Here is a 56,335-nt window from a genome sequence, read left to right as displayed (position 1 = left end):
GCACTTCGAGTTCGGCTTGCTCTACGCCCTCGACGCGGCGCCCGAGCGGACACTGCGCCTCAGCACTCTGGCGGGCTACGCGAGTTCCACGCTTTCGCGCCTGTCCCGCGCGTTCACACGGCTGGAGCGACGCGGGCTCGTTCGGCGTGAGACGGATACGGCGGACGGACGGTTCACCCTCGGCATCCTGACCGCGGCCGGCCACAACCTCGTGGAGTCGGCGCTGCCCGATCATCACGATCTCGTTCGCGAGTTCGTGTTCGACACACTCAGCGACGAGGAGGCCGCACAGCTCGGTGAGATGAGTCGCCGGATCTCGCAGCGGATCGACCCGGCAGAAGTGTGGGCTCCGGCGCCCTAGTTCCGCGTATCCACCGGCCACCCCTGCGGCGAACTGTCGGGATATGACCGGCCGCACCCAGTGGACTGCTGCGTTGCGAGCGATGCCGACCCCGGAGTGGGCGGCCTACCTCTCGGAGCACTCGGGGCTTCCGGGACCGCGCGCCAACCTCGAGCTGGTCTCGGCGTATGTACCTCTGGCCGACGAGACCACCATCGACACGCTCCTGTCCACCGGCGACGAGTATCACGCGACGTGCGCTGCTGCCGCCCTCGGCGCGAGGGCCGAGGGCACGGCATCCGAGAAGCGAGCGCTGGAGCTTGCCGCCGACGCCCGGTGGCGCGTGCGCGAAGGAGTCGCGCTGGGCCTCCAGCTCCTGGGCGACACAAAGCCCGCGGCGCTCGCGTCGATCGTGGACGCGTGGGTCGACCACGCCCATCCCCTCGTGCAGCGCGCCGCCGTCGCGGCGATCTGCGAGCCGCGCCTGCTGCGGGATCCGCGGATGGCATCGCTCGCCCTGGATGCCTGCGAGCGCGCGACCCGGCATCTCGCGACTCGGGAGCCTGAGGAACGGAAGACCCCCGACTCCCGAACCCTACGCCTGGCGCTCGGCTACTGCTGGAGCGTGGCAGTTGCCGCCGACCCGACGCACGGTCTTCCCGCCTTCGCCGCGCTGGATACCGACGATCCGGATGTCGCGTGGATAGTGACCCAGAACAGCCGCAAGAAGCGCCTGTCCTGCCTGCTCGACAGCTGAGGCCGCGCCACCTTCCGCAGCGGGTCGGTCAGACGGTTCGCCCAGCCCGCAGCACGACGTCCTCGACGTGGTGGCCACTCACCGCTCCGGCAGGACGCGGCCGCTTCTCGTGCACCTCGATGCGCCACCCGGCATCGGCAGCGAGCGCTGCGACGATCTCGGTGACGCCGACGTAGGCATCCGGATCGAACATCGGAGTGTGCTCGGCGGGGTCGACCGCCTCCCGCGCCCATGCGGTGTCGTGTGCGACGACCAGCAGGGTGCCGCCCGGAGCCACGGCGTCGAGGAGGCTGCGCACTCCCCTGCCGTCTGGCGTGCGGGCGAACGACCCGTACTGCAGCGAAACGAGGTCGAATCTCTCGTCCCCGTAGGGACGGGCGCTGTTGGCATTCACGTGCCACGTGCGCACGGCAAGACCCCGGCGCCGCGCTTCGTGCTCGACGCGCGCGAGAGCACGGGAGGAGACATCGGATGCCGTGACGCGCCATCCGTTCGCCGACAGCCACAGCGCGTCCGCGCCCTCGCCGGCGCCGACATCCAGCGCGGTTCCCGGAATGAGAGCGGATGCCTCGGCGACGAGTGTGCCGTTCGGATTCCCGCTCCACACTTGCTCGCCGCCGTAGCGACCGTCCCATTCGGTTTCGACGCCCGACGGGCGGTCACCGGCGGCCAGGTCCTCGTCGGCGAGGCTGAAAGCGATCTGCGCACCGACCATGCTGCCGTTCGCTGCGGCAGGAAGCACCTGCAGGCTCGGGTCGACGACGTTACCTGCCGCGAAAACGCCGTCCACCGCCGTTCGGCCTGTCGCGTCGGCCGTGAGCACCTCCCCGAACCCGGTCGCATGCGGAGTCGCTGCGAGCCCAAGGCCGCTCAGCGCTTCGACGCGGGCATGGAACCGGGCACCGACGAGCACGGCATCGGCGGCGATTCGGGTGCCGTCGGCGAGGTCTATGCCGAGCGCGCCGTCGGCATCCGTCACCCGGGTCGCGGGTGCGGCGATCACGGTGACACCTGATGCCTCAAGTCGCCGCACGGCCTCGGCATCCACCTCCACCCCATCGTGCAAGATCACAGTGAGACTGTCGGTCAGGTGGCGCATGAGCGGGGTCGGGTGCAGGGCGAGGGGGCTCGTCACGATCTGGACGACGCGCTGATCACGCACCTCCCAGCCGTGACAGAACGGACAGTGGATCACTTCGCGACCCCACCGCTCGGCCAGACCCTCAATCGGGGGCAGTTCGTCGGTGAGCCCGGATGCCACGAGCACGCGACGCGCGAGCAGGGCACCACCTCCGGAGAGTTCGACGCGGAACCGTTCGCCGTCGCGGCGAACATCGAGAACGCGACCCGAGAGGATCTCGCCGCCGTAGGAGCGGACTTCCTCTCGCCCGATCGCTCGGAGCTGTTCCGGCGATGCGCCTTCGCGCCCGAGGTAACTGTGCATGTGCTCGGCCGGCGCGTTGCGCGGTGTGCCGTCGTCGACCAGGATCACCGAGCGGCGCTGGCGGACGAGCTGGAGTGCGCCAGCGAGCCCGGCAGCCGAGCCGCCGATGACGGACACATCGCACCGGCGGATCATCGCAGGTCCGTGAGAGTTGTGGTGAGACGAGTCGTGTTTGCCCATGCGTCGAGGGTAGGCCCGTCTGGCGAATAGTGGATGCTAGCTTGCAGTATTCGCAAGAGAGACGGATGCTGGACCCATGGCCAGTACCAATGTCGAGACCCTCGCACGGATGCGATTGCGCAGCATCCGCACCACGCTCGGGTATTCGCTCGACGAGATCGCCGATCGCAGCAACCTCAGTGCCTCGACGGTCAGCAGGATCGAGACCGGCAAGCGCGCGCTCAGTATCGACGTGCTGGTGCCGCTGGCAGAAGCACTGCAGGTGAGCGTCGACGACCTACTGCGCGCCGCGGACGACGACGACGTCGTCATCCGTCCCACTCAGCACACCAACGGAGCGCGCACGACCTGGGCACTCAACCGCGTCGACGGGCGCACGATGGCGATGAAGATGCGCCTGGAACCCGAGCGCGAGATCCCGGCGACCCGCGTGCATCCGGGTTTCGACTGGTTCCTCGTGCTCGAGGGGCGCGTGCTCCTGCAGCTCGGCGGGCGGCACATCGAGGTCGCGCAGGGCGAGGCTGCGGAGTTCTCGACGATGACCCCGCACGCTATCAGCGCGATCAACGACCCGGCGGAGCTCGTCATGGTCTTCGATCGCGAGGGCCAGCGTGCGCACCTGCACACCTGAGACGCGGTGACGGGCACGCGCAGCCGCGCGCGGATGCGGAATCGCGCCGAACCCACGGAGCGACTAGCGTCACACCCATGGCCTCTTCCCTCGAGAACGCGACCGACGAGGCCGAACCCCTCGCATCCGAACCCACCTTTGCCCAGCTCGGTCTCGACCATGCGGTCATGAAGGCGCTGGAGGATGTCGGATACGAGACGCCGTCGGCCATCCAAGCTGCGACGATCCCTCCCCTGCTCGCCGGACGAGACGTCGTCGGTCTCGCTCAGACGGGGACGGGAAAGACTGCAGCGTTCGCGCTACCGATCCTCTCCCGCCTGGACCTGTCGCAGAAGACCCCGCAGGCGCTCGTGCTCGCCCCCACCCGCGAGCTCGCCCTGCAGGTGTGCGAGGCGTTCGAGAAGTACGCATCGCACCTGCGCGGCGTACACGTCCTTCCCGTCTACGGCGGTCAGGGCTACGGTCAGCAACTCTCGGCACTGCGCCGCGGCGTGCACATCGTCGTCGGCACCCCCGGCCGCATCATGGACCACCTCGACAAGGGCACGCTCGACCTGTCGGAGCTGAAGTACCTGGTGCTCGATGAGGCCGACGAGATGCTCAAGATGGGTTTCGCCGAGGATGTCGAGTCGATCCTGGCCGACACCCCCGCTACGAAACAGGTAGCCCTGTTCTCAGCTACCATGCCGGCGCAGATCCGGCGCATCTCGGCACAGTATCTGAGCGACCCCGAAGAGATCACGGTCAAGAGCAAGACAACGACTTCGGCCAACATCTCGCAGCGGTACCTGATGGTGTCGTACCCGCAGAAGCTGGATGCGCTCACGCGCATCCTCGAGGTCGAGAACTTCGAGGGCATGATCGTCTTCACGCGCACCAAGAACGAGACCGAGACCCTCGCTGAGAAGCTGCGCGCCCGCGGATACGCGGCCGCCGCGATCAGCGGCGACGTCGCCCAGGCGCAGCGCGAGCGCACGGTGAACCAGCTCAAGAGCGGCAAGCTCGACATCCTTGTCGCCACGGATGTCGCGGCCCGCGGTCTCGACGTCGACCGCATCAGCCACGTCGTCAACTATGACCTGCCCATCGACACCGAGTCGTATGTCCACCGCGTCGGACGCACGGGACGCGCCGGTCGCACGGGCGCTGCGATCAGCTTCGTCACCCCGCGCGAGCGTCGAATGCTGACGGCGATCGAGAAAGCCACCCGGCAGCCGCTGACCGAGATGAAGCTGCCGAGCGTCGACGACGTCAACGCCACGCGACTCACGCGCTTCGACGATGCCATCACTACGGCGCTCGCCGATCCGGCTCAGATCGGCATCTTCCGCGACATCATCGCCCACTATGTCGAGCACCACGACGTGCCCGAGGCGGATGTCGCTGCAGCGCTCGCGATCGTCGCGCAGGGCGATACGCCTTTACTGCTCGAACCGGATGCCGCACCCGAGCCTCGGTTCTCGCGTGATTCGCAGGATCGACCCGAGCGTGGCGGGCGTGACCGTGGCGACCGCTCCGACCGCGGCCCGCGCAGCGGAGGCGGACCCCGAACGACCTACCGGATCTCCGTCGGCCGGCGCCACAAGGTTGAGCCGCGCCAGATCGTGGGAGCCCTTGCAAACGAGGGTGGCCTTCGCCGCGAGGACTTCGGCGCGATCCAGATCCGTCCCGACTTCTCACTTGTCGAGCTGCCCGCGGATCTCTCGCGTGACACCCTGAAGCGCCTCGAGAACACACGCATCAGCGGCAAGCTGATCGAGCTGAAGCCCGACCGGTTCGGCAACTCCGCGAAGCGCGAAGGCCGCCCGCCCCGCCGCTGACCCGGTGCGGCACCCGGCGTCGCGGCATCCGCGCGAGCGTCATTCTCGGATGATCACCGGAGTTCCGAGCGGCAGCGCGGCGAGCGCGTGGGCTGGGGCTTCGTCGACGCGCAGGCATCCGTTCGACACCCGGCCGGAACGTGTGTCGTGATAGTGAAAGGCGGTCACGGCGACATCGCCGCCGTCGAATCCGTCGAGAGTCGGACTCTGCACCGACAGGTAGGTGATCGGGTTCCCCCTCGTGTACGCGAAGCTCGGCTCGGTGCGCACCGTCATGATGAACGAACGACCGAGGGGCGTCGGCGTCGCCTCCACGCCGGACCCGAAGTCGGCGGCGATGCGCTGCCGCCCCTCCCCACGAACGATGTCGATGGTGCGGTCGCCGAGGGAGACCTCGACGACCGCCTCTTGCGCCGTAAACTCGACGTCCTGCGTCCGGAGCCATCCGGTGAGTTGCCCGGAGTTTCCCCCGGAGGGATAGGCCTGGCGGCCCACGAGCATGACCTTCACCCATGCGTCGTGCTGCTCGATCACCGGCACCACGGTGCCGTCGTAGTAGTAATCGCGCGGAAGCGACGCCACCGGAGCGCCACCGGGCTCGGCAAACACAGGGACCGCGGCGCCCGCCGCGCGAGCGGCGACCCCGGTCAGCCGGCCGAAAGGATCGTCGTCGACGGGCAGCTCGGGAACGATGGCGAAGACGGTGATCTCAGGGAGTCCGGCCAGGTCGTAGTCGGTCGTGTCAGCGGCGGGCCCGACCAGGGTGGGTGTCGGTGTCGCCGCGGGTTCGACTGTGGGCGTAGGCGTGGGCGTCGGCGCTGCCGCGAGCGGTTCGCCCCGCCCCGACGCGACGATCGATGCGGCGACGAGCGCCGCCGCGACGAGGACACCGGCGACAGCAAGCGCGATCCATCCCGCGTTTCGTCGGGTGAGCGTGCGCGTCGTGGCCATGCATCCATCGTCGGCGCTGACGAAGACCCCCACAAGCGCCGAAGTAGTGCCCCGTAGCGTGGTGTAGTTCGCGGTGGCCGGTCTCGTCGTAGAGATGGTGCGGTCACCGTGTAGTTCCCTTCGAGAAAAACCCTCACATCCCACTCGAAAGGCATCTTCACGATGACCGCAGCTCATATTGTCGACCCCGCTGGCCTGCTTCAGGAAGCGCTGGGCGACGCGTCTCCCGATCTGATGCGCAGGTTGCTGCAGACAACGATCAACGCGCTGCTGTCCGCCGACGCGGACGCCGTCGTCGGCGCGGAATGGGGCCAACGCTCCACCGACCGGGCGGCGCAGCGCAACGGCTAGCGGCACCGCGACCTCGACACCCGGGTTGGGACGATCGACGTCGCGATCCCCAAGCTGCGCTCCGGCACGTACTTCCCCGAATGGCTCCTCGAACGCCGCAAATGCGCCGAGTCGGCGCTGATCACGGTCGTCGCGGACTGCTACCTCGCTGGCGTCTCGACCCGCCGGATGGACAAGCTTGTGAAGACCCTTGGGATCCACAACCTGTCGAAGTCGCAGGTCTCACGGATGGCCGCGGATCTCGACGAGCACGTCGCCCAGTTCCGGCACCGACCCCTGGGGGTTTCGCGCCCGTTCACGTTCGTCGCCGCCGACGCGCTCACCATGAAAGTCCGTGAAGGCGGTCGGGTGATCAACGCCGTCGTGCTCGTCGCGACCGGCGTCAACGCCGACGGGCGCCGCGAAGTCCTCGGGCTCCGCGTCGCGACGTCCGAGACCGGGGCGGCCTGGAACTCGTTCTTCGCCGACCTCGTCGCCCGCGGCCTGGGCGGCGTCCGCCTGGTCACCTCCGACGCCCACGCAGGCCTGGTGGAGGCGATCGCGGCGAATCTGCCCGGCGCGGTCTGGCAACGCTGCCGCACCCATTACGCGGCCAACCTGATGAGCGTGACACCGAAGACTATGTGGCCGGCGGTGAAAGCGATGCTTCACTCCGTCTACGACCAACCCGACGCTGCCGCCGTGAACGCCCAGTTCGACCGGCTCCTGGACTACGTCAACGGGAAACTCCCCGACGCGCACGAGCACCTCGACACCCCCCGAGCTGACATCCTCGCGTTCACCGGGTTCCCCGAAGGGCTCTGGCAGCAGATCTGGTCCAACAACCCCAACGAGAGATTGAACCGGGCGATCCGTCGCCGCACCGACTCCGTCGGCATCTTCCCCAACCGCGGCGCGATCATCCGCCTCGTCGGCGCCGTCCTCACCGAGATCACCGACGAATGGGCCGAAGGCCGCCGCTACCTCGGGCTCGAGATCCTCGCGAAGTCCCGACTCACCCTCGTCGACAACACCGGCACGGAGAAGGTGAACACCGACAGCACCCTCGAGCTCACCGCCTGAACCATCAACAGATCGAAGGAACCCGAACTACACCACTCCCTGGGGCTTGACCTAGCGCGACAGCGATTGCGATCACGATGGCCACCACAACAGCGACAAGAGTCGCGGCAGGAGACCGCAAGATCATTGAGGTTCTCGAGCGCCACCATCGGGTCCCGGGTACTTCCGACAAGACTCTTTCCTCTCTGTAAGAACACCGCCGCCGGTGCTCCTCGCCACGCGACGTCCCCGCTAGGGCGCAATCCGAACCACCAGGATTCGCTGTGAACAGCCGTCCGGTTTCTGCAGGAGGGTGTCCCCCTGGCTGCGTCGCAGAAGGGTGTGTCCGATAAACGGTGGATCTGGTTTGGCGTTCATTAGTTGATTCGGCCTTCGAATGCGATCGCGAACGCGTTCAGCGCCGGCTTCCACCTCGTCGCCCAGCGTGCCCTGCCGCGCCCGGTCGGGTCAAGCGAGCGGGTCACGAGGTAGAGACATTTCAGCGCGGCGGCGTCGTTCGGGAAATGCCCGCGTGCCCGGACTGCTCTGCGGTACCGGGCGTTGAGTGACTCGATCGCGTTCGTGCTGCAGATGATCCGTCGGATTTCCACGTCCCAGTCCAGGAACGGCACGAACTCACTCCAGGCGTTCTGCCAGAGCTTGCTGATCGCCGGATACTGCTGACCCCATTTCGCGTCGAACTCCACGAATCGCTCACGAGCGGCCGCTTCGGTCGGCGCCGTGTAGACGGGGCGGAGGTCCTTGCCCATCTCTTCCCAGTAATGGCGAGACGCGAACCGGAACGTGTTGCGGATCAGATGGATGATGCAGGTCTGCACCGTCGCGAGCGGCCAGGCGGTGTTGATCGATTCCGGCAGACCCTTCAGCCCGTCACAGACGACGATGCAGACATCCTCGGCGCCACGGTTCTTGATCTCCGTCAACACGCCGAGCCAGAACTTCGCCCCCTCGCCGCCATCGCCGGCCCAGATGCCGAGGATGTCGCGTTCCCCGTTCACGGTCACGCCGACGGCGAGATAGAACGGTTTGTTGCGCACCTGGCCGTCTCGGACCTTCACCACCAGAGCATCAATGAACACCACAGGATAGACGCGATCCAGCGGACGGTTCTGCCATTCGGTCATCTCCTCGATGACCTTGTCGGTGATCCTCGAGATCGTGTCCTTCGACACCGACGCCCCGTAGACGTCGTCGAAGTGCGCGGCGACCTCCCCGGTCGTCAGCCCACGCGCGGTGAGCGAGAGCACGATCTCGTCGACCCCGGTCAACCGCCGCTGCCGCTTCTTGACGATCTTCGGCTCGAACGACCCCTCACGGTCTCTGGGAACGTCGATCTCGACGGGACCGACCTCCGTCAGCACCGTCTTCGATCGGATCCCGTTGCGAGCGTTCTCGGCGATCGTGTTGCCGTGCTTCTCGTAGCCAAGATGCTCGGTCATCTCCGCCTCGAGCGCTGTCTCCAGCACCCGCTTGGTGAGCCCGTTCAGCACCCCGTGGGGGCCGACGAGGTCGACACCCTGTTCCTTCGCTTGCTTCAGCAGCTGCTCCGCGAGCTGCTGCTCGTCGATGATCTCCCCCCGTCACAGGATCGATCATCTCGATGACATCGGTCATCGCCCTTCCTTTCGGTCAGGCCAGACCAGATCCACCGTTAATCAGACAGTCCCTCGCAGAAGCATCAGCTCGGCTGGATGAGCGGACGACGCCAAGAGGTCGACGGCGCCCAGCCGCAGCTTGCGGCAGTTGGCGCGCACGGCGACGCGCGAGAGCCGTTCGCTTGGACGCGCGGGTTGCGCGCGTACGGGGTTGAGTGGCTGACGAGTTGGCTTAGTTACTGTTGCGGCTGGGCTTCGGCGAGCAACGTCCGGGCCTGTTCGAGATGGTCCGGGCTGGTCATGACGTCCCAGTGTTCAGCGGCGAGTTGCTGTACGGATGAGAAGTCGCGGCCGCCCCTCCAGATGCCGTGCCCTGCGAGACCGAAGATCGCTCCCCAGAGCGCGCCGAGGCCGACCGCCCACAGTGCCGTCCAGAGCCAGAGAATCCCTGGCGTGAACAGGGACAGTACGAGTCCGATCAGCAAGCCGAACCATGCCCCGCTCGCCGCGCCGTAGCCGGCGGCGCGAGCGAACGTCATGCGCCCGGTCACCTGCTCTTCGATCCGGACATTCCAGCCGACGATCGAGACGTGCTCAACGGGGAAGTCGGCATCGGCGAGCTTGTCCACGGCGGCCTGCGCGGCCTGATAATCCTCGTAACGGGCGAGGAGTGCACGAGCGGGCGTGGTTGCGTTGTTCTCGGTCATCAGAGTTTCTCCTTTCGAAGGTGCGGTTATCGGTGGTGCGCCATACTCAGCGAATCGACGCCGGGCGTCGGTGATCTCCGCGTTCGTCGGCGAGTTCGAGCAGTCGCCGCACACGTTGAGACGTCGGCGGATGCGTCCGGAACAATCCACCGAGCCCGTCGTCGGCGAGCGGGTTCGCGATCATCAAGTGGGCGTTCGCGGTGGTCGCAGGCGTGCTCACCAGCGGCGCGCTGTGCACGCCTGCCTCGATCCTCTGCAACGCCGCCGCCAACGCGAGCGGATCGTCGGCGAGCTCGGCACCGTCAGCGTCGGCCTCGAACTCGCGAGTACGGCTGATCGCGAGTTGAATAAGTGCGGCCGCGACCGGCGCGAGAACGAGCATGACGAGCGTCGCCAGCGGGTTCGGGGCATCCTCATCGTCGCCGCCCACCGGCAGGAAAAACGCAAAGTTGGCCAGCGAAGTGATCACGCCCGCGAGACCGGCGGCCACGCTCGAGACGAGGATGTCTCGATTGACCACATGGGACATCTCGTGCGCTAGGACGGCACGAAGCTCACGCCATGTCAGCAGCCGCAGGATTCCTTCGGTGACGCATACCGCCGCATGACGTGGGTCACGACCCGTGGCAAACGCGTTCGGCTGCGGCAACGGGCTGATATACACCTTCGGCATCGGCACGCCCGCAGCATCCGACAGCTCCCGCACCGTCGCAATGAGAGTGGGCGCCTCCCACTCACCCACGCGACGCGCTCCCATCGCGCGCAGCGCGAGACGATCCGACCAGAAGTAGGCGGCACCGTTCATCGCCAGCGACAAGAGCGCCGCGACCGCGAGGCCCGAGCCGCCAGCGATCGCATACCCTGCTACGAGCATCAACGCGGACAGCGCACCCAACAGGACAGCTGTCTTGAGCCCGTTCCAACGACGCATTGGACATCAACCTCCCCGGCTCATTAAACTTGCGTCGCTACGTGTCAAGTTTAACGTGGCTCCGTCTATCCTTCAACTCGATCTGCGAGTAACCTGCTACTCTAGGTGAAGGTTTTCAGGCTCAGTATGTGCAGCACGCAAGCGTTGATCTTGCCCTCGGCTGCGCACCGGTGCCGCGAGGTCCCACCTCGTGCTCCGGAAGTCATCGCAGCAGCGCGGTGGGCGACTTCGAGCAGGCGAGGCATCTGAGATTCAGCGAATGAGGCGATGAGGATAAGGAGGAGCTGGGGATGACGAAGCAACCGGGTGAGGATCCTGAGGTTCCCCTCGAGGATGCCCTGGAGCAGGACATAGATGCGGGCCCCGGCGCGGCGGACGACCGGGTCGCGACCTCGGTGCCGCTGCCGGAAGACGCCGACCCGATTGACGCATGGGAGCAACGGATCGAGACTCCCCTCGACGATGAGGATCAGCGGGAGCTCTAGAGACGAGTCAAGAGATCGTCGGCCGGCCCAATCTTCCGACCGAGTCGGCGTCAGGCCGTCGGTCGCGACCGCAACTCGCTGATCTCGTGCTCGAGGGCCTCGACCCTTCGCCGGAGGGCGAGAACCTCTCTGACGCCAGGAAGCGTGACCCCGGCCTCGGTGAGGTCCTGGACCTCGCGAAGCCTCTCGACCTCGTGACGCGAGTAGCGCCGTTGACCACCATCGGAGCGCTCTGGGGACACGATGTCCTCGTCGTCCAGTCGACGAAGCGCAGCCTGCTGCATGCCGAGCAGGGTAGCCACCTGGCTGATCGTGTAAATGGGGGCGTCGTCCTGGTACAGGGGCGGCATCGCTTCGCTGCTCTTTACCTCCGCCATCTCTCATTCCTTCTTCTCCATCGTGCATCTCACGGACGCATCTTTGAACACGCGGACGGCGACTGGGTCCGGCCGCTCAGTTTCGAATCACACGAGCGTGATGCTGGTCGGCCTCCACGTCGACCCTCCCGGAACCGAGTGGCAGACCGCGGATCTGCACCTGTCCGATCATCGCAGGAACTGGCGCCACCGTCACAAGCGCGCCACGCTCGTCGGCGTCCAACGCGAGTGCGATCCTGAGCAGCTCGAAGGGTGTGGCCGCCGACCATGCCTGCGGTGAACAAGATGTGGGATACGGAACCGGCACCGGCTTGTCGCGACGGTCGAACCCGCAGAACAGCTCGGGAAGACGGCCACCGAACGCCTCGAGAGCGTCGAGAAGACCGGACAGCACGCGGATCGCCGCGTCTTCGCGCCTGTACCTGATCATCCCCGCAGCGGCGATGACGGAATCGTGCGGCCACACGGAGCCGTTGTGGTAGCTCGCCGGGTTGTATCGGGCGGAACGGTCCGAGAGCGTGCGAATGCCGAAGCCGGTGAACATGTCCGGCGCGACCAGCCGGTCGATGACGGCGTCCGCGACGTCGTCGTTCACGATGCCTGTCCATAGGCAATGCCCAATGTTGGAGGAGATCACCGTGACGGGCCGCTTCTTCGCGTCGAGCGCGAGGGCATAGAAACCCTCCTCCGGCATCCAGAATGCGTCGTGGAAACGACGTCGCAGCCTCTCCGCGTCTTCGCGGAAACGTTGCGCCTCGGCCGCAGAACCGAGAGCATCCTCGATCTCCGCAGCCGCGAGATAGGCCGCATAGCAGTACCCCTGCACCTCCGCGAGCGCGATCGGCGCTTCCGCGACGGAACCATCGGCATGGGCGATCGAGTCTCCGCTGTCTTTCCATCCCTGGTTCAGGAGCCCGCGGTCGGTGCTCCGCTTGTACTCCACGAACCCGTCTCCATCGCTGTCGCCGTAGGTGCGGATCCAGTGCACCGCAGCGTCCACGGCAGGCTTGAGCTCGGCCAGCTCTTCCAACGGGACCCCCCACCTCAGTGCCCGGCCCACCAGCATCACGAACAGCGGCGTCGAATCCACCGAGCCGTAGTACACGCTTTCGCCCCCCAGGGTGAGGGAGAGATCCGCGCCGTGCCGGACTTCGTGGAGAATCTTGCCCGGCTGCTCCTCAGCCATCGCCAGCTCCCTCGTCCCCTGTAGCCGCGCAAGCATTCGGGCGGTCCCGAGCGCCAATCCGGGAGCGTAGGGAAGCATCATCCAGCTGGTGATCAGAGCGTCACGCCCGAAGAGGGCCATGAACCACGGCGCGCCCGCCGCGACCACCTGGTCCTCGGGATGCTCGGGGTCCACGATCCGCAAGGCACCGAGATCACGTTCGCTGGTCGAAAGAGCCTGGGCGAGCACGGTGTTGCCGACCTCGATGACCGGTGCCGCCTCGTGCCATCCCTGCATCCGCCGCGCAGGCTCGGTATGGGCCAGCGGCCGGTCAAGGGGGAAAGACGCCGCCAGTTCGTCGCCTGCGACGATCGGAAGAACCTCGACACTGGTCTGCCACTGTCCATGAGCAGGCACCACCGTGCGGAAGGTGAGGACCCCTGGAACGGCCTGCGCTCCCGGCGCGTACACGCGCACCCCGCGCTCCTCTCCTGACGACGCGGACACGAGGAAGGAGACCGAGTCAGAGCTCGCCGTCGACGAGACTCCGAGAGCGCGCACGGGTCTCGCCTCCTTCACCTCGAAGAGGTCGGCGAAATCGGCATCGAGATGCAGAACGATGTCGAGTCCTGCAGACTCGGCCCCGAAGTTGGACACCACGATGTCCTCCCGCATGCCCTGCCCGACCATCCGATGGCGCTCGACGATCACCGTGGGCTCGACCTGTCCCGGTCGGGTGGGGATACGACCCACGAAACGGCACTCGAAAGGCTCAGCAGGCAGCACGGTGAGCGGCTCGACCTCATGCCCGTCGATACGCAACTGCCACCGCGAGAGCACTCTGGTGTCCCTCACGAACAGCCCGTCGCTGCGGTGGGGGACGATATCCCCGTTGGGCTGCGACACGCAGAACGAGGAGCCTTCCACCAACGTCACGGAGCCCTGGAGCTGCGGAACCGCTCCGATCCCGTGGGGTCCGGGCTGATCATCACCGACCAGGCCTCGCGCTTCCAGGTCTGCTTCGGAAGCCACTTCGCGCTCCTTCCTCACTCGAACTCTCGCTCGAGACCACCATACCTATACTTGTAACGGTAAGTTACATGGATCTATAGTGCGAGCAACTCTTCGATGGGGAAGGGAGATGTGATTCCGGGAACGAACACTCTTGGGAGTAACTCATGTCACTCATCGTCGAACGGCAAGACACCGCGACACCGCACGAGAGCGGGCAACCGCTCAAGATCGGCATGATCGCGCCGCCATGGTTCGAGCTTCCCCCCGCGGGATACGGAGGCACCGAGACTGTCGTGGCCGGACTGGTCGACCAATTGGTCGACCGCGGGCACGAGGTCACCCTCGTCGGGTCCGGCAGGTCCAGAACGCGCGCACAGGACTTCAGACCCGTGTACGACACGCCTCCGTCGCATCTGCTCGGATCGAGCGTGATGCCCGAGCTCGTGCTCGCCGCCGAAGTAGGACGGATCATGGACGAACTCGACGTGGACATAGTCCACGATCATTCCGCGGCCGGCCCGCTGCTCGCGCGGCACCGACGACAGCCCACCGTCGTGACCATGCATGGTCCGGTCGCCGGTGAGAACGGTGATTACCACCGTCGCCTCGGATCGACGGTCGGCATCATCGCGATCTCCGACGCCCAGCGACGACAGGCACCAGAGCTGAACTGGGTGGGCACCGTCCACAACGCCATCGATGTCGCGGCCTTCCCCTTCCGAGAGCAGAAGTCGGACACGGTGCTCTGGCTGGGTCGGTTCAGCCCCGACAAGGGAGCGCACGTCGCCATCGAGACCGCCCGTCGCGCAGGGCGGAAGATCATCCTCGCCGGAAAGCTCACCGAACCCTCGGAGAAGGCGTACTTCGACCGAGAAGTCCGCCCCCTGCTCTCCCACGACGCCGAATACATCGGCGAGGCCGATACGCACCTCAAACGCGAACTGTTCGCGAACGCCGCGTGCCTGCTGTTCCCGATCCAGTGGGAGGAGCCCTTCGGGATGGTGATGGCTGAAGCGCTCGCCTGCGGCACGCCCGTGATCGCCACGCGCCGGGGAAGCGTCCCCGAGATCGTGCGACATGGGGAGAACGGTTTCATCGCCGACGCTGCCGACCAGCTCGTCGAGGCGGTCCAGCGCGCCTCGGAGATCGACCCGCATATGTGCCGGAACGATGCCGAGCAACGCTTCGACCTCCCCGTGATGGCCGCGGGATACGAGCGCATCTACCGCATGCTTGCCGAGGGAACCGCGGAGATTCGAACAATGACCGGGACCGCCGACGCATCGGAACCCCGGAGGCGGAGCGACAGGACATGACGGGACTGTCTGACTAACGGTGGATCTGGTCGGGCCTGACCGAAAGGAAGGGTGATGACCGATGTCATCGAGATGATCGATCCTGTGACGGGGGGAGATCATCGACGAGCAGCAGCTCGCGGAGCAGCTGCTGAAGCAAGCGAAGGAACGGGGCGTCGACCTCGTCGGCCCGGACGGGTTGCTGAACGGACTGACGAAGCGGGTGCTGGAGACGGCGCTCGAGGCGGAGATGACCGAGCACCCCGGCTATGAGAAGCACGCTGTGTCGACCAGCGAGAATGCGCGCAACGGGACGAGGTCGAAGACCGTGCTGACCGAGGTTGGTCCCGTTCAGATCGAGGTTCCTCGGGACCGGGACGGGTCGTTCGACCCGAAGATCGTCAAGAAGCGGCAGCGGCGGTTGACCGGGGTCGACGAGATCGTGCTCTCGCTCACCGCGCGTGGGCTGACGACCGGGGAGGTCGCCGCGCACTTCGACGACGTCTACGGGGCGTCGGTGTCCAAGGACACGATCTCGAGGATCACGGACAAGGTGATCGAGGAGATGACCGAATGGCAGAACCGTCCGCTGGATCGCGTCTATCCTGTGGTGTTCATTGATGCTCTGGTGGTGAAGGTCCGGGACGGGCAGGTGCGCAACAAACCGTTCTATCTCGCCGTCGGCGTGACCGTGAACGGGGAACGCGACATCCTCGGCATCTGGGCCGGCGATGGCGGTGAGGCGCTCGGTGTCCTCACCGAGATCAAGAACCGCGGCGTCGAGGACGTGTGCATCGTCGTCTGCGACGGCCTCAAGGGTCTGCCAGAGTCGATCAACACGGCGTGGCCGCTCGCGACGGTGCAGACCTGCATCATCCATCTGATCCGTAACACGTTCCGGTTCGCGTCCCGGCACTACTGGGAAGAGATGGGCAAGGACCTCCGCCCCGTCTATACCGCCCCGACCGAGGCTGCCGCGGTCGAGCGGTTCGAGGAGTTCGACGCGAAGTGGGGCGGGCAGTATCCAGCGATCACGAAGCTCTGGCAGAACGCGTGGTCCGAGTTCGTGCCGTTCCTGGACTGGGACGTCGAGATCCGCCGGGTCATCTGCTCGACAAACGCGATCGAGTCCCTCAACGCCCGCTACCGCCGCGCCGTGAGGGCGCGCGGGCACTTCCCCAACGACGCTGCGGCGCTGAAGTGCCTCTACCTCGTGACCCGCTCGCTTGACCCCACCGGCAGGGGCAGGGCACGCTGGGCGACGAGGTGGAAGCCGGCACTGAATGCGTTCGCGATCGCATTCGAAGGCCGAATCGACTAACCATGCGCTCGGCCAGATCCACCGTTAATCGGACACACCCTGATGGACGTGTTCCCCGACCTCGGTGGCGTCGGGGGTGCTGCCCAGCTCCACGAGATCGTCGGCGCGCTGCTCATGGCTGTCCTCGTCACCGCTGTGCTCATGCTCATCGTCTGCGCCATCGCGTGGGCGGTCGCATCATCCTGTGGCAGTCACCAAGCCGCGACCAAAGCCCGCACAGGACTGTTCGCCGCGGTCGGCGCTGCGATGCTGGCCGGGGCCGGCGTGGCCTGGCTCAACTTCCTGCTGGACGTCGGCACTGGGCTCTGAGCCATGCGTTCCGCCGTGCGGATGCCATCGCCTAATTGGGTTCTGTCAGGTGTTGAGGGAACGTTCGACCCAGGCGCGCAGCTGCGGCGCGGGAACGGCGCCGACCATGCGGTCTACTTCTTCCCCGTCGCGGTAGACCAGAAGGGTGGGGATCGAGGAGACGGCGTGGCGTTGGGAGATGCGTGGCGAAGTGTCCGCGTTGACCTTGGCGACCTTGAGGCGTCCGGCGAGGTCGCGGGAGAGCTGGTCCACGACCGGCGAGATCTGCCGGCACGGGCCGCACCAGGGCGCCCACACGTCCACCAGCACGGGGAGTGTCGCCTCCCCGACCACCGTGTCAAACGAGTCATCGTCGGCGTCCACGAGCCAGGGCAGGTCGGTGTGGCATTTGGCGCAGCGCACCCTGCCCGGACGCGCCTGGGGCACGCGGTTCTTCGCCGCGCACCCCGGGCACGTCACGACGCTCACAGCCACACCCCGTGCCGGGCGAGGACGGCATGGACCTGGCGGAGGCTGGGCTCCATGAGCCACTCCCCGTCGATGTGCACGACCGGAGTGCGCAGCCGTCCGCCCGTTAGCGCCTCCAGGCGTGCATGCACGGAGGGATGGTCGTCGAGGTCGACGTAATCGTATCCGACACCTGCCCGATCCAGCGCCCGGCGGATCAGCTGCGTGATCCCGCACCAGCGGTTGCCGTAGATCGCCACCGGCACCGTTCGCGTGCGGGGCGCGCGCCGAGGGCGGGTGGGGGTGACATCCCAGATCGTCATCACTGCACCTCCTTGTCGTCGTTGTTGCGCTCGTTGTCGTCGTTGTGCTCCTCGACCGCGACGAGGTCGAGGGCGTCAACGAGCGCGTCGAAGTCCGGCAGCTCCTTCAGCCGCTCGGACACGTGAGCCCAGCGGATGATCCCGTCGGCGTCGACCAAGTAGACGGCGCGTTCGCTGTGCCCGTCGGCGTTCCGCCACACGTTGTACGCGCGGGCCGTCTCACCCCGTGGCTGGAAGTCGCTCAGCAGCGGGTAGCGGATGCCGCGCACCGCAGCCCACGCGCCATGACTGTAGATCGAGTCGACCGAGATGCCCAGCAGCCGGATGCCGCGGGATGCGAACTCGTCATACTCCTGTTGGTACAGCTCCAGTTGCACACTGCATCCCGGACTCCAGTCCAACGGATAAAACACCAGCGCCACCGGAGACCCGCGCAGCTCCGAGAGCCGCACGATCGTGCCGTCCGCGGCCGGGAGCGCGAAGTCCGGCGCCCGCGTCCCCGGCTCCAGACCCGTCGTCACCCGGGATCCGCCCATCGGAGGCGCGCTCCGATAGAGTTCGCGAACCGCAGCCAGATCGTCCGCAGGCTCTACGACGGGGGCGGTCTCGATGCTCGTCGCCGAGTCCAACAGATCGAAGGCGTCCATCACGCAACCCCCGTTCTCCGAGAACGGACGACGTGAACGGGAACGTTCCCGCGCATCCGGAGCCCGGGGCCCTTCCGGGCCCCGGGCAGCCACCGGGTCAGGAGTCGACCGAATGCGCGGGTCGGGCTTTTGGGTCCGCGACCTCCTTCTCGGCCACGCCCGCCCCGATCGCGTGCGGGGTAGAGGACGAGGATCCTTCGACGGCGACAGCGACCTTGCGCGGGAGCGCATCGGCTCTCACCGGCAGCGTGATCTTCAGAACGCCATCTCGATAGTCGGCCGCGATCGCATCCAGATCCACCTCGTCGCTCAGCGCAAGCTGCCGAACCACGCGCGCGGAACTGCGCTCGCGGACCAGCCAGCGCTCGCCGCGGTCCTCCCGTGAGGTATCGCGGTCCGCGCGGATGGTCAGCAGCCCCGCCTCAGCGGAGACGTCGATCGACGACGTGTCGAACCCCGGAAGATCGGCCTCCACTACATAACGATCATCCTCCCGGTAGAGGTTGATCGGCGCGGAACTCAGCGCAGACTCCGGGAACCCGGAGAAGAACGCCGAGCTGATCCGGTCCAGTTCCTTGAACGTATCGAACAGCATCATCACTCTCCTCTCGTGTATTGAGTCACCTCGACTCAATTTTACTCTGGGTGACGCACGAGCACGCAGATTTATTCCCGCTCGCGCAGAAGAATCTCCGCGCCGAGAACCATGCATCGTGCATCGCTGTCGCACCTAACTGTCGAGATCTATCTCGGCAGCATCAAAAGTGTCCCGCGGCAAGTAGTTGGCAGGATTTCTTCTCTTTCGAAGGTGGGGATGGTGGGGTCGGCCAGGCCCAGGTGCACCTCCATCGGCCGGTTCCAGGCGATCGCCTCGTGAGGCCGCTCGGTGTTGTACTCGACCCGGTAGTCCTCGGCGCGCTCGATCAGGGTCAACGCGTCGGGGATCTCGTCGAGGAACAGCCGCTCATACTTCAGCGTCCCGAACCCGCGTTCGCGTGACCCGTTCTGCCCGGGCGATTTCACCCGAGTGCGGACGTGCCGCAGCTCGGGGTGACGCAAGATGAACAACTCGAAGTTCATCGACCGGAACGGGCCACCATTGTCAGTCACGAGGGTCACGACCGGCAGCAGCTCGCCGGTCTCCGGGTCGACCTGACACTGATCGACGAGGGGGTGCCCGAACATGCGCTCGTAGTCGGTCAGGGCGAGCTCGACGGCGGCGATCGCGTCATGCTGGTTCGCCGTGGGCGAGGTATGGAAGGGGTGCTCGACCTTGGAGAACCAATCCCGGCACCCCGCGATCCGCCACGTCCCACCCTGGGTGGTCTCGAACTCGCTGAAGTCCAGCTGCCACACCTGGTTCGGGCCCGTCGGGTTCCTCGCGAACGCCGCCTTACGGTCTCTCGCGAGCTCACGGCGCTGCTTCTGATACTCCGACGGCAGGATCAGCCCGTCATCGCGCAGCAGGCGCAGCACGGTCGCCTGCGACACCCGGTGCCCGTCGTGGCGGGTCATCGCCCAGATCTTCCGATGACCCCACGCCGGATGCGCCAGCGCGTGCTTGGTCGCGAGCGGCCTGGCCGCGTCCCGCGCGGGCTGCGGCCACGGACCCTTCGGCGGGCGATCCGCTCTCGCTTTGGCCTGCCAGCGGCGATACGAACGCTCGGGCACGCCCGTCAGCTTGCAGAACCTCGACGTCGGCATGCCCGCCTCCAAACGGATCACCTCGAGGTCCTCGAAGGGCCCAGCCGGCCCTCCGCGCTCTTCTTCCACACCCGGATCTCGACCGCCGCCTCACCGAGGGCCTGCGTCAACTCCGCGACCTCATCCTCGAGCTGCTGCTCCCGGGTCGAGGGTTTGGACTTGCCCGCCTCGATGCCGGCCTTGCCGCCCTCGAGGAACTGGCGCTTCCAGTTCCCGATCGCTTGCTCGGACACCTTCTCGCGGCGGGCGGCTTCGGCGATCGTGATCTCGCCTTGCAGGCGCGTGGGAGCACGACCCGGTAGCGGCAGAGCTGATGGTCTTCGCGGCCGAGAAGTACGCGGCGCTGGCGCACAAGCACCGGCTCGATCCGTGGGAGGCCGCGTCGGCGGCGTTCGACGTGATGCGCACCAAGGCCGCCCGCACCGCCGATGACCCGTGGGCGGTCATCACGCACGCGGTGCGGATCACCTGCATCGCCGAGGAACGCGGCCAAGGGCTGCTGTGCTCGACCCACCAGGCACGCCGGCCCCGCTACTCGATTTTCCACGACCCCGAACGGCTCTCCGACCGCGAGAACGTCCTGAGCGACTACCATCCCGCGTTCCAGATCAAGGACGCCCACGACCGCGACGACACCGAAGAGCAGGCACCGGCCGAGCCGGCGGCGACCACCGCGGCGTCGGCGGTGGAGGACGCGATCACGCTGCTGATGCTGCTGGACTGGCCCGAGGGCACGGCACGCTCGGCGGTGGAGCACGTCTGCGTGGCGCTGACCCGCGTCGGGAACCGGCACACCGCCTACGAGACGCTGCGACGCGACAAGCACGCCCGAGCCCTGATCGACCTTCCGGGACGCTCCTGGGCGGTGCTGCTGCGCGCCCTGCTCGGCAGTCCGGACCCGGCGCTCGCGGCGACCGGCGCGGGACGGGGCGTGCTGTTGCGGCTGCTGATCGGCGAGACGCTGCCGGTGCTGCTGCGCGATGACGACCTCGTGCTCACCCTCTCGCTGGCCGCGCCGGGCACGACGAAGGCGCGGGGTGCGGGATGAGCGCGCCGGCCGGGCACATCGAGCTGGAACGGGCGGTGGACTCCATCACGATCGGCAACCGGCACCGCACGGACCTGGGCGACCTCGACGCGCTCGCGGCGTCGATCGACCGGGACGGCCTGTTGCAGCCCCCGACGATCACCCCGGACGGAGTGCTGGTGTGCGGGGCGCGCCGGATGGCGGCGATCAAGAAGCTCGGCTGGCGCCGCGTCAGCGTGTGGGTGCGCTCCGGTATCTCGGACCGGCTGGGACATCTGCTGGCCGAGCAGGACGACAACCAGCTCCATAAGCCGCTCACCCCGATCGAGGCCGCCGCCTTGTACCGGGAGATCAAGGAACTCATGGCCGAGGACGCCGCCCGCCGCAAGGCCAAGACCCAGTTCCACGAGGGCCACGAGCCGGGCCAGCATGGTCCCGCCGATTCAGCGGGACCATCGGATCAGCACCAGCTCGGGGATGCTCGGACGCAGGCGGCGCGGATGGTGACCGGCTCGGCGTCCTACAGCCGGCTGGAACAGATCGGCTACCTGCAACACCTGGCCGACGATCCGACTGTCTCCGAGGCGGTGCGTGCCCAGGCGCGGGACGGGCTGGCGCAGATCGAAGCCGGCGCGGCGGTCAACCCGATCTTCCAGCGCCTGCGCGACACCCAAGCCGAGGCGGACAGCGAGCGGGACCGGCGGTTGCACGAGCTGGCCGACGAAGCCCTGGCCCGCGTCCACGCCGCCAAGGCCAGCAAAGCCAGCAAGCCGGCCACGCCGAAGCGTCGCCCGGTCGTTGAGGACGAGGAGCCGGCGCGGTACCCGGTGCGGGCGTTCGTGCTGACCTGGGGCGACCTGGAAGCGTGGTGGACCCACTACGACGTGGACGAGCTGGCCGTCGAGCTCACTGACGAGCAGGCCGAGGCGTTCTTCGCCACAGTCGAGGGCACCACCGAGTTCGTCGATCAGCTCCGCACCGCCCGCGCCACCGTCGCCGCCGAGCAGGCCGGTCGGCCGCTGCTACGCGCCCTCTGACCCAGGTCGCCGTCGCTGTCGTCGTTCCGGGCGGCGAGCACCTGGCGATATGAAGACGAATCCCGCCTCTTGGTCCCGTGGCCGCCTGATCGCCGTGATCGCCGCCGGCCTCGTCCTGCTGATCCTGGTCGGCATCGGCGTCTACGGGCTGATCGCCGGCCCGCAACGACCCACCGCACCCGATCCCGGATCAGATCCCACCGTCACCGCGCCGGGCGAGACCGGGCCGAGCACGCCACGGCTGCCGCAGATCAGACCGTCCAGTGATCCCGACGAGTTCGCCCGCAACCTCGCCGAGGCCCTGTTCGCGTGGGATACCGGCTCGGGGCTGATGCCCTTGGACTACACCAGCGTGATCCTCGCGGTGGGTGATCCGTCCGGCACCGAGCAGGCCGGCCTCGCCGCCGACATCGCGTCCTATCTGCCGTCGCGGGAGGCGTGGATCGAGCTGCGCAAGTACGCCACCACCCAGCACCTCACCATCGAGTCCTGGTTCGTGCCCGAGGCATGGGACACCGCGGTCGAGCAGGCCCAGCCCGGCCAGCTCCCGCGTGGTGCGACCGCGGTCACGATCGAGGGAACCCGGCACCGCGAGGGCGTCTGGAACGGCGAGACGGTCACGAGCGAGCATCCGGTGTCGTTCACCGTGTTCCTTGCCTGCCCGCCTCCGGCACCGGAGTTCCGCACCGGCCTGTGTCATGTGCTGCGCCTGTCGCAGCTCGACAACCCGCTGCGATGACAGAGGGCGCGTCGTGGTCAAGAAGCTCCTCATGCTCGGACTCGCCTTCGTCCTGTTCGGCCCGGCCTGTCTCCTGCTGTCGATCGGCGTGCTGATGAATCCGGCCGCCGCGAACTGCGCAGTCCCCGGCGGCAGCGTCACGGTGGGCAACGTTCCTGACTCGTTGACCGTCACCACGCAGGACGGCACCACGTTCACGCTGAACAAGACCCAGCTCACGCACGCGGCGACGATCATCACGGTCGGAGGCGGCATCGAGGGCGTGGGCCGGCCCGGCATCAAGATCGCGCTGATCGCCGCGCTCACCGAGAGCACCCTGCGCCAGCTCGCCAACACGAGCGCCTACCCCGAGTCCGCGAACTACCCCAACGACGGCAACGGCGGCGACCACGACTCCCTCGGTTTGTTTCAGATGCGCCCGCAAGCCGGGTGGGGAACCGTCGCGGAGCTGATGGACACGACCTATCAGGCCCGCGCGTTCTACGGCGGACCCGAGGGCCCGAACTATCCCTCGCCGCGTGGCCTGCTGGACATTCCTGGCTGGGCGCAGATGGACCCCGGCGAGGCCGCGCAGGCCGTCGAGGTCAGTGCCTACCCGGACCGCTACCGCAACTACGAGCCGGTCGCCGAACGCATCCTCGACGCCCTCACCGGCGCGACGGGCGCGGCCGGCCCAGCCGCCGCCCCGTTGGCGGCAGGCCCGGTCGCGGAGTCCTCGCGGGTCGTGTTCCCGCTGCCCGAGGGGACGTGGGTGCTGACTTCTCCGTTCGGGCCGCGCATCCACCCGATCACCGGGGAGCCGTCGTTCCACACCGGCACCGACTTCGCCGCACCGGACGGCACGCCGATCCTCGCCGCCGCGGACGGGACCGTGACCGTGGCCGAGTTCTCCGGCGGCTACGGCGGGCTCATCGTCATCGAGCACCAGATCGACGGCGCGACGGTGGCGACGGCCTACGCGCATATGTGGCAGTCCGGCATCCACGTCTCGACGGGTGACCGGGTGACCGCGGGCCAGCACATCGGCGATGTCGGCAGCTCCGGCAATAGCACGGGCCCGCACCTGCACTTCGAGGTCCGGCCCGGCGGCACCAGCGGCGAGGCCGTCGACGCGGCCAAGTGGCTCAACGACCACAACGCGGCCGACCTGCCCGAAGCCACCGTCGGCAGCCCCGCTGGATGCGACACCAGCGGCGGCACCGCGGGCGCGTCGGCACCGCTGGACGGCGACCCCGACCGGATGGTCGATGACCCCACCAGCTCGGGGCAGATCACCGCGCGCATGGCGCACGTCATGGCCCAGGCCCGCGCCGCCTTCCCCGACACCTCGTGGGCGTGCTACTCGCCCCGTCCCGGTACCGTCTCCGAGCATCCGCTGGGCCGCGCCTGTGACGTGACGTTCGGCAACGCGATCAGGCAGTACCCGACGCCCGCGCAGCTCGAAGCCGGATGGGCGCTCACGAACTGGTTGAAAGACCATGCCGAGGTCTTGGGCGTGGAGTACCTGATCTGGCAAGGCACGATATGGTCCCTGGCCCGCGACGCCGAAGGCTGGCGCCCCTACAACGGCGGCGGGATGCACGACCCCGGCAACGTGACCGGCGGGCACTTCGACCACCTGCACATCACCGTCCAAGCCGGCGGTGCGTGATGGGAGTGTTCCCCGACTTCGACGGGCTGGGCGGCATCGGCGATCTGAAACAGGTCATCGGCGCCCTGCTGACGATCGTGCTGATCGTCGCGGTTCTCATGGTCATCGTCTCCGCGATCTGCTGGGCGTTGGGCGCGTCGCACGGCAACCCCGCCCTCGCCTCCAAAGGCCGGGTCGGGGTGCTCGTCGGCATCGGCGCCGCCGCGCTCGCCGGCGCGGGAGTGGCGTGGGTGAACTGGCTCATCGCCCTCGGCAACCAGCTCTGAACCGCACCGAGTGAAGGCCCGCCTGCAGGCGGGCCTTTCCCATGCCTTCACACGCTCGCCGGCGTCCAGTCGCTCAACGGCCTACCTCGCCGCCACAAGCCATCCGCTCAGCGAGGGAGTAACCGCCGTGATCGACATTGACCCCAACAGCTCAGGACTGCCCGGCATCGAACAGCTCCGCACCATCGTCGGCGCCGTGATGACGGTCGGCCTGATCCTGTCCGTCTTGGCCTTGATCGTGAGCGCGATCGTGTGGGCCTACGGCGCCAACAGCTCGAACCCGCACCTGGCGGGCAGGGGCAAGCTGGGCGTCCTCATCTCCTGCGGTGCCGCGGTGATCTGCGGCGCGGCGGTGACGCTCGTGAACTTCTTCTGGAACGTCGGCCAGGCCGTCTGAGACGGCCGGTCACACAGCAGGAGATTCGTGATGGGTGTCTGCGACGTTCCCGTGATTTCGACCGTCTGCGACGTGGCCGGCGAGGCCGCTGCGACGGTCGTGGCCGCCCCGTTCGACTGGCTCGCCCAGGCGATGGGTGGCGCGGCCGGCTGGCTGATCGAGGCGATGTGGTCGGTGTTCGACACGACCACGCTGGTCGATGTCCAGACGGACGGGTTCACCAGCGTCTACAACCTGATCTTCGGCATCGGGGTCTTCCTCGTCCTGATCTTCTTCTGTCTGCAACTCATCACCGGGCTGATACGCCGAGACCCGACCGCGCTGTCCAGAGCCGCGCTCGGCGCGGCGAAATCGGTGCTGGGCGCGTTCGTGGTCGTCACGCTGACGGCACTCGCGCTGGAAATCGTGGACCAGCTCTGCATCGGCATCATCCAGGCGTCCGGCGAGACCACCGGGACGATGGGCGACAAGATCATCCTGCTCGCCGCCGGGCTGACCGGCATCAACATCGCCGCCCCCGGCGTCGGCGCGATCGTGACGATCTTCCTGGCTGGGCTGATGATCGCCGCCGTCGCGATCGTCTGGTTCAGCCTGCTGATCCGCAAGGCGCTGCTACTGGTCGGCGTGGTGCTGGCACCGATCGCGTTCGCTGGCGCGTCCTGGGACGCGACCAAAGGGTGGATCGGGAAATGGGCGGCGTTCGTGATCGCGCTCATCATCAGCAAGCTCGTGCTCGTCGTCATCTTCTTGCTGGCGATCACGCAGATCGCCACCCCGATCGAGCTGGACATCGCCGCGGTCACCGAGCCGATCACCGGCATCGTGCTCATGGGCATCGCGGCCTTTGCGCCGTACATGGTCTACCGCTTTGTCTCCTTCGTGGGCTTCGACCTGTACCAGCAGATGGGGACCGAGCAGGAGGCGAAGAACGCGCTCAACCGTCCCGTCCCGATCCCGTCCAAGCCCCAGGGCGGCGGTGAGCCGAAGAAGGTTCTCGAAGACCCCAATGGCGGCGGGTCGGATGCAGGATCAGGTGGCACGCCTCCGCCGTCGCCCGCCCCGGCGCAGGCACCTGCCGTGGCCGGCGGTGAAACCGTGGGCGCCGAGGCCGGCGCTTCGGCGGCGGGCGCGGGACCGGAGGCAGCCGTCGTGGTCGGAGCGAAGGTCGCCAAGGATGCCGCCGAGGCCGGGCCGAAGGCCGGGCACGCGCTGGCCGGTCAGGCCGAGACCGCCGCGGACGCCGCGAGCGGGCAGAACGGCGGTACCCCGCCGCCGTCGCAGACGCCGCCGCCGTCCACGCCGCAACCGCGGACGCCCACGGAGCCGTCCAACCCCACGGCATCGCCGTGGGGCAAGGAGTGATACCTGCCATGCCCACCACGGAACAGAAGACACCCGGTAGCGAGCTGACGCCGATGAAGTTCAGCCGGCTCGCCCGCCGCGGGGTGCTGCTCGGCCTCTCGGTCTCTCAGCTCGTCACCCTCGGCATCGGCGGCTTGGCGCTGTTGGCCGCATTCTACGGCGGCGCCGGGATGCTGCTGGCCTACACCGCCCCGGTCTGGCTGCTCGCCGTCGTGCTCACCTGGGTGCCGGTCGCAGGCAGGCCAATGGTCGAATGGCTCCCGGTCGCGCTCTGGTGGCTGTGGCGCTCCACCGGCGGGCAACTGCTCTACCGGCGCCGGATCGTCAAGCCCCGCCCGGCCGGCACTCTCGCGCTGCCCGGCGACATGGCCCGGCTGCGGGAGCACCTGGACCCCGAGACCGGGGCATGCATGATCCACGACCCCCGCCAGGCGACCTTGACGGTCGTGACGGAAGTGACCCATCCGGCATTCATCCTGCTGGACCCCGGCGAGCAGGAGCGCCGCATCACCTCGTGGGGACGGGTGCTCGCCACGGTCTGCCGCTCCGGGAGAATCGCGACCCTGCAAGTGCTCGAACGGACCCTGCCGGACTCCGGTAGCGGGCTGGCCGAGTGGTGGGCCGAGCACGGCACCGACGACGGCTCCTGGGCCGCGACCACCTACCGCGAGCTGATCGAGCGGGCCGGCCCCGCCGGGGAAAGGCACGCCACCACGGTCAGCCTCTCCCTGGACATGAAGGTCGCGGCTCGACAGATCAGGACCGCCGGCGGCGGCATCCGCGGTGCGGCCGCGGTGCTTCGGCAGGAGATGGCGACCCTGGTTGCCGCGCTGCGGTCGGCGGATTTGACCCCTTCGGGGTGGCTCGGTCCCGGCCAGGTCGCGGTCATCCTGCGCTCGGCGTATGACCCGGCCGTGGCCGCGACCTTGGAGCGCCACGGGAGGCTCGGGCAGGAGCTCGCCGCCGCCGGCCCGGTCGCGGTCACCGAGACCTGGGGCAACCTGCGCACCGACTCCGCCTGGCATACCGTCTTGTGGGTCTCGGAGTGGCCCCGCAGCCTCGTCTATCCGGGGTTCCTCGCGCCGGTGCTGCTCTCCACCGGTATCCAGCGGTCGGTGTCGCTGATCTACACCCCGATGCGCTCGGACCAGGCGGCCCGCGACATCCGCAAGAAGAAGGTCGAGCACATCTCGGATGCAGCCCAGCGCGCCCGGATCGGGCAGATCGCGGACGCGGCCCAGACCGCCGAATACCAGGACGTGCTGCAACAGGAAGCCGACCTGACCGCCGGCCACGGGATTCTGCGAGTCTCCGGGCTCATCTCCGTCTCCGCCCCCAGCGTCGACGAGCTAGACGCCGCGGTCGCCGCGATCGAACAAGCCGCGATCCAAGCCTCCTGCGAGACCCGCAGGCTCGTCGGCCAGCAAGCGGTCGCGTTCACGGCGGCCGCGCTGCCGCTGTGCCGCACGGTGTAGCTACAGGCTGCTACCCAACGTGGAAGTCTCGATGCTTGTCTTCATCATCTTCGGCCCATTGAATGCGAAGAACCGGGTCGCCCGACCCTCCGAAGGTGAACATCACAGGCAGTCGCCGGGTCTGGCCACGGTGGATCGTTGTGGGACCTTCCGGACCAGCGATGAACATGGCGCTGTCCTCGCCGACGCTCTCGAACGCCACGCCTTCCGCGTCGCGATCGCCAGTGTTTGTGATGTCGAGCCAGTGCTTCGTCGTGTAGCGCGGAGCACCCTTCGAGTTCACTCCCGAGACTTCACGCTCTTGATGGGGCTGAACCAAGAAGTCCACTCCGCTTGGCTGCGACTGCGCGGCGGGTATCGAGTCCAGTTTCAGGGCGACGATGTCATGCTCGATCGCTTTCCAGACCTCGTGATTGAGCTGCTCGGAGTTGTTGAACTCGCCCAGGAGACCGCGGTCTTGCATATCCTTCTTGAAGGCACGGAGGGCGTCGAGCTGCGCAGTATCGATGTCGTTCGGCAGCGGGGCGGTCGAGAAGTACAGATGGACAGGCTTGCCCAGCTCAAGCGCCCGATCCACTTCCTCGGCAGTTCCCGAGATGGCGTCAGGCGTCGGTGAACCGAGCCGTCCGCCGAACAGCGCGAACACGATGTCGGAATCATCGACGCCCTGCGCATTGATGAGCTTCTGCGGATGAGCTCCCATGACAGGGACTGCTGATGTCTCCCATCGCCACGGCTGCAGGATCACGCCCTTATTCCTAGCGTTCGCATCATTCCAGCCGTGCACCGCCTTCTCAACGGCGTCGCGAGCCTCGGTCACATCTGAGGGCGAGGCGATCATCACGCGCAACACCGTAGCGACATAGGACATGGCTACCAGCCTACGGAGGGCGACGGACAGTGGACCGGGCGACGCGCACCTGGCGGACACCAAAGTCATGGAGGCCGTCATGCCGACGTTCACGAATCCCATCACCGATGCCCGCGAAGCCTACGAGGCGTTGCACGGGCTCGCGCACGCCACCCGCACCTTCGAGAACCCGGCCGACACCTACGCCGTGATCGGCGACCTGCTGGGCGGGCTGCGATCGCTGCGGCAGGTGCTCGACCAGCTCGCCACCGCCCACCTGACCCGTCAGCACCACGTCACCGACGACGCCCGCGACCACGCCGCCGGCGCGGCCGCGGCGCTGGCGGCCGCCGACGAGCTACACCAGGCGGCGCCCTCATCGACCAGGCCGACGACCGCCTCGGCACCGCCTTCAACCAGTCAGGCCGGATCGTCTGGAACCCGCAGGACCGACGTGTCGAGCGGTGGATCGGCGTCGTGTTCCTCCAAGGCGAGGAAGCCGACCAGACTCTCGACCTCATCGACCGAGGCGGCGACGAGGCGGGCATCGAGCATCTGTCCATGTGGGACTACGGCGACGAGACCACCAACGCCGCCTTCGAGAACGGGGATGTCCACGACACCGCCCCCGTCTATCCCGGAGACCGGCAGGCCGAGACCGGCGACTACGCCATGACCTACAACCTCCAGGCCGGGCACGTCGCCCTCTACCGGCGGCACCTGATCCCCGCCGAAGACGCCATCGACCCGCCCACCACGGCGCACGTCCCGCCGACCCGCAACACCGCCGGTCGCGAGACGGCAGCTCGACGCAGCGCCGTCCGTGACGGGGGCTGGTTCGAGCATCCCGGCGTTGCCGCGGTCAAGCAGGCCCGCGGGCTGTCGCTCTGACGTAGCCAGCGCAGAGACGCGCCGGTGCGCACCTGCCCGGCATGAACAGCGCATACCCCACCGCTCCGATGTCCCGGCAAGTCGGGACGCTCACCTTGACCGTCTGGCCGGACTCGCCGCTGGGCGAGCACCAGCGATACGCCTACCGCATCAAGGGCACCGCGACCGGGCAGACGATCGACGGCCGGGACCTGTTCACCGGCGCCGGAGCCCCGGTCGCCCCGGACCGCGCGATGCGCGACCTCGCCGCCTACCTGGCCGCGGCCGGCGACGCCCGCCAGTACGCCATCGACAACCCCGGCAGCAGGCCCGAGCACGAGGGCCTGTTTCCCGGATGGGTCGCTGAGGCCGCTTGCCAGAACGCGGACGCGCTGGCCCTGCTCGGCATTGAGGACCCGCCGCAGCCCAAACCGGACATGCCACAGCAGCCTCGCCCGGCGCCGGACTCGTCATGGTTCGACCGTCCCGCCGGCGGCTGGGTCTCCGGGAGGCGGGGGCGGTCGTTGTGAGCCGGGGCGAGAAGCTGTATACCGCTGTCCTCGTCGCCCCCGCCTCGGAGCGGCGCCGGCTGCGCAAGCAGCGGCGGCAAGCCGCCGCCCGCCTCATCGCCGAGCAGCGTCACGTCGAGAAGGAAGCGGCCCAGGCCAAGGCCACCGCCGAACGGGCCGAACGCCGCGCCACGGTCTACCTGCCCGCCGCCGGCGAGCCCGGCCCGGCGGCGCTGAGGACACCGGGCCGGTTCCGGGTGCCCCGGCATCAGGACACCAGCGCCGTGCTCGCCGGGCAATACCCGTTCCTGGCCGAAGCCGGGCTCGGAGCCGCGGGAATCTTCATCGGCCAAGACCTCTACAGCGGCTCATCGTTCGTGTACGACCCGTGGGAGCTGTACCGCAGGGGCATCATCACCGCGCCGAACCTGATCCTGGCCGGGATCGTCGGCTCCGGGAAATCGTCGCTCGCCAAGAGCCTCTACACCCGCAGTCTGCCCTTCGGGTACAGGGTCTATGTCCCCGGCGACCCCAAAGGTGAGCACTCCGACGTCGCGGAAACAGTCGGCGGGAAAGCGATCATCCTCGGGCACGGGATGGGCAACAGGCTCAACCCACTCGATGAGGGCTACCGGCCCGGCGGCCTGTCCGACCAGGAGTGGGCCACCACCCTCGCCGCGCGACGCCGCGATCTGCTCGGAGCCTTGACCGAGACGGTGCTGGATCGGCGGCTGGCGCCGCTGGAGCACACCGCGATCGACACCGCCCTGGCCGGCGCGGTGCGCGACGCGGACGTGCCGATCATGCCGATGGTGGTCGACCGGCTGCTGCGCCCCGACCCAGCCGACGACCCGGACGGCCGGCTCACCGAGGACGGCCGCCAAGTCGGCCACGCGCTGCGCCGCCTCGTCGCCGGCGACCTGGCCGGCCTGTTCGACGGGCCGAGCACCGTCAGGTTCGACCCGTCGTTGCCGATGGTCAGCCTCGACCTCTCGCGCGTCACCGAGAACAGCACGCTGATTTCGGTGCTGATGACCTGCTCATCGGCATGGATGGAAGCCGCCCTGCTCGACCCCAACGGGGGCCGCAGATGGGTCGTCTACGACGAGGCATGGCGGCTCATGTCCCACCCGGCGCTCCTGCGCAGGATGGACGCGCACTGGCGGCTGGCGAGGCACTACGGGCTGGCGAATCTGCTCGTGTTCCACAAGCTCACCGACCTGGAGAACGTCGGCGATGCCGGGTCGGCAAACCGGGCACTGGCGAACAGCCTGCTGGCAAATGCGGAGACGAGGATCGTCTACCGGCAGGAGAGCGATCAGCTCGGCCCCACCGCCGTCGCGCTCGGGCTGACCGGCACCGAACGCCGCCTGCTGCCCGGACTCGGCACCGGGCAAGGGCTCTGGCGGATCAAGGACCGGGCCTTCGTGGTGCAGCACCAACTCCACCCCGCCGAGCTGGCCGCATTCGACACCACCGCCCGCATGACCGGCACCCAGGATCATGCGCGGGCCTCCATGAACTGAAGCATCGCAATGGGCACCGGCGCAGTTGGTGTCCTAGGAAGGTCGACTATCGGGAGGGCAATCCGCACATTGGCGATGTCATCCACTCCGAGCTGCAACCACTCGGTGCAGTCGACGTGAGGGAAAGAGTCAACGAGCTGTCGCTCTGCAAGCAGCAGGCTGAAAGGAGCGAAGTGAATCACTGCCGATGCCGCCGGTGTAGTCGCGGTCGCCCACTCACCGCTATCGCTGTCTTGTGACATGCGGACAACCAGCGCCTCGTGGCTGCCCTCTACATGGGCCGGGCTTCTGTCCGGCGCGATGGCTGCCAGGAACCTCATACCTTCGGGCGGTTGGGCTGGGATGCCTTCGCGCACGATACGAACAAGATCAGCGTGCGAGTCGATGAGGTTTGGAGTCAGGGCCGTCATGCCCGCGATCGTTGCGCGGATGAATCTGCCGGGACGCACGTCGGTAAGTTCGCCGGTGATGTGGGTCCGCTGGCCCTTCCAATGCGAGTGGAGCAAGTGGCCGGCGAAACAGTGCGCCCACCTGATGTACTCGTCATCCCAAGGCGACGTGCTTGCACGGCAAGCCTCACAGTGCGCGTACCGGCTCGCGCCCCCGAGCCTCGGTCGTCCGTAGGCGAGGCGGTTATCCGCCGTTGTGCCGCCCCAAGCGAAGCTTCCCCGGTTGAAGGCTGCCTTCGGCGGCACGTGAGCTTGGGTGAGCTTGGCTCGGCTCCCGCAGAGGGTGCATTTGCCGGTTCTGGCCTGCTGGCCACTCGGCCGAAACCCCTCCTGGTCAGTCATCTCGCTCCTCCTCTGTTGAAAGGCTAACGGTGGAAGCCGGGTCTGCCGTGGGGCGTCCGACCGGGTGCGGTTCTGGCTCACCTCGGGTTCATGAGGAAGCCTGAGCCTGAGCCCGTCCCGGTCTCGATCCCGCTCGTCGTGCTCGATGTGCACGAGGACGGCACCGTGACTGTCACCGTCGACGGGAAACGGCTGGACCCCGACCCTTTCGCGCCGCCGTGGCGACGATCCTCGTTCGGGCAGATCATCGACCGCGCCACGAACGACCGGACGACACCGGCCAGGGTCGAGGTCCGCGAAGCGGACGGCACGACCTTTACCGACATCATCGCCGCCCGCCGTCGGCGTTCCCGCGCCGAGCACGAACCGGAACCGGAGGCGCCGGCCGGGCCGGTGTTCCACACCGTCGAGGGCGAGGGGTTCGTTCCCGGCGAGGACGTGGCGCTCGCCATCGTCACCGGGCACACCGACGCCGCCCACACCGGCACCGCCCGCGCCCTCATCGACCCGGCCGGAGTCAGCGTCGACCGGGCCGGCGGGGTCATCGAGGTCATCCTGTTCGGCCGGGTCTCCGGCACCATGATCATCCGGCGACTGCCGTGAACGAGCAGGGCCGGCAGACCGGCTCGTTCGGGGACGAGCTGACCAACGCCGCAATGATCGGCCTGGTCGTCCTGTTCGGCGTCGCGTTGATCCTGCGCGCCGCTGGATCGGTGGCCGCGTTCCTGACCGGCACACCGCAGCCGGCCGGCGATCCCGCTTCCGGGGTCGGAGTGCTGTTCCGCCCTGGTGATCCCGGCTCGGCGCTCGACGCGGACGGCCTGAACTCGGTCGTCTACTGGATCGTCGCCGGGCTGCTGCTCGCCGGCCTCGCGACCGGCGGGCTATGGGCGTGGCTGCGGCTGCGCCGCCACACCCACCGGATCGAGACCGACCCGCGCCGCATGGCCGGGATCGCCACCCGGCACGAAGTCGCCGCCGCTGCGTCAGAGAAGGCGCTGCTGCGCCGCGCGGGAAACCTGCGCCCCGGTCTGAGCGATCCTCGGCCGCGGGACGTGGGCTACCGGCTCGGCACCTCCAAGGGCGCCGGCGTGTGGGCCTCGGTTGAGGACTCGATCATGGTCATCGGGCCGCCCCGCTCCGGGAAGGGCCTGCACCTGGTGATCCCGGCGATCCTCGACGCGCCCGGTGCCGTCGTCGTCACCTCGACCAGGCCGGACAACCTCACCGCGACCATGCGCGCCCGCCGCAGGATCGGCCCCGTCGCGATCTTCGACCCGCAACACTTGGCCGAGGGTCTGCCCGCCGGTCTGCGCTGGTCACCGATCCGGGGCTGCGAGTCACCGCAGACCGCGATGATCCGCGCCACCGGGCTCGCCGCCGGCACCGGCCTGTCCGCAGGCGGCGTCGACAGCGGAGGCTTCTGGGAGGGCAAGACACGGGCCGCGCTCCAAGCCCTGCTGCACGCGGCAGCGATCGACCACCGCCCGCCCGCCGAGCTGTTCCGGTGGACTCTCGATCCGACCGCGGCCGCCGACGCGGTGGCGATCCTGACCGGCTCCACCCAGGCGGCAACCGGATGGGCCGAGTCGCTGGAAGCGATGATCGACTCCGACCCCCGCACCCGCGACTCCATCTGGCAGGGCGTCTCCCTGGCTCTCGGATCGCTGGCCGACCCGCGCGTGCTCGACGCCGTATCACCCGGCCCCGGTGAGGGCTTCGACCCCGAAGCGTTCATCCGCGACCGCGGCACGTTGTTCCTGCTGGCAACCGGGTCCGGTGCGGGAGCCAGCGCCGCGCTGGTCGCCGCGCTCGTGGAAGACCTCATCGAGACCGCCCGCCGCCTGGCCGCGCGATCATCCGGCGCTCGGCTCGATCCGCCGATGCTGCTGGCGCTGGATGAGATAGCCAACCTCTCGCCATTGCCGTCGCTGCCGACGCTGATGGCCGAAGGCGGCGGGTCCGGGATCACGACGATGCCGGTGCTCCAATCGCTCGCGCAGGCGCGGGACAAGTGGAACGAGCACCAGGCGAACGCGATCTGGGACGCCTCCATCGTCAAGGTCATCCTCGGCGGCGCATCCAACAGCCGGGACCTGCAAGACCTCAGCGCCCTGGTCGGGGAACGCGACGAATACACCGACTCCGTGACGCTGGGCGACCACGGCACCCGCTCCAACCAGAGGTCCGTCCGCCGGGTACCGATCTTCCCGCCCGACCGCATCCGCCGGCTCCCGTTCGGGACCGGGATCGTGCTGCTGCGCTCCGCGCCCCCGATCGTCACCGACCTGCACCCCTGGCCCAAGCGCCCCGACGCCGGCCAGCTCACCGCCGACCGTGCCGAGATCGAAGCCCTACTGCGCCGCTCCCACACCTGAACTCCGGTCGCAGCAAGGAGCACCTGCCCGCCACAACGGCCCGGTGCCACCGGGGCCGGAGAGCAGACAGGAGCACAGCATGTCCGACGAACCTCACGGCGACGCCACGACGAACGACGTTCCCGGCTCGGATATGGACGAGATGGACGACGACGGTTACGACGAGCCGCTGATCGCCGAGCCCCCGCACCCGATCAACTGGAACCTGCTGAGCGCCGAGGACGCCGAGGCCGAGTGGTTGGAGCTCAACCGCTGGGTGGACTGGCTGCGCCACACCTACGGGCTCCCCGCCTCCGTGATCCCGCCCGCCTGGCACATGCACCCCGAGCTGCTGTGGGAGCTGAGCGCGCTGCACCTGCACTGGCTCTGCGCCTACGACCCCGACCAGAACGGCAGCGCACCGCTCGGCTGGCACCGCGACTTCGCCGACGCCCGCCAGCGGCTCCGCGAATGGGTCGCCGCCTGCGGCACCCGGCTCGACCACGACCGCCCCACCAGGCAGACCGTCTGGCCCGGCGAAGAACCCCGCGACCCCATTGAGGACATCCCGATCACCGACCGCGACGCCGAGTTCGTGGAGTTCGTCATGGCCGACGTCCAGGCCCGCCGCGAGGCCGAGGAAGCCTTCTACCGCGACCTCGACCCGGGCACCGGAGAAGTGTCGTGAGCGACAAGACCGAGGCACTGGTCGTCTCGCCCCTGCTGGACAGCCGGGAGGTCGCCGCGTACTTGAAGGTCTCGGAGTCCACCCTGTCGCGGTGGCGCTCCGCCGGCACCGGGCCGCCGTTCCTGCGGCTCGGCGGTATCGCCCGCTACCGGCTCGATGCCGTGGACCGCTGGCTGGCTGAACTGGAACACGACTATGCCTCGGAGGGCTGAACCGCAGCCGACCGCCGAGCCCAAGCCGGTCCCGCCGATCGGCGTGAAGGTCTCCACGGACATGGAGCGCCGCTCCTACGGCATCCGCGCCCGCGCCCGGTGGACCGACCCGACCACGAAGCGCCGGGTCATCCGATCGGAGATCGTGCGGGACGAGGCGGCCGCACACGCCTTCTTCGACCAGCTCCGCAACTCATCGACCAAGGGCATGGACGTGTCCATGACGCTGCTGGAGTTCGTCACCTCCATCGGCGACCGGTGGGCACGGGGCCTGGACCCGACCTCCACGGGCGAGACCTATGGGTATGGGCTGAAACTGCGGGTGTTGCCCGCGCTCGGGCACCTGCCTGTCACCCAGATCACCGCGGGCATCATCGACCGCACCATCGACGAGTGGGAGCAGCGCCACGGCGCGTCGACCATCAAGAACACCATCGCCCCGCTCGTGAGGGTGCTCGATGAGGCCGTGCGGGACGGGCTGATCCAGATCAACCCCGCGAAGAACCGTGCCAAGCGGAGCCTGAACCGCAACGCCTTCCGCAGCCAGTCCGCCGAGCAGTCCTCTCCGCGGGCGCACGCAATCCCGGACATGAAGACCCTCAACCGGCTCGCCAAGGCGTGCGGGAAGGTGCATCAGTCCTACAGCGACTTCGTGATGCTCGCCGCGCTACTCGCCGCACGGTCGTCGGAGGTGTCCGGGTTGCAGGTCGGAGACGTGGACTTCGGCAAGAACCTCGTCGTGATCCGCCGACAGGTTTTCCCCGGCAAAGGCGGTCTGGTCACCAAGCCGACAAAGAGCCGCAAAGAACGCCGCGTGCCGATCCTGGAACCGCTGCGGCCCGTGCTGGAACGCCTCACCAACGGCAAGCAGCCCGAGGACTCGTTGCTGGTCGGCCCGAAGGGCGGCTACCTCACCACCGCGACCGTCCGCGACGCCACCAACTGGGACGGCGTCGTCGCAAAGCTCGGACTGCCCGACCTCACCCGGCACGGCCTGCGCCACACCGGGGCGACCTGGATGGCCGACGCCGGTATCCCGCTGCACGTCCTCCAAGACATCCTCGGGCACGCCTCGATGGAGACCACCCGCGGCTATCTGCACCCCGACGACCGTCACCTCGCCTCTGCCGCCGAGCAGGCCAACGCGTTCCTCTCCGCCGCCGGACAACGCAAGCACGCCCGGCGCAGCAGCCCGGCACCCAAGGGCCTGTGATGCGCTCCGATGCCCGCGGGAGTGCTCCCGGAAGCGTTCTGGTCCCCTTTTGGTCCCCTTATCCACAGGAAGCGGGTTCAAGGCGCCCCGGTCGGCCACAGGTGACCGCCGGCGAGAGCGACGGGGGGACCAGAGGGGGACCACGGAAAACGACCCCCGGACATGATGAAGCCCAGGCGAGAAACCTACTCTCACCTGGGCTTTTGCGTCGACCTTGTTTACCTCTGTTCCACAAATTCGCTAACGGGGGTGGATGCGGCTGCGCTGCGCCGGATTCGGCGTGATTCCGCGGATGTTCGAACCTTTCGCGAGCCACCTGCGGCGCGTCGGAAGTGGACGAAGCTTGGCGACGAGGCACGAGCCGAGGTCGTTGCACGGTATGAGGCGGGCGAGACGTCGACGGCCCTCGCGGAAGCGTATGGTGTCGCGAAGTGCACGATCCTCGGCATCCTGCGGGCGAACAGCGTGGTCGTGCGACGGCAGCCGCTGACAGCGGAACAGGTGAGCGAGGCAGCGAAGTTGTATAAGTCCGGATTGTCGCTATCGAAAGTTGCTGAGCGGCTCGAGGTAAATCAGGAGACGATGCGCACGGCAATCCTGAGGGTCGGCGTTGCTTTGCGCGAACCAACACGAGCTCGCTCTCCGGGGCTGGAGTGAGCGCGGTCGGACTGGCAATGAGGACGGATCGCTACGTGAGGTTTGCTACCTTCGACTCGATGCGGGCTATGCCCAGGTCTGTGATGAGGTAGACGCCACCTCTCAAGACAATTTCCCGGTACTTCGAGGACGCCAACTTCGCGATTGCGCGCCGCGTGCCCGATCCGTCTTTCGGGATCAGGGATACGAGTTCTGGTTGCGACAGTCCATCGTCGGCGAACATGAGGTGCGCGAGGACTTCCTCTTCGGCCGTGAAGCTTGTCGACTGTAGAAGCGCCTTTTCGCCGTAGATGCGGATGAGCGGTTGCGGGAAGCGTGCGAGTGATCGAATCGTGGTCGCAAGTTCCTCTCGGTCTGACGTCACGAAGAGTCGCAGAATCTCGGCCAAGATCCATCGAACGGATTCGACAATGAGCCGCGAGTCAATCTCGTTCGCTGTGTAGGTGGGAGATACGTGAACAGCGCCACGCTGGCTGCGTAGCTTGTAGATCGACCGCAGCACCTTGGCGAGGTGAATCGCGGCCTGTCGCTCAGGAAAACTGTGCGAGACCTGTTCGTTGTCGACGTAGCGCAGGCAATCATCTACTGATTTCGTCAGGTTCACATTGCCGGAGTCGATCGAATAGATCAGCCGTGATGCCACCTCTGCAAACCGGCCACCGTCGAGTTCGGTGTTCTTCCATCGCCGGAGACGAAAGGCCTCCTCGACGCCGACAGCCTCTTCTATGAGCTGCGTCGCAAGCGTCCCGTCGACAGACTTTGACAGCTCAGTCGCAATGTGTGCTTGATCCATGCTTACGACTCAGCACTCAACGCCTTCAGCGCAGCCTCTCCGTCTGGGCTTAGGCGGATCTTGCCAGTCTGCGTTGAGCGATTGACGTGCCCCTTCTGTCGCGCTCGTTCGAACAGGTTTGTCATCTGCTTGCCGGGGAGCCCAGCGCCGAGGTGGTCGCTTACCCAGACGATCTCACTGTTCTCCAGTCCGTCTGCGCCAATCTCCTTAGCGAGGCGGAGAACCCACAGGAAGCGGTCCCTGTTCGTCGTGAGCTTGTTGTAGTCGGGGAGTCCGTCAATCGATGTCGGAATGGGGTCGACTTCCTTGAAGAGAGCGGGTACCTCAACCGTTGTCTTGCGCGGTCGAGAGCTGCCGTTCGTTCGAGGCCGGCGCGAGCTTGCGGTGCGCGTTGACTTCTCGCTACGAATGCTGTCGAAACCGTTGTCGAGGACATCGTGACCCGTTGAGGTGAGATAGAACTCGCCCTTCTGGTCTGCGTCAGCAACCCACCCTGAACGAACAGCGTTGTCGAGGTCCCGACTAAGGTTCTTTGGCGTTGCCTCTCGTGCGCGTCGGAAGAGGGGTTTGATCTCGTCGAGCGTGAAGGTGTCCTTCTCGCCATCGAGGACCGTACTCGCGAGTGCCACGATCTTCTCCGGGTTTGTCTTCGCGCCTGTCGTGTCGATTGCGTCGCGCGGGTTCGCCGAAGCGGAGCGAGCCGTCGTCGACGTAAGCGTCACCGGTGCAAGCTGCGTGCTCGCACCGGGGGCCAGGATCTCCGTGGAGCTGGAGGAGTCGATGAACGCGATGATCTGTGCTGCCTGGCTAAGAGTGATGTCATCGGCATACGACAACTTCCCGCTGATCTCGATCTTGACTGTTCTTTGCTGGTCCATAGGGCTCCTCCGTTTCTTAGTATCTCCATAGTATCATGACGTAGCGATGTAGTACATAGGTACAAGCATGAGCGGTATGTAGCTCCACAGTTCTCCGACGTCAACGAGGTCTGGTGCGGCCAGGGCTATCTGAATCTGCCACCGATACATCCACCAGTAATCGCGCCAGTCGCCGTATGTCGAGGTCCGGCCGCGCGATCCCTCTGACCGTCGTCTCTCGCGGCGGGCGAGGCAAGCCCTTTGTCCGGACTGCCTGGGCGCGTGGGCTGATGCGGCGCTCCATCCTCTCTGCCAAGATTCGCTCGAAGTGCGCATACGCCCGCCCGGCCTGACTTGGCAAGCTCGGGGAGAGCTTTGTCACCTCGCGTCGATAGGTGAGGGCATCATCGTCGTAGAACTCTTTACTCGGCGCGAAGAAGTGGTGCAGATCGCGTTGCTCGAAATACGCCAAGTATCCGAAGAGATCCGAACGAAACTCCCATGCCGTCATGAGTCGATGGCGATGGGCAAGATAGACAGAGTCGGTAAGTCGTGGCACAGCACGCGAGTCTCCCCATTGAGTTATGCGCTGAGTATGCGCCACTCCCCCACAAAATGCATTCATAAGCATCACGTGGTCGGACGTAATCGTGAGCCTCTCGGTACATCCGACGGGGGTCGATATGTACCGAGAATTGTGCACCGGGGCCAAGGACCTTGTAGGACTCGAACCTCTTTACAGAGGTGATGAAAATGCGCAGCAAAGACGAAGCATGTACCGGGACACGGAAAAGACGCCGAAATCGACGTCTTCTACCTCTGTTATCGCTACTGATAACCATAATCATTTTGGTCGGCCTTGTTTACCTCTGTTCCACAAATTCGGAAACAGGGGTCACGACCGCCGCGATGCGCCGAATCCTGCGAGATTCCGCGGATGTTCTAACCCCGGGCGAGACCACCGCTACGCGCCGGAAGTGGACGCGCCTGACCGATGAGGCGCGAGCTGCCGTGATCGAGCGATACGAAGCGGGCGAGACGTCGACGGCCCTCGCGCAGGCGTACGGTGTCGCCAAGTCCACCATCCTCGGCATCCTGCGGGCGAACAGTGTGGTCGTGCGACGGCAGCCGCTGACGGCGGAGCAGGTGAGCGAGGCGGCACGGCTGTATGAATCAGGGTTGTCGCTTTCGCAGGTCGCGGAGCGAGTGAAGGTGAATCAGGAGACGATGCGCGTTGCGATCCTCGATGCGGGCGTGATGCTTCGCCCGCCGACGGGATTCGATGCACTGGAGACGAACGACAAGTAATGCGTTCATGCTTTGTCGGAATGACCTCGTCGCGTAAAATCAGAGCATAGAACTCTACTTCTCAGACCAGTTCAATGTCGCGCCCGATGTGCTCGAAGAGTATGGCGCTTTCAACGTGAGTGTCGTCTCGGACCTGCCTGTCTTCATCGACCCCTTCCTGCTGTTCCACAGCGACAAGCCCGAGTACCAGGAACTCCACGAGAGCATCATCAAGTACCTCAAGTTCCTCCGGGACGAGGCCGACCCCAACCTGGATGACGCGGTTATAAAGAACCTGTACTCCTTCAAGGAGGTCAAGCAGAACTGGCTCGGGTTCACGGTCCTTGGCAACGGCGGGAGTGGCCTTGGCCCGAAGTTCGCGCGCGAACTTCACCGCGCCCTTGGATCAATCTTCAGCAACTTCGGCGACGAGTTGATCACACAGAGTCCACACCTAGAGAAGCTGGCGCTCATTGGCAAGGGGGTGGGCCGTGACAACATCAGCGACTTCACGACCAACCTCATCAAGGACTATCTCCTCCAGTACACACAGACGTTCGCGCAACAGCACCTCGAGCCCGAGGACTGTGCGACATTCGCCGTGACCCGAGCTGAGTTCGACTACGCCACCAAGGCGTGGAAGACAAAGCGCTACTACTTGCCGAAGCTCGGCAGTGACTTCGTTCTGTTGACGCCGTTTGACATCCTCACGAGCGACGACACCTGGATCAACCACGGCGACATGATCCACAGCTTCCCTCATCTCCCCGATGCGATCGACGATGATCAGATGCGCGGTCAGATCGACAGCTACTTCCGCTCACGGCTGAGCGAGCGTCCGTCGCCCAAGGAGTACGCGCAGGCGGCGCAGGACACGATCTGGAAGTTCCCGGAGCTGGTCGACTACTACATCCGCCGCCAGGAAGAGAACGGCGATCACGCCGAGGCCCTTAGCGCCGACCGTCGGCGCGAGGTCTACGACGCGCTTGTGGAGCAAGTCCGTGAGGCGATCCCCGCGATCGAGCAGGGCAGCAACCTCTACGAACTGCCTCTCGGCAGCTATGAGGAGTCGCTCGTCCGCGCGAAGGCATTCAAGGACTACATCGAGAACAACGACGGCTACCTGGTGATTAACCGACGCGACCGCCCGTTCTCGCGGGAAACGGATGTCCAGATCTTCTTCGGCCTGATCTGGTACCGGACCGAGTTCGATGTGAATCGAGAGGTGAACAACGGTCGTGGCCCCGTCGACTTCAAGGTCAGCAAGGGCGCGTTCGACAAGTCTCTGATCGAGTTCAAACTCGCGAGCAACAGCCAGCTCAAGCGCAATCTCGAGAATCAGGTTGCGATTTACGAGAAGGCCAACGGGGTGCGCAAGTCCGTCAAGGTCATCGTCTGCTACACCGCCGAACAACAGGCGAAGGTGGATCGCATCCTCGGCGAGCTGAAGCTTGCCGGCGAGGAATCAATCGTGGTCATCGACGCCCGTAACGACAACAAACCGTCGGCTTCGAGGGCATAGTCGCGCGGCGGTGATCTCGAGGGCCACGTACTAAGAAACGGGGAACGCGCTGCCAAGGACGATTCGCCAGAGCCGCTTCGCTTCCGCGTGATCGCCCCGGCCTTCCGCCTCGTTGGCTCGCTTCGCGCGGTCAGCAGCAGCGCTCAGCGCGTTGAGCAGTTCCTGCCGTCCGCTCGACGTGAGGTAGGTGCTCAGGTCGCCGCCCTGGCCGCCAGGATCGCTCACGCTGAGATAGCTCGGCGCCCACTCAAAAAACTTCTGCAGGGCTTCTCGGTAGTTGCTACCGAGCGAGCCGAATGTCGTGGCCGCGACAGTTTCTAGATGGAAGGAACGGAAGTGCTTGGAATGAGCCCGATTCCAAGCCTTTAGGAGGCGCACAACGGGGCTGAGGTGATAACCAAGCGCCCTATTCTTCTCGAAGTACCAGGAGTTCGCGACGGTCGGCGCGGTGAGTAGCCAACCACCGGTGCCATTTGGGAGGTGATAGATGTCGTTGCCCTGGTGGAACACGGGTGCGACATCGACGTGGCCTCCGGACTGATAGAACACGCGGACTGCTTGACCGCGGGTGCCGACCTGCTGCGTCTTGAAGCCGTCGTACGCGTTCCTGACTCGATAGATGAAGCTCTTCGAGTCGTAGGCGTACTTGCTCCACGCGCCATTCTCGTTTGAGAAAACAGCAAGTAAATCGATGTCGTCCAGCGGGCGGATGATGGTGCCCTTCGACGCAGATCCCATGAGGATGCCCTTCCAGTAGGGCATGTCAGAGGTAGACGGGAAAGCCTTCGTCAGGTCTGTGTCGACGGATGCCTTCCGGTTGGGGATGAAAGTCGACTTCTGGTGATCGGTGGCGGTGATGTCCTCAAGAAACTTGCTGAAGGCCTGCGCGGTCGTGACGGTCACTGCTTCTTTCTCCGGAGTTCGTCCGCAGCCGCGTGCATCGCGGCTTCGTTCCTACTGCGAGTCAGGTTGTAGAGCCAATCAGGAGCCTGCGGTGTGGTCCGTCGGAGGTCATACATCTGCACCTGCCAGGCGACGAGCTCTTGCCCAAGAATCGGGGCGTCGCCTTCGATGCGCGACTGGATTGTGTTGGCAAGATCTTCCCTGTCCTGGGCTGCCCGCCATGTGCTGAGCAGGTACTCGACGACGTCGAGGGCAGCAGGCAGAACCGGGAAGATGACTCCCAGGAGGATGGCACCGAAGCTGAGCGCGCTGACGGAGCTCCAGATGGTGAGGAAGACGAGCCAGGCTAGCGTTAGTCCCGCCCAAACCCAGACCGCCGTACGGATCAGTCGCCCGGTGTAAGAGGCGTTCGCTCGCTGAGCTATCGCGACAGTTTCGCTACCGGGGTGATCTGCGGCGATCGGGTACCAGTCTAGGAGCTTCTCCTTATTGGCCGTAGCTCGTAGGCCGCCTGGCGCCGCCGCCAGGACGGCGATGTCCTCGAGGCTTGGTACTGAAGTGCGTTCGATGGTCGCCGGCATCTTAAAGATGTAGAGGTCGAGCAACTCCTGAATCGCGGCCGCCCGTGTCATGCTGCGCGTTTCAAACCAAGCGAGCACAGTTCGGCCGACAAAAAGCCAGAGTCCCGTCACCGCACCGACCGCGACCGCCGAGCCGGGAATGAGTACCGAGACGAACGGCGCAGCAACACCGAGAAGAACCAGGCCGATCCAGCGGAAGCTCTGCCATTTCTTGGCCCGCGAGTGGAGCCGTCGCTGAGCAAGGAGCAGGCGAAGTGCATCGTCGCTATTCTGACGGGCCGCCATCTCGGCGCTGGCGGGGGCTTCGTATTCGGCGTGCTCTGCCATGGGATTTACCTGTTGAACAGCAGCTTCAACTGCGTGATTGCGTTCTCGTCGTCGTTCGCCACGTAATAATCCATGGCCTTCTTCGCACGGCCAACGGCCGTGTCGAGCTTGGACAGCGCATCCTTCTTCGTCGCGTCAGACGAACATGAGCCGAAGCGCGACCCGAGGCCGGTGGGGTCGTTCATCGACGCGAGTTGCACTGTCTGCAGGTGCTTGAGTGCGTAGTAGAGATCGATGATCGGGTTGTAGCTAGTCTCGTCACTGAGGTGTTTCGCCGCCTTCATCTCCAGGTAGCACGAGGAGACTGGCACGCTTCGCTTGTATTTCCAGATCTTCAGGTGGCGAGCTAACTTCTTCGCGCCACCGCTGTGCTTCGAATTGATCTCGTTGACGTACTTGTTGTGGTCCTCGGGGAAGCTCTTCATCCATCCGCCAGAGGGGTTCGCGATCATGTACCCGCCGCCGGCGGCAATGTAGCCAGGTACTACCTCGACGACACCGTCGGAGAAGTTGCAGACGACTGCAGGCTGGCGGATGGTTATAGAGGTCGATGGGAAGCGGGCCTGAAGCGATTCCTTCGCTTTGGTCAGCATGGTCCACGGCGACGAGGGTTGGATTCCCTTCAGTGACACCAGGTAGTCGGCGTCGCTGTAGTGCCATACGCCCGTGCCGTGCCGCAACGATCCGATCTCAAACATGCGATAGACACCAAGAGTGTTGTCGAGGCGGGTCTCGATCGAGTCCTTGTGGCTCTTGGCACCGTCGAACTGTGATGCTGTGGGCGTGTAGTAGGTGGTCAACTCTGACATCCACGCACTGGCGGTCGTGCTCACGATCCGCCTCCACCACTCAGCCCGAAGAACCGCTCAAAGAAGGTTCCGAGCTTCTCGATGACGCGCTGCTTCTTCTCTCCGTGGCCGCCATCGGCAGAGAACCGGGAAGCAGGCGGAAGCACCTTGGTGATCGCCGTTCCAGTCGTGCGGAGCGCTCCGTCGCGGAACGCGATCTCGATGAATGCGCGAGTGGCGTCGGCGCGGAGTCGCTCGTCCTCGATGATCGCTTCTAGTTCGGCCTCGCGCTTGGCAGCGATGAAGGCCTGCCACTCCTCGTCGATAGCGCCGTCAACCGAGACGGAGTCGACGAAGGCTTCGATGAGATCCTTCTTGTTGCGCAGGGTCGGGCTGGCGTCGACGGCACGCGAAATCTCGGCGCGGATCTCCTTGTCCTCACCGTCGCCGTGCTGGCTGCGGTACTTCTGGACGAGCATCAGGATGTAGTCGACGTTGATCTCGACCTGCTTGATCAGCTCGATCTCGAACACGACGTCATCGTTGATGAGTTCCTTATCGGCGTCCTTGTCCTTGCGGAATTCGGCGTACAGATCGAGGTAAACGCTGCGGTAGTCCTGCCCTTGCCTCTCCGTGAGGATCTCGTTCCCGGCGAAGTCATCGAACGAGGTGAGGATGTTCTCAAGCCGCAGGACCTGTCCGAACAGCTGGATGAACTCCTTCTGCGCAGCTTCGCCGATGATCTGCTGCCCGAGTGGGAACGAAGTCAGCAGCTCGTTGACCTTCTCTGCGTACTCGCCGTAGTAGTCGCCGTACGGCTTAAGGAGCACGACGCCGCGGGCGTCCTTGTTGCCGAACAGTTCGAGGGCGGCGTTGGTCTCTTCTTCGAGGTCACGGAAGGCGACGATGTTGCCGTACGTCTTGACCGAGTTGAGGATGCGGTTGGTGCGCGAGTACGCCTGGATCAGGCCGTGCGCGCGCAGGTTCTTGTCGACGAAGAGCGTGTTCAGGGTCGTCGCGTCGAAGCCAGTGAGGAACATGGTGACCACGATGACGAGATCGAGCTCCCGGTTCTTGAGTCGCTGCGAGAGGTCCTTGTAGTAGTTCTGGAACTTGTCCGCGCTGGTGTCGTAGCTCGTGCCGAAGATGTCGTTGTAGTCCTGGATCGCATCCTCGAGGAAGCCGCGCGCGTCCGTACTCAGCGCATCGGTGTCGAAGGCCTCGTCGTCGAGAATCCCGTCGTCGCTGGCATCGTTCGCGCCGTAGGAGTAGATCAGGCCGATCTTCAGGCGGCGTTCGGCAGGCAGTGCCTCCTGCTGGATCTGGAAGTGGTTGTAGTAGCGACGCGCCGCATCGATCGAGGCCGTCGCGAAGATGGCGTTGAATCCGCGCACCCGCTTGCGCTCGCGGACGGCTTCGGCCTGTCGGCGCGCACGTGTCGACTCGGCGACGTTCGTCACGACGGAGTGCTCGTAGCTCGAGGAACGCTTGGTCTTCTGGTCGAAATGCTCGAGCGTGTACTGCACGACCTGACTGATGCGCTCCGGCGCGAGCAGCGCCTTCTCGGTGTCGATGGCCGACACCTGCTTGTCGACGATGGTGCCGACCTTGACGGTGTTGACGTAGTCGATGCGGAACGGCAGCACGTTCTTGTCGGTGATCGCGTCGACGATCGTGTAGGTGTGGAGCTTCTCGCCGAAGGCTTGCTCGGTGGTCTTGAGCTGCGGGTTGCCGCCTGTGCCGGCGTTGACCGCGAAGATCGGGGTACCTGTGAAGCCGAAAAGGTTGTAGCGCTTGAACGCGCGGGTGATGTCCGTGTGCATGTCACCGAACTGCGAACGGTGGCACTCGTCAAAGATGATCACGACGTGGTCGTTCGTGACCGTATGGCCCTTGTTGGCCTTTATGAACGTCGACAGCTTCTGGATCGTGGTGATGATGATCCGCGCGTTCGAGTCCTCGAGCTGCTTCTTCAGAACCGCCGTTGACGTGTTGGAGTTCGCCGCGCCCTTCTCGAAGCGGTCGTACTCGCGCATCGTCTGGTAATCGAGGTCCTTGCGGTCCACGACGAACAGCACCTTGTCGACGCTTGGCAGCTTCGATGCCAGCTGCGCCGTCTTGAAGCTCGTCAGCGTCTTGCCCGAACCGGTCGTGTGCCAGACGTAGCCTCCCGCGGCAACGGTGCCGAGCTGCTTGTAGTTCGTGGCGATGTCGATGCGCTGCAGTAACCGCTCGGTCGCAACGATCTGATACGGGCGCATCACCAGCAGTAGCCGATCTGCGGTGAGCACGCAGTAGCGGGTGAGAATGTTCAGCAGCGTGTGCTTGGCGAAGAACGTCTTCGCGAATGAAGTCAGGTCCGTGATCGGCTTGTTCTGCGCGTCCGCCCACCATGACGTGAACTCGAACGAGTTCGAGGTCTTCCGGCCCTTGGCCTGCTTCTTGCCCTCACTGATGTGCTGGGTACGGGTGGTGTTCGAGTAGTACTTCGTCAGCGTTCCGTTGCTGATCACGAACAGCTGCACGTACTCGAACAGACCAGAGCCGGCCCAGAAGCTGTCGCGCTGGTAGCGGTTGATCTGATTGAACGCCTCACGGATGTCAACACCACGACGCTTGAGCTCGATGTGCACCATCGGCAGCCCGTTGACCAAGACCGTGACGTCGTAGCGGTTCGCGTAGTTCGCGCCACCCTCGCCCTGACCGATCTCGTACTGGTTGATGACCTGTAGCCGGTTGTTGTGAATGTTCTGCTTGTCCAGCAGAGCGATGTTCTTCGTCGAACCGTCGTCCCGCTTCAGGAGCTGGACGTGGTCCTCCTGCATGCGCACGGTCTTCTCGACGATGCCGTCGTTCTTGCCCGCGATCTTGGAGTCGAAGAAGTCCGTCCACTCTGCGTCGGAGAAGGTCATGTGGTTCAACGACTCGAGCTGGGTGCGCAGGTTTGCCACGAGCTGCGCCTCAGATGTAACCGGCAGGTACTCGTATGCCTGGGACTCCAGGAGTCGGATCAGTTCCTGCTCAAGTGCGGACTCTGACTGGTATGCGGCCGACGCGTGGGCGTCTGGAACGTACTCCGCGACGACCGTGGACTCGGCCGAGACTGCGATCGGGTCGTACTTGCGAGGCAGGGCTTCACTCATGCCGCAGTCTCCTCAAAGGTGAAGAGCTGGTCGCGATAGAAGGCGTACTGCTTGCGGCGGGCAGCGATCTCGGCGGGTAGTCCCACGCTCAGGTTGTTGACAAGCGCGTCGAACTTGTCGAGAAGCGCCACGATGCGCTGCTTCTCACCGATAGGGGGGTTTGGCACCGGGATCCGATTGAGGTTCGCTTTGTTCAGCTTGGGCTGGGCGGCACCGGAGACGAAGGGAGACAGATCTATCGAGTTGAGGTAGATCTCGACAAAGCGGCGTTCAACGTACGTATCAAACTCGAGAACGTGCGCGTGGTTGTTGACCCAGGTCTTGCCGTTGATTGAGAAGGCGATTGGGGTGGACCGAGCGAGCAGATTCGCTCCGTCCTCGGAAACCAACAGATAGTCACCGTCGAAGATGTAGCCGCTCACGTAGTCGACCACACCGGAGGCTCCGTAGTAGGGGATCTCTCCAGAGGTTCGCGCGGCTTTGGTTACTGGCTTCCGGCGGCTATCGAGGTTCCTAGCCAAGTCTCCAAGCGCACTGAAGGGCGTCTCAGCGCCAAGATCGAGCAGTTCGCGTCGGTAGTGGATGTACTGGCGTCGCCGCGCTTCCAGCTCCGCTTCCAGCTCCGCTTCCAGCTCCGCTTCCAGCGAGGTGAACTTATCCAAGATTCCCACGATCTCCCGTTGCACCTCGATAGGCGGGACGGGAAGTCGCACCTTCGCCAGCTGGCGCGCCGAAACGTCGATCACTTTCGTACCGGTAGCGAGCCCACGCTTCTGCAAGGAGAAGGACTCGGACTGGAACCAATATGCGAGGTACTTGGGGTCGAGGTCGTGCTGGATCACCGTGGCGTGACCGCCGGTAACGATCGGTTCCGAACCGAGCCAGGCGACGGCCTTTCCGACGTCCTCGACGTTCTCGCTGGTGTTGGTGATGATGATGTCGCCGGGCTGCGCCTTCGCAAGCTTCATGGCCGTCTCCGGCGCCACGAATGAGATCGTTTCGGTCGCCCAGACGCCGTACCTGGTATAGATCTGGCCGTAGTGGATGGCGCCGACGCCTTCATCAACGAGATCGGTCTTGGGCATGCCGTTGCCGCGAACGAATCGCGCGACGTCGCCGAGTGTGCGGAACTCCACGCCGTTGGGCGCGTGCTCGGCGATCAAGTCATCCACACGACTCACTGCGAACCCTCCAGGTCCGCGACGATCTCGTCAATTGAGATTCGCAGCTCAGCCTGTCGCGCGACGATCTCGGCAATCTCTTCGTTGAGTGCCGTGATGTCGACTACCTCGCGGGTGTCTTCCTCCTCGACGTACGACGAGACGGAGATGTTGTAGTTGTTGACCGCGATGTCCTCGTTCGCGACGAGCTTCGCGAAGTGCTTCTCGTCTTCCCGCACGTCGAGCGCCATCAGAATGTTCTGCTGGTTGTCCGGCGTCAGCTTGTTCTTGTTGCCGACACGCTTGAACTCGTCCGACGCGTTGATAAACAGCACCGAGTTATCGGTCTTGGACTTCTTGAGCACGATGATGCAGGTCGCGATCGTGGTGCCGAAGAAGAGATCTGCAGGCAGCTGGATCACGGCATCGACGTAGTTATTGTCGATGAGGTACTTGCGGATCTTCTGCTCCGCTCCCCCGCGGTAGAGCACGCCAGGGAACTCAACGATGGCCGCCGTGCCGTTCACGGCGAGCCAGCTCAGGATGTGCATCGTGAAGGCGAGGTCGGCCTTGGACTTCGGTGCGAGCACACCAGCCGGCGCGAAGCGCTCGTCGTTGATCAGGAGCGGGTTGGCGTCGCCCTCCCATTTGATGGAGTAGGGCGGATTAGAAACGATCGCCTCGAAGGGCTCGTCATCCCAGTGCTGCGGGTCGAGCAGGGTGTCGCCGTGCGCGATGTCGAACTTCTCGTAGTTGACGTCGTGGAGGAACATGTTGATGCGCGCGAGGTTGTACGTGGTGAGGTTGATCTCCTGGCCGAAGAAGCCGCCGACGTTCTCGCGGCCGAGGACCTTCGCGAACTTGAGCAGCAGTGAGCCCGACCCGGCAGCAGGGTCGTAGACCTTGTTCACCCGCTTCTTACCCATGACCGTGATGCGGGCAAGCACCTCCGATACTTCCTGCGGGGTGTAGTACTCACCGCCAGACTTGCCAGCCTGCGAGGCGTACATCTGCATGAGGTACTCGTATGCGTCGCCGAAGAGGTCGATCGAGTTGTCCTCGAAGTTGCCGAGCGGCAGGTCCCCAATGGCATCGAGCAGCTTCACGAGCTTCTCGTTGCGCTTGGCGACGGTGTTGCCGAGCTTCGAGCTGTTCACGTCGAGGTCGTCGAAGAGGCCCTTGAGGTCATCCTCACTGTCGGTCCCGACCGCCGAGCCTTCGATGTTCTTGAAGACGCGCTCCAGCGTCTCGTTCAAGTTCTCGTCCTTGGCTGCGCGACGACGCACGTTCAGGAAGAGCTCCGAAGGGAGGACGTAGAAACCCTTCTCCGAAACCGTCTCCTTGCGCCCGAACTCCGCCTCAGCGTCGGGGAGGCGCGCGTAGTCGAAGTCAGTCTCGCCAGCCTCGTGCTCACCCTTGTTGATGTAGGCGGTGAGGTTCTCCGAGATGAATCGGTAGAAGAGCATGCCGAGTACGTAGCTCTTGAAGTCCCACCCGTCGACGCTGCCGCGCAGGTCGTTGGCGATGCGCCAGATGGTCTTGTGCAGTTCGGCTCGCTGAGCTTCCTTGGTTGTGGGCGTCATTGGTTCGCAATTCTCCTTGCGCCACCGGGCGCACATAAGTTGATGAGCTCAGGTGATCTCAACCTAGCGGCGCCATCGGACACAACCGGGGAACTGGGTCACCTCGAGTGGGAGCTACTGACCGGGAGTATGACTCGGAACCGCCGTAGCTACTGGTAGTAATTGTACTTTTATCAGGGATTCTTGCCAAGAGCATGCCGGGGATGGCCATCGTCAGTACCGCTCCGGCCCGTACGGACTCAAAGACCCCATGAATGGCTGCAGTGCGGTCGGCGTTGGATCAGGCGGGTCCGGAAGGCGGAGCTTCTCCCCCGCCGGGTCAAGCTTCTCCGCGTAGCTTTCTGCCCACGCAAGCCACTCGCGGGTGTCCGCCAGATCCGTCTCGCTGAGCAGTGGCACTGTGTGCGTCTCGACGTGCGCGATGTACGCCCGAATTCGTGCCGCCTCCTCCCAGCGGGCAATGCGCGACGAGACGGCTTCCGCGCGAACCTCGTTGGTCAGCGCTTGAATTGCCAGCTCCCGCGCATGCTCCCACTCGCGCCTCCGCTGGAGTCGTCGCCGTTCTTCCTCTGCGCGATCTGCTTCGGCAGCCTCGTGACGCAGCTCCAGCTCCTGAAGAATCTGCGCCAGCGCCACGTCGAGTGGCCGCGTAGATTTGTCAACCCACTCTGATCCCCAGAAGGATCGGCCCCTCGTGTCGATGCGGATCCCCAAGCGCTGAGTGGGAACGCGATCCCACTTCGGCACGGCATAGCCACGCCCCGCACGGGCCAGCTCAGTCTTGGTCGCCACATGCTCGACCTGCTCACTGATCTGGTGGATCGTGAGTCGGTACTCATCGGGAAGGAGCGCGATATTGAGGAACCCGACATGCTCCTCGTCGCGACTCGCGAATCCCCAGCGGTCTTTCCGCGGCAGCGGGACGGCCTTGACGAGATATCCGCGGCACTGAGCTTCATCCGCCAGAGCCCGCAGCAGGCGCAGTGCCCGGTTCTTCTCACTCGAGCGAATGTTCAGATCGTCGCGCGCACCGATCGTCGTGATCGCGTCCGAAGCGCCGCGCAGCGTAGTCGGGATGGCAATTGGATCGAGAATGCGGGTCCGCCACTCGGGGAGCGGTAGCAGCGCCACCTCCGCAGTACGGGCGCGCCAATTGTGCGTGACGACCACCTGCATACCCTCGGGGATCTTCTTGAAACGCTCGGCGGTCTTTGCCAGCTGCGTGTAGCGCTGTAACTGCTCGGTCTCAATAGCCATGCGGTGATCGTTCGCCTCCGCGAGCGCGATCATCATGGCGTCGGTCGGCCCGATGCGCGGCGGTGCCTTCGGGCGCGGCTTCGACACCTTCTTGACGGGCGAGACTGTCACAGGCTTCGTGTTGGGCGGCGCCACCCGAAGGAGCGTGCTCGCGTCGGGCGCATAGTCGCCGTGCTCCAAGTAGTAGGTGCCTTTCTCGGTGATTGCCGCGGACCAAGATGCGCCATGGCCCCGCACGCGGACAAGTCCGCGCCGCTCAAGCGCCCGCGCACTGACGCGGTGCTGGAAACCTTCGTCATAGGTCCCAACTGGGCAGCCGTTCTGGATCCAGCTAAGGATTTCAAGCTGCGGCGGATTGAGCGGAACTGGGTTCGTCGGCATGTTTCGGACCGTAGCCGCTCTCAGATACTGCGCAAAGAGTCGTAGGTCTCATAGGGTGACGCCATGGGCATGGACGTCAACTACTCGTGGTACGTCGCCCATATTCGCGAAGAGGGCAGCTTCCACACGGCATCCGAGAATCTCCCGGTCGACCTTGCCGAGTTCCGCCGCGAGCTTCGACGAGCCATGAAGGCAGCCGGGCTACGCCTGCAGACGTCGAACCAGAACGGAACTTTCATCGCCTGGGACCCCGACTACGTAGTCCCCGACGAGAAGCTCCGAGCGGTGACGGACGCGATGACCTTCGATTTCCTCAAGCTGCCGCCGAGCTGTCCGGCTTGCAAGGGACGAACCGAACGTCGCTCCAAAGCCTGGCAATGCACGAAGTGTGGAATGACGGTGATAGGGAAGGCCTAGCGACTCAGCCAGCGGAGCCTCTGAGCCGCGAGCGCGCTTCACGGAACCCCTGCACGAACTGCGCGCGAGTGTTGCCGAGCGGGAAGCTCAGCGGAACGTCGTGAAGCAGTGGCACGTTCGCCGCACGCAGCGGATCAGCGAGAAAGGAATAGACATCGCGACTGCACATGATGACGCCGACTGGCTGAAGTGACGCGGCCCGCTCGACGCAGCCAGGGACATTGGCCCGCAGCACTTCCATCCGTTCCTTCCGGCTCCGCATGGCGTTGACCGGAAATGGGACGAGGTCGATTAGGAATACGCCGTCGGCTTGCAGTCTTCGAAGCCACGGTCTTTTCTCGTGTGACTTCGTCCGAAGCGCGCGCAGGTCATACATCGCCTCGACCACGCCACGGTAGAGATTGTCGTAGCCGAGATGGTCGGCGTAGAAGAAGTTTCGACGTGAAGAGACACCATGGTCGCTCGGGGCGCTCTCCCCGATGAGAAGCAGACGAACGTGCTCGGGTCGATATTCCTCTCGAAGACGCGCGTACCAGGCGTCTTCCGACTCGCTCACCACGTTGGTATTCCACGGTGCACCTCGTGATCGGGCGGCAGCCCAACTCGGCCCAACAACGCGAGGTCACGGTAAGAGGCTGGCAAGAGAACTGGCACGGAGCTCTGGTCGACCTCAAGCAGATCCCAACGGTCTTCATACGCTACAAACGTGCCGAGTGACACTCGGGAGCGCTCCACGGGTGCATTGCGCTTGCCAGCCGGCGCATCCGGATCAGTGAGCCAGTCCATGTGCGCGATCCACGCCGCCGCAGCAACGTGGATGCGCGGGACGACGAAGTTGCGCGGATGCTGGTTCAGATCGTGCGGGATGGCGACCATCACGAAGTATTCGCGATCGTGAAGGCTCGGTGCCTGCGACTTGGTTCCGATCGGCCAGCTGATCGACTCCATACGTGGACCACGCGCAGCCTTGACCTGCACCTCGACGAGCCGACGCTCGGCACCTTCCGCAAGCACCGCCAAAATGTCGGTGCGCTCCAGACCGTCGCGAGTGAGCGCTGGAGCCCATCCCCTACGGGCAAGTTCTGCGGCGACGTGATGCTCACCGATCGTCTTCGTCTGTTTCGTATCCACCACGCTGTGAGCGTATCGAGGGCGACGGACGTTGTGATTTCTACGACGTCGTACCTCTTGTCAGGAAGCAGCTCATGCTTCATAGTCAGGGGCAGATATGGCGCGAAGGGCATCCCGCACCAGTTTTGAAAGCCGTCACGACTCCCCCGCAGCCGCTTCTTCAAGAGGGCGCGGCTTCACCATCGTGGAGCTGCTCATCGTCATCGTTGTGATCGCGATTCTCGCGGCCATCACGATCGTGGCGTACAACGGCATCCAAGACCGCGCGAAGGCGTCCGCCGCGCAAGCTGCGGCGAAGCAGGCGTACACAACGATCGCGGGATACGCCGTCGAGCATGCGGATACCTATCCTGCAGACTTGGCGACGGCAGGTCTGGCGAACAGCGGCGACACGTCGTATCAGTACCGCGTCGACAACGCCGCGAATCCGAAGACGTTCTGCCTCACGACCACGAAGAACAGCGTCAGCTACTTCGTCAGCAATAGCGCGAGCTCGCCTACGGCGGGCGGGTGTGCAGGCCATGATGTCAACGGCGTTGCGGCAATCACGAACCTCGCCCGACTGACTCAGTCGAGCTCAAGCTCACGGTTCGCTACAGAAGTCGGAAACGGCGCTGCCACGTTCTCGTGGCCGACATCGGGCGGGCCAGCGGGGGTGAGTTACCAACGCGCAACTGTTACGACCGCCGCAACGAGCGGCTCATATGTGCACGGGCTCTCATGGACATCTACAAATGCGCTCACTGCAGGCACAACCTACACCTGGTCGAACTGGGTTCGCGCCTCCTTGTCAGTGGTTGTGGCGCCGGTTGTCTTCTACTCCGGTACTGGGAACTCTTCGTGTGCAACGCCAACCGTGACGCCGAACTCATGGACGAGAGTTTCCTGCACGTTCGTTCCTACCTCCTCGGGCACTGTCTATGCCCAGGGGCGGATCAGCAATGCGACGACCTTGCCGACCGGGGCGACCTTCGACGCAGCTCAGCCCATGCTGACGCAAGGCTCTGAGCTATACGGATTCGCGGACGGAGATTCCAACGGTTGGATATGGAACGGAACGCCGAACAACTCGACATCGACCGGACCACCGCTGTAGGCGTACTCATGCGAATGTTGGAAGCCCGCCAGACGAAGATGTCTGGCGGGCTGTTGTTGTTTGCGGATACGCGACGGGGCCGAAACCCACGCGTGCAATCCGCCCCGACCTCTCAGGCTTGTGCCTGCTTGCCACGCGCCGGTCGTGATGACGCGACGGTTCCGAAGATGGCCTCGATGGCGCTTTGCTTGGTTCTTGCTTCACGCTCGATCTCGGCTCGTACTGTCTCGGCTCGTTCGAGGACTTTCGGGTCGGTCTTGCTTGACTCGACCCAGGACTCGAGAGCCAGGCGGATCTCTTCGGTGACGGTGCGGTCGTTGAGCTGGGCGAGGACGTCCAGCTGTGCCCGCAGACCGTCGGTGATGCGCACGGCGAGGGTGCGCATCGGGCCGAGTGCCGATGCTGGCACTTCGGCGGGGGTGTTCTCACTCATGGTGAGCCTCCTCATCGGAAGCGACGGGCGATCCCCGGGTGGGATCGTCTACGCCGCAGACCGACGAGGAGTGACGCTGAGTATGAACGGTCCGACCCGGACGTCAATCTTCCAGTCGCGATCGTTGCGAAAAGCGCTACAACGTGCACAGACGGACACCTTGAACACGCGCGGGGTGAATCAGGAAGGATCGTTCTCCCAGCCTGCGAGGCGGAGCAACGCGGTGGCATCGAATTCGGCATCGCCGTGCTGGATTCTCTGCCCGTATTCGTCGATGTAGAGCTGGATTAGGCGCTTGACTGCCTCGACTTCGTAGTCGCGCGCTTCGATCGCTTCGGTGAGCACCCGTTCGCTGGTGCTGGGTTCGGTTGGGTCATGTGGCCACGTCTTGAGTCGCTCTACGCGCAAGATCTCTGCTCGTAGCGCGTAGACGTGCGCCCATAGCCGGGACAGTAGTTCCTGATGTTGCGCGGCATCCGCGTTCGCGACGTCACCGACGCGAATCGTCGGACTGTCGCCGCTTGATTCAAGCGGTGGGGGCACGGCACGACCGCGCGGGATGTAGTTCTGGGAGTCGCGGTGCAGCTGCCATGCGACTTCCGAAATGATTCCTGGCTCGATGCGCTTACGGAAGTGCTCGGGATCGCGCTCAATCGAATCGGCAGCAGCCGACCGACGTCGGGTGAGGTTCGTACCACGCGTTCCCGGTGCAAGGCCGAAAAGGATGCGCGCTGCTTCTCCGAGTTCATCGTCTGGGTAGTGCACCAGAAGCCGGGCGAGCAAATCATCGAAGGCCTTGATACGACTCAGTCGGTCATCTGGCGCGATACTCCGGGCTACCACCCCGCGTAGCCCGAGGACAGTCTCGTCCGTGAACTTTGGGCGTACCGGGAGCCCCTGCGCGACGACTGCTTTGAGTGAACGCGCGATCTCTGTGACGTCTGGCGGTGTGACCTGCACGTCCACGCTTGCTCCCGTTCAGTCGTCTGCCGTGCGCCCACAAAGTCGCCCGGAATATGTCCTATCTTGCGCCCAGTGTTCGCCAGAAAAGTACTACCCATGGCAAGGAGCCACCGACAGCGGAGAGGAACTCACATGTCGAACACACAACTGCTTGGCGCTTGACCCCTGATCTTGGACACGCTGATTCCAGCACGGCGCTGGGGAAGCGAGAATCCAAGGGATGGCTAGGA

The 56,335-nt window shown here is 65.6% G+C and carries 56 protein-coding genes and 2 pseudogenes (1 of these 58 cut by a window edge); 30 read left to right on the top strand and 28 right to left on the bottom strand.

Annotated features, from left to right (window positions below; translation table 11 throughout):
* Both LL236_RS09535 and LL236_RS09530 read left to right on the top strand, forming a co-directional pair.
* Positions 1-361, top strand: the 3' portion of a protein-coding gene (locus tag LL236_RS09535) for a MarR family winged helix-turn-helix transcriptional regulator (protein ID WP_228178514.1). Its footprint begins 107 nt before the window's first position; only the last 361 of its 468 coding nucleotides appear in the window; the start codon falls outside the window, past its left edge; the stop codon is at positions 359-361.
* A 43-nt stretch (positions 362-404) separates the two neighbouring features.
* Positions 405-1,097 (top strand): HEAT repeat domain-containing protein, encoded by a 693-nt coding sequence (locus tag LL236_RS09530; protein ID WP_228178513.1) that lies wholly within the window; start codon positions 405-407, stop codon positions 1,095-1,097.
* Positions 1,098-1,125: 28 nt separating this feature from the next.
* Here LL236_RS09530 and LL236_RS09525 read toward each other — a convergent pair whose 3' ends face one another.
* A complete protein-coding gene (locus LL236_RS09525; RefSeq protein WP_228178512.1) occupies positions 1,126-2,721 on the bottom strand; it encodes a bifunctional NAD(P)/FAD-dependent oxidoreductase/class I SAM-dependent methyltransferase in 1,596 nt (531 codons plus the stop codon).
* A gap of 76 nt (positions 2,722-2,797) precedes the next feature.
* Between LL236_RS09525 and LL236_RS09520 the strand changes: the two genes are divergently transcribed.
* On the top strand, positions 2,798-3,352 hold the full coding sequence (locus tag LL236_RS09520; protein ID WP_228178511.1) for a helix-turn-helix domain-containing protein: 555 nt from the start codon (positions 2,798-2,800) through the stop codon (positions 3,350-3,352).
* A 77-nt stretch (positions 3,353-3,429) separates the two neighbouring features.
* A complete protein-coding gene (locus LL236_RS09515) occupies positions 3,430-5,172 on the top strand; it encodes a DEAD/DEAH box helicase (protein WP_228178510.1) in 1,743 nt (580 codons plus the stop codon).
* 39 nt (positions 5,173-5,211) lie between these two features.
* On the opposite strand, the gene LL236_RS09510 is transcribed toward LL236_RS09515, so the two are convergent.
* A complete protein-coding gene (locus LL236_RS09510; protein ID WP_228178509.1) occupies positions 5,212-6,123 on the bottom strand; it encodes a L,D-transpeptidase in 912 nt (303 codons plus the stop codon).
* A gap of 162 nt (positions 6,124-6,285) precedes the next feature.
* Between LL236_RS09510 and LL236_RS09505 the strand changes: the two are divergent.
* Positions 6,286-7,536, top strand: a pseudogene (locus tag LL236_RS09505) (IS256 family transposase).
* Positions 7,537-7,892: 356 nt separating this feature from the next.
* On the opposite strand, the gene LL236_RS09500 reads toward LL236_RS09505, so the two are convergent.
* The 3 genes from LL236_RS09500 to LL236_RS09490 form a co-directional block, all read right to left on the bottom strand.
* Complete coding sequence (locus LL236_RS09500) at positions 7,893-9,107, bottom strand: IS256 family transposase (protein ID WP_374198027.1); 1,215 nt, start codon at positions 9,105-9,107, stop codon at positions 7,893-7,895.
* Between the two features lie 260 nt (positions 9,108-9,367).
* On the bottom strand, positions 9,368-9,838 hold the full coding sequence (locus tag LL236_RS09495; protein WP_228178508.1) for a general stress protein: 471 nt from the start codon (positions 9,836-9,838) through the stop codon (positions 9,368-9,370).
* A gap of 46 nt (positions 9,839-9,884) precedes the next feature.
* A complete protein-coding gene (locus tag LL236_RS09490; RefSeq protein ID WP_228178507.1) occupies positions 9,885-10,769 on the bottom strand; it encodes a M48 family metalloprotease in 885 nt (294 codons plus the stop codon).
* Positions 10,770-11,059: 290 nt separating this feature from the next.
* Here LL236_RS09490 and LL236_RS09485 point away from each other — a divergent pair, with 290 nt between their 5' ends.
* Entirely contained in the window at positions 11,060-11,254 is a 195-nt protein-coding gene (locus tag LL236_RS09485) for a hypothetical protein (protein ID WP_228178506.1), read from the top strand.
* Positions 11,255-11,304: 50 nt separating this feature from the next.
* On the opposite strand, the gene LL236_RS09480 is transcribed toward LL236_RS09485, so the two are convergent.
* The gene (locus LL236_RS09480; protein WP_228178505.1) at positions 11,305-11,631 is read right to left on the bottom strand and encodes a MerR family transcriptional regulator; all 327 of its coding nucleotides are present in this window, start codon (positions 11,629-11,631) and stop codon (positions 11,305-11,307) included.
* Positions 11,632-11,707: 76 nt separating this feature from the next.
* The gene (locus LL236_RS09475; protein ID WP_228178504.1) at positions 11,708-13,828 is read right to left on the bottom strand and encodes an amylo-alpha-1,6-glucosidase; all 2,121 of its coding nucleotides are present in this window, start codon (positions 13,826-13,828) and stop codon (positions 11,708-11,710) included.
* Positions 13,829-13,974: 146 nt separating this feature from the next.
* Here LL236_RS09475 and LL236_RS09470 point away from each other — a divergent pair, with 146 nt between their 5' ends.
* The 3 genes from LL236_RS09470 to LL236_RS09460 all read left to right on the top strand — a co-directional run bounded on the left by LL236_RS09470 (position 13,975) and on the right by LL236_RS09460 (position 16,735).
* A complete protein-coding gene (locus LL236_RS09470; protein ID WP_228178503.1) occupies positions 13,975-15,126 on the top strand; it encodes a glycosyltransferase family 4 protein in 1,152 nt (383 codons plus the stop codon).
* A gap of 97 nt (positions 15,127-15,223) precedes the next feature.
* Positions 15,224-16,426, top strand: a complete 1,203-nt coding sequence (locus LL236_RS09465; RefSeq protein ID WP_228178674.1) for an IS256 family transposase — start codon at positions 15,224-15,226, stop codon at positions 16,424-16,426.
* A 42-nt stretch (positions 16,427-16,468) separates the two neighbouring features.
* Positions 16,469-16,735: a DUF6112 family protein gene (locus tag LL236_RS09460; protein ID WP_228178502.1), complete on the top strand. Its 267-nt coding sequence runs from the start codon at positions 16,469-16,471 to the stop codon at positions 16,733-16,735.
* Positions 16,736-16,780: 45 nt separating this feature from the next.
* Here the strand turns inward: LL236_RS09460 and trxA are convergent, their stop codons facing one another.
* From trxA to LL236_RS09430, 6 genes are all read right to left on the bottom strand, one after another.
* Positions 16,781-17,203, bottom strand: a complete 423-nt coding sequence (gene trxA, locus LL236_RS09455) for a thioredoxin (protein ID WP_228178501.1) — start codon at positions 17,201-17,203, stop codon at positions 16,781-16,783.
* On the bottom strand, positions 17,200-17,505 hold the full coding sequence (locus LL236_RS09450; RefSeq protein ID WP_228178500.1) for a glutaredoxin family protein: 306 nt from the start codon (positions 17,503-17,505) through the stop codon (positions 17,200-17,202). Before LL236_RS09450 ends, trxA begins: the two co-directional genes overlap by 4 nt.
* Positions 17,505-18,152, bottom strand: coding sequence for a redoxin domain-containing protein (locus LL236_RS09445; RefSeq protein WP_228178499.1), 648 nt, complete (start codon positions 18,150-18,152; stop codon positions 17,505-17,507). Before LL236_RS09445 ends, LL236_RS09450 begins: the two co-directional genes overlap by 1 nt.
* A gap of 97 nt (positions 18,153-18,249) precedes the next feature.
* On the bottom strand, positions 18,250-18,750 hold the full coding sequence (locus tag LL236_RS09440) for an Hsp20/alpha crystallin family protein (protein ID WP_228178498.1): 501 nt from the start codon (positions 18,748-18,750) through the stop codon (positions 18,250-18,252).
* Between the two features lie 146 nt (positions 18,751-18,896).
* Positions 18,897-19,823 (bottom strand): integrase core domain-containing protein, encoded by a 927-nt coding sequence (locus LL236_RS09435; RefSeq protein WP_228178497.1) that lies wholly within the window; start codon positions 19,821-19,823, stop codon positions 18,897-18,899.
* Between the two features lie 50 nt (positions 19,824-19,873).
* Positions 19,874-20,089 (bottom strand): helix-turn-helix domain-containing protein, encoded by a 216-nt coding sequence (locus LL236_RS09430; RefSeq protein ID WP_308017254.1) that lies wholly within the window; start codon positions 20,087-20,089, stop codon positions 19,874-19,876.
* 44 nt (positions 20,090-20,133) lie between these two features.
* Between LL236_RS09430 and LL236_RS09425 the strand changes: the two are divergent.
* The 8 genes and pseudogenes from LL236_RS09425 to LL236_RS09390 all read left to right on the top strand — a co-directional run.
* Positions 20,134-20,904, top strand: a pseudogene (locus LL236_RS09425) (hypothetical protein); the annotation flags it as partial.
* On the top strand, positions 20,901-21,920 hold the full coding sequence (locus tag LL236_RS09420) for a ParB N-terminal domain-containing protein (RefSeq protein ID WP_228178496.1): 1,020 nt from the start codon (positions 20,901-20,903) through the stop codon (positions 21,918-21,920). The pseudogene LL236_RS09425 and the gene LL236_RS09420, both read left to right, overlap by 4 nt.
* A 49-nt stretch (positions 21,921-21,969) precedes the next feature.
* Entirely contained in the window at positions 21,970-22,659 is a 690-nt protein-coding gene (locus LL236_RS09415) for a hypothetical protein (protein WP_228178495.1), read from the top strand.
* A gap of 13 nt (positions 22,660-22,672) precedes the next feature.
* On the top strand, positions 22,673-24,310 hold the full coding sequence (locus LL236_RS09410; protein WP_228178494.1) for a M23 family metallopeptidase: 1,638 nt from the start codon (positions 22,673-22,675) through the stop codon (positions 24,308-24,310).
* On the top strand, positions 24,310-24,576 hold the full coding sequence (locus LL236_RS09405) for a DUF6112 family protein (RefSeq protein WP_228178493.1): 267 nt from the start codon (positions 24,310-24,312) through the stop codon (positions 24,574-24,576). The genes LL236_RS09410 and LL236_RS09405 overlap by 1 nt, the downstream gene beginning before the upstream one ends.
* A 127-nt stretch (positions 24,577-24,703) precedes the next feature.
* Entirely contained in the window at positions 24,704-24,973 is a 270-nt protein-coding gene (locus LL236_RS09400) for a DUF6112 family protein (RefSeq protein ID WP_070638106.1), read from the top strand.
* 30 nt (positions 24,974-25,003) lie between these two features.
* Positions 25,004-26,335 (top strand): type IV secretion system protein, encoded by a 1,332-nt coding sequence (locus LL236_RS09395; RefSeq protein ID WP_228178492.1) that lies wholly within the window; start codon positions 25,004-25,006, stop codon positions 26,333-26,335.
* Between the two features lie 8 nt (positions 26,336-26,343).
* Complete coding sequence (locus LL236_RS09390) at positions 26,344-27,810, top strand: PrgI family protein (RefSeq protein WP_228178491.1); 1,467 nt, start codon at positions 26,344-26,346, stop codon at positions 27,808-27,810.
* 10 nt (positions 27,811-27,820) lie between these two features.
* On the opposite strand, the gene LL236_RS09385 is transcribed toward LL236_RS09390, so the two are convergent.
* Positions 27,821-28,681, bottom strand: a complete 861-nt coding sequence (locus LL236_RS09385) for a DUF4062 domain-containing protein (protein WP_228178490.1) — start codon at positions 28,679-28,681, stop codon at positions 27,821-27,823.
* A 456-nt stretch (positions 28,682-29,137) separates the two neighbouring features.
* On the opposite strand from LL236_RS09385, the gene LL236_RS15015 reads away from it, so the two are divergent.
* The 3 genes from LL236_RS15015 to LL236_RS09370 are packed head-to-tail and all read left to right on the top strand — an operon-like array spanning position 29,138 to position 31,565.
* Positions 29,138-29,551: a hypothetical protein gene (locus LL236_RS15015; protein ID WP_308017253.1), complete on the top strand. Its 414-nt coding sequence runs from the start codon at positions 29,138-29,140 to the stop codon at positions 29,549-29,551.
* A 41-nt stretch (positions 29,552-29,592) separates the two neighbouring features.
* Positions 29,593-30,060, top strand: a complete 468-nt coding sequence (locus tag LL236_RS09375) for a hypothetical protein (protein ID WP_228178489.1) — start codon at positions 29,593-29,595, stop codon at positions 30,058-30,060.
* Positions 30,057-31,565 (top strand): ATP-binding protein, encoded by a 1,509-nt coding sequence (locus tag LL236_RS09370; RefSeq protein WP_228178488.1) that lies wholly within the window; start codon positions 30,057-30,059, stop codon positions 31,563-31,565. Before LL236_RS09375 ends, LL236_RS09370 begins: the two co-directional genes overlap by 4 nt.
* Here LL236_RS09370 and LL236_RS09365 read toward each other — a convergent pair.
* The gene (locus LL236_RS09365) at positions 31,541-31,975 is read right to left on the bottom strand and encodes a hypothetical protein (RefSeq protein WP_228178487.1); all 435 of its coding nucleotides are present in this window, start codon (positions 31,973-31,975) and stop codon (positions 31,541-31,543) included. The two genes, LL236_RS09370 and LL236_RS09365, sit on opposite strands and share 25 nt — an antisense overlap.
* A gap of 471 nt (positions 31,976-32,446) precedes the next feature.
* Here LL236_RS09365 and LL236_RS09360 point away from each other — a divergent pair, with 471 nt between their 5' ends.
* From LL236_RS09360 to LL236_RS09335, 6 genes are all read left to right on the top strand, one after another.
* The gene (locus tag LL236_RS09360) at positions 32,447-32,959 is read left to right on the top strand and encodes a hypothetical protein (RefSeq protein WP_228178486.1); all 513 of its coding nucleotides are present in this window, start codon (positions 32,447-32,449) and stop codon (positions 32,957-32,959) included.
* A 53-nt stretch (positions 32,960-33,012) separates the two neighbouring features.
* Entirely contained in the window at positions 33,013-34,734 is a 1,722-nt protein-coding gene (locus tag LL236_RS09355) for a TraM recognition domain-containing protein (RefSeq protein ID WP_228178672.1), read from the top strand.
* Positions 34,735-34,813: 79 nt separating this feature from the next.
* A complete protein-coding gene (locus LL236_RS09350) occupies positions 34,814-35,401 on the top strand; it encodes a hypothetical protein (protein ID WP_228178485.1) in 588 nt (195 codons plus the stop codon).
* The gene (locus tag LL236_RS09345; RefSeq protein WP_228178484.1) at positions 35,398-35,613 is read left to right on the top strand and encodes a helix-turn-helix transcriptional regulator; all 216 of its coding nucleotides are present in this window, start codon (positions 35,398-35,400) and stop codon (positions 35,611-35,613) included. Before LL236_RS09350 ends, LL236_RS09345 begins: the two co-directional genes overlap by 4 nt.
* Positions 35,614-35,674: 61 nt before the next feature.
* On the top strand, positions 35,675-36,826 hold the full coding sequence (locus LL236_RS09340) for a tyrosine-type recombinase/integrase (RefSeq protein ID WP_228178483.1): 1,152 nt from the start codon (positions 35,675-35,677) through the stop codon (positions 36,824-36,826).
* Positions 36,827-36,988: 162 nt separating this feature from the next.
* On the top strand, positions 36,989-37,483 hold the full coding sequence (locus LL236_RS09335; protein WP_228178482.1) for a hypothetical protein: 495 nt from the start codon (positions 36,989-36,991) through the stop codon (positions 37,481-37,483).
* Positions 37,484-37,514: 31 nt separating this feature from the next.
* Here LL236_RS09335 and LL236_RS09330 read toward each other — a convergent pair whose 3' ends face one another.
* Together LL236_RS09330 and LL236_RS09325 are read right to left on the bottom strand one after the other, a co-directional pair.
* Complete coding sequence (locus LL236_RS09330) at positions 37,515-38,276, bottom strand: hypothetical protein (RefSeq protein ID WP_228178481.1); 762 nt, start codon at positions 38,274-38,276, stop codon at positions 37,515-37,517.
* Positions 38,277-38,278: 2 nt separating this feature from the next.
* Positions 38,279-39,154: a hypothetical protein gene (locus tag LL236_RS09325; RefSeq protein WP_228178480.1), complete on the bottom strand. Its 876-nt coding sequence runs from the start codon at positions 39,152-39,154 to the stop codon at positions 38,279-38,281.
* A 726-nt stretch (positions 39,155-39,880) separates the two neighbouring features.
* On the opposite strand from LL236_RS09325, the gene LL236_RS09320 reads away from it, so the two are divergent.
* Together LL236_RS09320 and LL236_RS09315 are read left to right on the top strand one after the other, a co-directional pair.
* Positions 39,881-40,441, top strand: a complete 561-nt coding sequence (locus LL236_RS09320) for a hypothetical protein (protein ID WP_308017252.1) — start codon at positions 39,881-39,883, stop codon at positions 40,439-40,441.
* A 115-nt stretch (positions 40,442-40,556) separates the two neighbouring features.
* Positions 40,557-41,942: a hypothetical protein gene (locus tag LL236_RS09315; protein WP_228178478.1), complete on the top strand. Its 1,386-nt coding sequence runs from the start codon at positions 40,557-40,559 to the stop codon at positions 41,940-41,942.
* 30 nt (positions 41,943-41,972) lie between these two features.
* Here the strand turns inward: LL236_RS09315 and LL236_RS09310 are convergent, their stop codons facing one another.
* The 7 genes from LL236_RS09310 to LL236_RS09280 all read right to left on the bottom strand — a co-directional run bounded on the left by LL236_RS09310 (position 41,973) and on the right by LL236_RS09280 (position 52,065).
* Positions 41,973-42,845 carry an SMODS domain-containing nucleotidyltransferase gene (locus LL236_RS09310; protein WP_228178477.1) on the bottom strand — a complete coding sequence of 291 codons (873 nt, stop codon included), beginning with the start codon at positions 42,843-42,845 and terminating at the stop codon, positions 41,973-41,975.
* A complete protein-coding gene (locus tag LL236_RS09305; RefSeq protein ID WP_228178476.1) occupies positions 42,842-43,753 on the bottom strand; it encodes an S-4TM family putative pore-forming effector in 912 nt (303 codons plus the stop codon). The genes LL236_RS09310 and LL236_RS09305 overlap by 4 nt, the downstream gene beginning before the upstream one ends.
* A gap of 5 nt (positions 43,754-43,758) precedes the next feature.
* Positions 43,759-44,586 (bottom strand): SMODS domain-containing nucleotidyltransferase, encoded by an 828-nt coding sequence (locus LL236_RS09300; protein ID WP_228178475.1) that lies wholly within the window; start codon positions 44,584-44,586, stop codon positions 43,759-43,761.
* Positions 44,583-47,684, bottom strand: a complete 3,102-nt coding sequence (locus LL236_RS09295; protein WP_228178474.1) for a type I restriction endonuclease subunit R — start codon at positions 47,682-47,684, stop codon at positions 44,583-44,585. The genes LL236_RS09300 and LL236_RS09295 overlap by 4 nt, the downstream gene beginning before the upstream one ends.
* Positions 47,681-48,856, bottom strand: a complete 1,176-nt coding sequence (locus LL236_RS09290; protein ID WP_228178473.1) for a restriction endonuclease subunit S — start codon at positions 48,854-48,856, stop codon at positions 47,681-47,683. Before LL236_RS09290 ends, LL236_RS09295 begins: the two co-directional genes overlap by 4 nt.
* A 5-nt stretch (positions 48,857-48,861) precedes the next feature.
* Positions 48,862-50,427 carry a type I restriction-modification system subunit M gene (locus tag LL236_RS09285; RefSeq protein WP_228178472.1) on the bottom strand — a complete coding sequence of 522 codons (1,566 nt, stop codon included), beginning with the start codon at positions 50,425-50,427 and terminating at the stop codon, positions 48,862-48,864.
* Between the two features lie 213 nt (positions 50,428-50,640).
* Complete coding sequence (locus tag LL236_RS09280) at positions 50,641-52,065, bottom strand: hypothetical protein (protein ID WP_228178471.1); 1,425 nt, start codon at positions 52,063-52,065, stop codon at positions 50,641-50,643.
* Positions 52,066-52,128: 63 nt separating this feature from the next.
* Between LL236_RS09280 and LL236_RS09275 the strand changes: the two genes are divergently transcribed.
* The gene (locus tag LL236_RS09275; protein WP_228178470.1) at positions 52,129-52,482 is read left to right on the top strand and encodes a hypothetical protein; all 354 of its coding nucleotides are present in this window, start codon (positions 52,129-52,131) and stop codon (positions 52,480-52,482) included.
* Positions 52,483-52,486: 4 nt separating this feature from the next.
* Here LL236_RS09275 and LL236_RS09270 read toward each other — a convergent pair whose 3' ends face one another.
* A complete protein-coding gene (locus LL236_RS09270) occupies positions 52,487-53,038 on the bottom strand; it encodes a hypothetical protein (protein ID WP_228178469.1) in 552 nt (183 codons plus the stop codon).
* On the bottom strand, positions 53,035-53,616 hold the full coding sequence (locus tag LL236_RS09265; protein WP_228178468.1) for a hypothetical protein: 582 nt from the start codon (positions 53,614-53,616) through the stop codon (positions 53,035-53,037). Before LL236_RS09265 ends, LL236_RS09270 begins: the two co-directional genes overlap by 4 nt.
* Positions 53,617-53,710: 94 nt before the next feature.
* On the opposite strand from LL236_RS09265, the gene LL236_RS09260 reads away from it, so the two are divergent.
* Complete coding sequence (locus tag LL236_RS09260; RefSeq protein WP_228178467.1) at positions 53,711-54,709, top strand: prepilin-type N-terminal cleavage/methylation domain-containing protein; 999 nt, start codon at positions 53,711-53,713, stop codon at positions 54,707-54,709.
* A gap of 112 nt (positions 54,710-54,821) precedes the next feature.
* On the opposite strand, the gene LL236_RS09255 is transcribed toward LL236_RS09260, so the two are convergent.
* Complete coding sequence (locus tag LL236_RS09255) at positions 54,822-55,142, bottom strand: hypothetical protein (protein ID WP_228178466.1); 321 nt, start codon at positions 55,140-55,142, stop codon at positions 54,822-54,824.
* A gap of 180 nt (positions 55,143-55,322) precedes the next feature.
* Positions 55,323-56,108, bottom strand: a complete 786-nt coding sequence (locus LL236_RS09250; protein WP_228178465.1) for a hypothetical protein — start codon at positions 56,106-56,108, stop codon at positions 55,323-55,325.
* Positions 56,109-56,335: the final 227 nt, after the last annotated feature.

The sequence above is a fragment of the Microbacterium schleiferi genome, from assembly GCF_020781975.1.
Lineage (GTDB): Bacteria > Actinomycetota > Actinomycetes > Actinomycetales > Microbacteriaceae > Microbacterium.
The sequence above is the reverse complement of the archived record's forward strand: the minus strand, read 5'-3'. Positions and strand labels throughout refer to the sequence as shown.

Excerpts from the sequence above, each read along its gene's own strand:
- LL236_RS09530 (WP_228178513.1), top strand. The coding sequence starts at position 405 with ATGACCGGCCGCACCCAGTGGACTGCTGCGTTGCGAGCGATGCCGACC.
- LL236_RS09525 (WP_228178512.1), bottom strand. The coding sequence starts at position 2,721 with ATGGGCAAACACGACTCGTCTCACCACAACTCTCACGGACCTGCGATG.
- LL236_RS09520 (WP_228178511.1), top strand. The coding sequence starts at position 2,798 with ATGGCCAGTACCAATGTCGAGACCCTCGCACGGATGCGATTGCGCAGC.
- LL236_RS09515 (WP_228178510.1), top strand. The coding sequence starts at position 3,430 with ATGGCCTCTTCCCTCGAGAACGCGACCGACGAGGCCGAACCCCTCGCA.
- LL236_RS09510 (WP_228178509.1), bottom strand. The coding sequence starts at position 6,123 with ATGGCCACGACGCGCACGCTCACCCGACGAAACGCGGGATGGATCGCG.
- LL236_RS09495 (WP_228178508.1), bottom strand. The coding sequence starts at position 9,838 with ATGACCGAGAACAACGCAACCACGCCCGCTCGTGCACTCCTCGCCCGT.
- LL236_RS09490 (WP_228178507.1), bottom strand. The coding sequence starts at position 10,769 with ATGCGTCGTTGGAACGGGCTCAAGACAGCTGTCCTGTTGGGTGCGCTG.
- LL236_RS09485 (WP_228178506.1), top strand. The coding sequence starts at position 11,060 with ATGACGAAGCAACCGGGTGAGGATCCTGAGGTTCCCCTCGAGGATGCC.
- LL236_RS09480 (WP_228178505.1), bottom strand. The coding sequence starts at position 11,631 with ATGGCGGAGGTAAAGAGCAGCGAAGCGATGCCGCCCCTGTACCAGGAC.
- LL236_RS09470 (WP_228178503.1), top strand. The coding sequence starts at position 13,975 with ATGTCACTCATCGTCGAACGGCAAGACACCGCGACACCGCACGAGAGC.
- LL236_RS09460 (WP_228178502.1), top strand. The coding sequence starts at position 16,469 with ATGGACGTGTTCCCCGACCTCGGTGGCGTCGGGGGTGCTGCCCAGCTC.
- LL236_RS09450 (WP_228178500.1), bottom strand. The coding sequence starts at position 17,505 with ATGACGATCTGGGATGTCACCCCCACCCGCCCTCGGCGCGCGCCCCGC.
- LL236_RS09445 (WP_228178499.1), bottom strand. The coding sequence starts at position 18,152 with ATGGACGCCTTCGATCTGTTGGACTCGGCGACGAGCATCGAGACCGCC.
- LL236_RS09440 (WP_228178498.1), bottom strand. The coding sequence starts at position 18,750 with ATGATGCTGTTCGATACGTTCAAGGAACTGGACCGGATCAGCTCGGCG.
- LL236_RS09420 (WP_228178496.1), top strand. The coding sequence starts at position 20,901 with ATGAGCGCGCCGGCCGGGCACATCGAGCTGGAACGGGCGGTGGACTCC.
- LL236_RS09415 (WP_228178495.1), top strand. The coding sequence starts at position 21,970 with ATGAAGACGAATCCCGCCTCTTGGTCCCGTGGCCGCCTGATCGCCGTG.
- LL236_RS09405 (WP_228178493.1), top strand. The coding sequence starts at position 24,310 with ATGGGAGTGTTCCCCGACTTCGACGGGCTGGGCGGCATCGGCGATCTG.
- LL236_RS09395 (WP_228178492.1), top strand. The coding sequence starts at position 25,004 with ATGGGTGTCTGCGACGTTCCCGTGATTTCGACCGTCTGCGACGTGGCC.
- LL236_RS09390 (WP_228178491.1), top strand. The coding sequence starts at position 26,344 with ATGCCCACCACGGAACAGAAGACACCCGGTAGCGAGCTGACGCCGATG.
- LL236_RS09385 (WP_228178490.1), bottom strand. The coding sequence starts at position 28,681 with ATGTCCTATGTCGCTACGGTGTTGCGCGTGATGATCGCCTCGCCCTCA.
- LL236_RS09375 (WP_228178489.1), top strand. The coding sequence starts at position 29,593 with ATGAACAGCGCATACCCCACCGCTCCGATGTCCCGGCAAGTCGGGACG.
- LL236_RS09365 (WP_228178487.1), bottom strand. The coding sequence starts at position 31,975 with ATGACGGCCCTGACTCCAAACCTCATCGACTCGCACGCTGATCTTGTT.
- LL236_RS09360 (WP_228178486.1), top strand. The coding sequence starts at position 32,447 with ATGAGGAAGCCTGAGCCTGAGCCCGTCCCGGTCTCGATCCCGCTCGTC.
- LL236_RS09355 (WP_228178672.1), top strand. The coding sequence starts at position 33,013 with ATGATCGGCCTGGTCGTCCTGTTCGGCGTCGCGTTGATCCTGCGCGCC.
- LL236_RS09350 (WP_228178485.1), top strand. The coding sequence starts at position 34,814 with ATGTCCGACGAACCTCACGGCGACGCCACGACGAACGACGTTCCCGGC.
- LL236_RS09340 (WP_228178483.1), top strand. The coding sequence starts at position 35,675 with ATGGAGCGCCGCTCCTACGGCATCCGCGCCCGCGCCCGGTGGACCGAC.
- LL236_RS09335 (WP_228178482.1), top strand. The coding sequence starts at position 36,989 with ATGATGAAGCCCAGGCGAGAAACCTACTCTCACCTGGGCTTTTGCGTC.
- LL236_RS09330 (WP_228178481.1), bottom strand. The coding sequence starts at position 38,276 with ATGGATCAAGCACACATTGCGACTGAGCTGTCAAAGTCTGTCGACGGG.
- LL236_RS09325 (WP_228178480.1), bottom strand. The coding sequence starts at position 39,154 with ATGGACCAGCAAAGAACAGTCAAGATCGAGATCAGCGGGAAGTTGTCG.
- LL236_RS09320 (WP_308017252.1), top strand. The coding sequence starts at position 39,881 with ATGAAAATGCGCAGCAAAGACGAAGCATGTACCGGGACACGGAAAAGA.
- LL236_RS09305 (WP_228178476.1), bottom strand. The coding sequence starts at position 43,753 with ATGGCAGAGCACGCCGAATACGAAGCCCCCGCCAGCGCCGAGATGGCG.
- LL236_RS09295 (WP_228178474.1), bottom strand. The coding sequence starts at position 47,684 with ATGAGTGAAGCCCTGCCTCGCAAGTACGACCCGATCGCAGTCTCGGCC.
- LL236_RS09285 (WP_228178472.1), bottom strand. The coding sequence starts at position 50,427 with ATGACGCCCACAACCAAGGAAGCTCAGCGAGCCGAACTGCACAAGACC.
- LL236_RS09280 (WP_228178471.1), bottom strand. The coding sequence starts at position 52,065 with ATGCCGACGAACCCAGTTCCGCTCAATCCGCCGCAGCTTGAAATCCTT.
- LL236_RS09275 (WP_228178470.1), top strand. The coding sequence starts at position 52,129 with ATGGGCATGGACGTCAACTACTCGTGGTACGTCGCCCATATTCGCGAA.
- LL236_RS09260 (WP_228178467.1), top strand. The coding sequence starts at position 53,711 with ATGGCGCGAAGGGCATCCCGCACCAGTTTTGAAAGCCGTCACGACTCC.
- LL236_RS09255 (WP_228178466.1), bottom strand. The coding sequence starts at position 55,142 with ATGAGTGAGAACACCCCCGCCGAAGTGCCAGCATCGGCACTCGGCCCG.